The organism is Streptomyces sp. NPDC037271 (assembly GCF_055603605.1).
In genome coordinates, this window is the sequence record NZ_JBVJVN010000004.1 from 149,949 (window position 1) to 206,870 (window position 56,922).

Genomic DNA, 56,922 nt, shown 5'->3' on the forward strand with positions numbered 1-56,922 from the left:
GATGCGCGCGGAGGGCACCCGCTTCCGCACCGGCGTCGAGATCGGCCGCGACCTCAAGGCGACCGACCTCAGGAAGCGCTACGACGCCGTCGTCATCGCCGCCGGCGCCACCACCGCCCGCGACCTGCCGGTCCCCGGCCGCGAACTCAAGGGCATCCACCAGGCCATGGAGTACCTCCCCCTGGCCAACAAGGTCCAGGAGGGCGACTACGTGGCGCCCCCGATCACCGCCGAGGGCAAGCACGTCGTCGTCATCGGCGGCGGCGACACCGGCGCCGACTGCGTGGGCACCGCCCACCGCCAGGGCGCGGCCTCCGTCACCCAGCTGGAGATCATGCCCCGCCCGGGCGAGGAGCGGAACCCGGTCTCCCAGCCGTGGCCGACCTTCCCGATGCTCTACAAGGTCACCAGCGCCCACGAGGAGGGCGGCGAGCGGGTCTACGCCGTCTCCACCACCCACTTCGAGGGCGACGCGGACGGCAACGTCCAGTGGCTGCACATGAGCGAGGTCGAGTTCATCGACGGCAAGCTCACCCCCAAGCCGGGCACCGAGCGGAAGATCCCGGCCCAGCTGGTCACCCTCGCCATGGGCTTCACCGGCACCGACCGGGAGAACGGACTGGTCGACCAGTTCGGCCTGGAGCTCGACGCACGGGGTAACATCGCCCGGGACGCCGACTTCCAGACCAACGTGCCGGGTGTGTTCGTCGCCGGTGACGCCGGCCGCGGCCAGTCGCTCATCGTCTGGGCGATCGCGGAGGGCCGCTCCGCCGCCCGCGGCGCCGACCGCTTCCTGACCGGAGCCAGCGAACTGCCGGCCCCGATCCGCCCGACGGACCGCGCCCTCGCGGTCTGACGGACGGAAACAACCGAAGAACGTCCCGCACAAAGGCGTGCGGAACACTGATGGCGCCTGCCCCGTCCCCGACCGGACAAAGGGCAGGCGCCGTCGCATGCGCGCCTACGGCAGCCTGTACGTCTGCCCGTACATCTCCCACACCAGCGGCGTGTCGAGCTTCATGTTCCCGGCCTCCAGGAACCGCCGCTGCGCCGTGTCGACGCGGGAGGTGTCGATGCCCGGACGCCGGGCCCGCATGGCGTCGCGGCGGACGTCCAGGAAGGCGTCCAGGTAGGTCTTCTCGACGCCGCCCTGCCCCGGCGTCTTCGCCTTGCCCATGGCCTGCTCGCGCAGCCCGTAGAAGCCGTCGGCGCTCGTGTCCGGGCCGTGGAAGACCATCGCGTCGAAGTACACGAACTGGCCCAGCGTGCCCAGGCCGTCCAGCTTGGCCAGGCGGACCGCCGGCTCGAAGTAGACCCGGTCGCGCTCCTCCTCCTGCGCCGCACGGAACGCCGGCAGCTCCGCCTCCGCCTGCCACGCGGCCGTGAAACCGGGGTCCAGGCCCTCGTGCGAGTCGCTGCCGTCCACCTCGCGCAGGGCCGGCAGGTACGCCGCCAGGCCGTTGCCCGGGTGGGCCTCGGTGTAGCGCTCGACCAGCGTGAGCAGGTCGTGCGTGCCCGTGCAGAAGCCGATGATGCCCGCCGTGTAGCCGCACCCGTCGCCGAGGTCCTCGATGACGCCGTAGGAGGTGCGCCACTTCGTGGTCGAGTTCTCGGCGCTGGACACCAGCTGCTGGGCCAGCTCCTTCTTCGCGGGGGCGGCGAGCCCCGGCGGCAGGTCGGCGATCAGCGCGTCGTCCGCCGCCCGCTCCTCCTCCGCCCGGCTCTTCGCGTCCTCGCGGGACGACTGGGCGGTGGACGCGGGCGGCGCCACCGGGGCGTCGGCCGAGTCCGTCGGCATCACGAAGTACACCCCCGTGGCGATCACGGGAACGGCCGCGAGGAGCAGCACACCGGCACGTTTCATCGGGGAATACCTCTCATAGGGAAATGCCTCCACCTGTCAGTTGCGACACCTTGACCGCCGCCGTCACCGCCAGCAGCACCACCAGCCCCGCGCACGCTCCCGCCTGCACCGCCACCCGGCGCCCGTCCCGGGGCGCGTACGCGAACGCCAGGGCCAGCGCGCCGCCCACCAGCAGGCCGCCGAGATGACCCTGCCAGGAGGTGAGCCCGGCGGACAGCACCAGCCACAACAGCAGGAGGGCCATGAAACGGTTGACCGAGGCCATGTCAGCGCCCAGACGGCGGTGCAGGACGTAGTACGCGGCCCCCACACCGAAGATCGCACCCGACGCGCCGACCGAGGACTGCCCGGGGTCCCCCAGCACCAGCTGCAGGACGGAACCACCGAGCGCCGACAGCAGGTACAGGACCACGAAGCGGACCCGGCCGAGCATCAGCTCCACCACCCGCCCCAGCTGCCACAAAGCGACCATGTTCATCGTGAGGTGCAGGATCCCGAAGGTGCCCTCGAACGGCGACAGGTGGAGAAAGGCGCCGGTGAGCATCCGCTCCCATTCGCCGGCGGCGACGCCCTCCGCCCGGAAGAGCCCGAAGTGGGCACTCTCGTAGACGTAGTGCCCGCCGTCCGGGCCGACCAGCCGCGCACCGACCATCGAGAACCGGTCCACGATCTCCGGCCGCACCACCTCCGCCAGATACGCCAGGAGGTTGAGCCCGAACAGGACGTACGTCACCACGGGCGTCGCCGAGACCCGGCCGCCCGCGATGGTCCGGGCCTGCCGGACCGACCGCGCCCCCTCCTTCACACACTCGGGACACTGGTGGCCGACGGACGCCTCCCGCATGCAGTCCGGGCAGATGTGGCGCTCGCAGCGGGTGCAGCGGACGTGGCACTCCACCGCGGGATGGCGGTAGCAGGTGGTGACGGTGGACTCGGAATCCACGCCGGCTCCTCGGGACGGACGGACGGTGAGCCGGTGGGGACGGCGGCGAACAAAATAGCGAACGCCTGTGGACGAGCTGAGAGGCGGGGTGCGCCGTGCCGTAACCTCGGCAGCCAGATGCCGTAAGTCCCAAGGGTGACGGGGGAGTCCGCATGGCCGCGATCAGTCTCACCAAGGTGCGGGAGACCGCGCCCGCGCTGGTCGAACCGTACCGGAGCGCCGGGGTGTCGCTGACCAAGCACGGACTGGAGGGGACCCGGGCGGCCGTCTACCTCGTCGTCGACTACTCCGGCTCCATGAAGCCGTACTACAAGGACGGCAGCGTGCAGGCGCTCGCCGACCGGGTCCTCGGCCTGTCCGCGCACCTCGACGACGACGGCACCGTGCCGGTCGTGTTCTTCTCCACCGACGTCGACGCCGTCACCGAGATCGCCCTCGCCGACCACCAGGGACGGATCGAGCGGATCGCGGCCGGCCTCGGGCACATGGGCAAGACCAGCTACCACCTGGCCATGGACGCCGTCATCGACCACTACCTCGACAGCGGCGCCCGCCACCCCGCCCTGGTCGTCTTCCAGACCGACGGCGGCCCGATCAGCCGGCTCGCCGCGGAGCGGTACCTGTGCAAGGCGGCAACGCTCCCCCTGTTCTGGCAGTTCGTCGGCTTCGGCGACCCGGACAGCCGCCAGTTCGAGTACCTGCGCAGACTCGACGAGCTGGCGGTGCCGGGCAAGCGGGTCGTCGACAACGCCGGGTTCTTCCACGCGGGCCGCGACCCGCGGAAGGTGACCGACGCCGAGTTGTACGACCACCTGGTGGGCGAGTTCCCCGCGTGGCTGGTGGCCGCACGCGCGCAGGGCATCGTGCGGCCCTGGTAGGGGTACCGCCCAGGGGCGCCGGAGGGACGGCCGGTGCGGGGCCGGCCGTTCACGTGTCGCACTCCAGCACCGTCCGGCACAGCCCGCACCGCGCCCGCACCCGCCCCCGCACCGGCACCCTGATCCGCTGATGACAGGTCGGACAGGAGAACGACACCCGCAGCGGCCCCCGCCCGCCCGGCGTGAAGGAGTACGGCCCGTCCACCGGAAGGGCCGCGGCGGCATGCGGGTCCTGGGCGTGACGACGGTCCCGGGCATAGCGGCGGCGGCCCGCCCAGCCCGCCGCGGTCAGCGGCGGCTGCCGCTCGTCCCGGCGGGCCCGGGCCATGCCCTTGACGTACGCCGTGTACGCCTGCGGACTGGTGAACCACACCGCGGGGTCCTCACCGAACACCAGCGCCCGCTTGGCCAGGACGTAGCCGAACTCCTCCGGCGTCAGATACCCCAGCTTCTGCGACGACGCCGAGTCCTCCCGGTAGGCGTCCAGCAGCAGCCAGCCGGCACCCAGGTACGTCGTCGCCGTGTCGGTGAGGACCTCGTTGTCCCGCGTGCCGGCGAAGGACAGGCCCAGACGGTGCAGATACACGTGCATCACCTCGTGCGCGAGGGCCGCGCCGATGTCCCGGCGATGCGTACGGAACCGGTCGTTCAACTCGATGAAGTACTCCGGGCCCGCCGCGAGCTCGACGCTCGCCGCATGCGTCATCTCCCGGAAGGACACGATCATCCGCGCATCCGGGAGACGGTAGTGACGCACCAGCTCGTGCGCCACCCGCTGCGCCCCCAGATACAGGTCGTCGGTGTCGCAGAACGCTACGTCGGCCGGGGCCACACTGGCCGAGAACGTCCGCACGGTGTCGTACGACAACCGCCTGTACAACGCGGTGACGGCGGCCCGCACCGTCTCCAGATGCGGGTAACCGTGCTCGACCGGTCCGCCGTTCGCCACGCCTGAACCCCCAAGACGCTCCTGAACCCGTCTCCCACTGTACGGCCGGCCCCGCACGGCCACCGGTGCCGCACGGCGGAAACCGTTCGTCCCCGGCCCCGGCCCACGGCACGAGCGGCGACCGTGACCAGCGAACAGCACACACCGTCGCCGCCTCCTCCCCGCGCGCGGGCGGCGCGGACACCGACCTGGAACAGCGGCTCACGGCAGACGGGCTGGGGGAACCGGCTCACGCGCGCGGCCGCACGGGAAGCCGGCCGGCACGGCCGCACCGACATGATCGTGTCCACGCACACTTCCAGGCGCCCGGCTTCCACCCGAGGCCCGGCCTCCGGGAGCCGGGCCGCATCGTCCGGGAGCGGGGCCGCATCGTCCGGGAGCGGGGCCGCATCGTCCGGGAGCGGAGCCGCATCGTCCGGGAGCGGGCCCATCGCGGGCGTCCCCGGCGGACACGAGGACGGCTACGTCCACAAGCGCACCGGCACCGGCGACACCGGCGGGATTTCCCGGGGCCTGAGACGGTCTGCGACGGCCCGGGATCCGCCCTTAGGGTGAGCACCCATGACCACCAGCAACACCGGTACCGGTGCCGTCGACCCCGCCGTCCGCGAGGAACTGGCCCGGCTGCGGGACAGCATCGACAACATCGACGCGGCCGTCGTCCACATGCTCGCCGAACGCTTCAAATGCACCCAGCAGGTCGGCCACCTCAAGGCCCGGCACCAACTCCCGCCCGCCGATCCGGCCCGCGAGGCGAAACAGATCGCCCGGCTGCGCGCCCTCGCCGAGAGCGCCAAACTCGACCCGGCGTTCGCCGAGAAGTTCCTGAACTTCATCATCGCCGAGGTGATCCACCACCACGAACGCATCGCGGAGCACAACGGCACCGGCACCGGCACCGGCAACAGCAGCGGCAGCGGCCCGGCCCCCGCCTCCGACTGACCCCGCCGGCCCCGCGCCCCCGCCCACGGGGGCGCGCGCCGGGGAGCGCCCCGGCCACCCCGACGGCCCGGACAAAATCCGCGTACCCATCCGCCTCTGTGCCCTGCCGACCGCATCAGGCAGCATGGCGTGCATGTCCGTACTGACGCGCGACGAAGCGCAGACCCGAGCCCGGCTCCTCGACGTCCACCACTACACGATCGACCTCGATCTGACCCGTGGCGACGACACCTTCGACTCCCGCACCGTCATCCGCTTCACCGTCCACGGCGAACCGGACACCACGGACACCACGGACACCTTCGTCGAGGTCAAGCCCGCCGAGCTGCACACCGTCACCCTGGACGGACACCCCCTCGACCCCGGCACCCTCGACGAGAACCGGCTCGCCCTGAAGAACCTCACCCCCGGCGACCACGAACTGCGCGTCGACGCCGCCATGCGCTACTCCCGCACCGGCGAGGGCATGCACCGCTTCACCGACCCCGCCGACGGCGAGACCTACGTCTACACCCAGCTCTTCCTGGACGACGTCCAACGCGTCTTCGCCGCCTTCGACCAGCCCGACCTCAAAGCCGTCTTCGACCTCACCGTCACCGCGCCCCAGGGCTGGACCGTCCTCGCCAACGGCATCACCGAACACACCGGCGACGGCCACTGGAAGGCCGCCACCACCCCACCCATCTCCACCTACCTCGTCGCCGTCGCCGCCGGCCCCTGGCACTCCGTACGCACCGAACACCGCGGCCTCCCCTTCGGCCTCCACTGCCGCCGCTCCCTCGCCCCCCACCTCGACGCCGACACCGAAGAACTCCTCGAGGTCACCCGCGGCTGCTTCGACCGCTACCACGAGAAATTCACCGAGCCCTACCCCTTCGACTCCTACGACCAGGCGTTCGTCCCCGAATTCAACGCCGGCGCCATGGAGAACCCCGGACTGGTCACCTTCCGCGACGAGTTCGTCTTCCGCTCCGCCGTCACCGACACCCAGCGGCAGACCCGCGCCATGGTCATCGCCCACGAGATGGCCCACATGTGGTTCGGCGACCTCGTCACCCTCCGCTGGTGGGACGACATCTGGCTCAACGAGTCCTTCGCCGAGTACATGGGCTACCAGACCACCGCCGAAGCCACCCGCTTCACCGACACCTGGACCGACTTCGGCGTCACCCGCAAACCCTGGGGCTACGACGCCGACCAACGCCCCTCCACCCACCCCGTCGCCCCCGAGAACGTCCAGGACACCGCCTCCGCCCTCCTCAACTTCGACGGCATCTCCTACGCCAAGGGCGCCTCCGCCCTGCGCCAGCTCGTCCACTGGCTCGGCGAGAAGGACTTCCTCGCCGGCATCAACACCCACTTCGACCGGCACAAGTTCGCCAACGCCACCCTCGCCGACTTCATCGACTCCCTCGCCGCCGCCACCGACCGCGACGTCCACGCCTGGGCCGACGCCTGGCTGCGCACCACCGGCGTCGACACCCTCACCCCCCACGTCACCGGCGACAACGGCACCCGAACACTCGAAGTCGGCCGCAAGGGCGACCGACCCCACCGCATCGCCGCCGGCCTCTACGACCGCGACCTCACCGACGAAGGCCGGCTCACCCTGCGCACACGCCTCGACCTCGACCTCCCCCAGGCCGAACCCCGGCCCATCGGCAAGCTCCCCGCGCTCGTCGTCCTCAACGACGGCGACCTGAGCTACGCCAAGATCCGCTTCGACGCCGACTCCTTCCGCACCATCCGCGAAGGCCTGTCCGGCCTGCCCGACCCACTCACCCGGGCCGTCGTCTGGAACGCCCTCAGGGACGCCGTCCGCGACGGCGAACTCCCCACCGGCACCTACCTGGACATCGCCCGCGCCCACCTCCCCCACGAGACCGACCTCGCCCTCGTCGACGGCGTCCTCACCTTCGCCACCACCCAGGTCGCCGACCGCTACGCCGCCCCCGACCAGCGGCCCGCCGCCCTGACCACACTCACCGACCTGTGCCGCGACCTCATCCGCCGCACCGAGGACGGCGACCACCCCGGACTGCGCCTCATCGCCGTACGCCACCGCATCGCCACCGCCGCCCACCCCGACACCATCGCCGCCTGGCTCGCCGACGGCACCGTCCCCGGCGGCCCCGAACTCGACCCCGAACTCCGCTGGCGCATCCTCACCCGCCTCGCCGTCCTCGGCGCCACCGACGAGACCGCCATCGCCGCCGAACTCCGACGCGACCCCAGCGACACCGGCCAGGAAGGCGCCGCCCACTGCCGCGCAGCCCTGCCCCACCCCGACGCCAAGAGCCGCGCCTGGCAGGCCATGTTCACCACCGACGACCTCTCCAACTACCTCTTCACCGCCACCGCCAAGGGCTTCTGGCAGCCCGAACAAGCCGACCTCCTCCACGACTACGTACCGCGCTACTACACCGAAGCCGTCGCCGTCGCCGCCCGCCGCGGCCCCGCCATCGCCGAAGCCGCCGGCCGCTGGGCCTTCCCCGCCCACGCCGTCGACACCGACAACCTGCGCCTCGGCCAGGAATGCCTCGACCACGCCCACCCCACCCCCGCCCTGCGCCGCAAGCTCACCGACCAACTCGACGACCTCGCCCGCGCCCTGCGCGTACGGGAGACCGACACGCACTGACCCCGGACACGGCCGGCCCACCCCCGCGGGCCGGCCCCCCCGCATACCCCTTTCGGGTTGCGATCTTGAGCTGTACAGGCGTACCCGCGCATCCCCGTCCAAGCTGGAACTCCCCGCACCACGCCCGGAGGACAGCCCATGGGCACGCCGCCGCCCCTCGCCTCGGGCCCCCACGGCCCCGACGCCCTACGCCCCCTGCTCGACACCGTGCTCGACGCACTGCACGCCGGCACCACAGCACGCGGAGGCCCCCTGCCCGCGGGCGGCCCCGACACCGTCACCGCCCGCATGACCGACGCCGCCGGCGACATCCTCCCCGACCACGGCGACCCCGACGCCCTGCGCACCCTCGTCACCGCACTCGCCCACGGCGCCGCCGACCCCGCCCACCCCCTGTGCACCGCCCACCTGCACGGCCCACCCCTCGCCGTCGCCACCGCCGCCGACCTCGCCGCCAGCGCCCTCAACCCCTCCCTCGACTCCTGGGACCAGGCACCCGCCGCCTCCACCCTCGAAACCCTCGTCACCCGCGCCCTCGCCCGGGAAACCGGCGCCGCCGACGCCCTCATCACCACCGGCGGCACCGAATCCAACCAACTCGCCACCCTCCTCGCCCGCGAAACCCACGGCCCAGGCCTGCGCCTCATCCACGGAGCCAACGCCCACCACTCCGTACCCCGCGCCACCTGGCTACTCGGACTGCCCGAACCCGTCGTCGTCCCCGCCCCCGCCGGCACCCTCGACCCCGCGGCCCTCGACGAAGCCCTCACCCAGATCCCCGGACCACACCTCGTCGTCGCCACCGCCGGAACCACCGACGCCGGCCTCATCGACCCCCTCCCCGAAATCGCCGACCGCTGCACCGCACACGGCGCCCGCCTCCACATCGACGCCGCCTACGGCGCCGGCCTCCTCTTCAGCACCCAGCACCGCCCCAAACTCGCCGGACTCGAAGCCGCCCACACCGTCACCCTCGACCTGCACAAACTCGGCTGGCAACCCATCGCCGCCGGCCTCCTCACCGTCAAGAACCCCGACGACCTCACCGCCCTCCACCACCACACCCACTACCTCAACGCCGACGACGACACCCACGCCGGAATCCCCGACCTCCTCGGCCGCTCCCCACGCACCAGCCGCCGCCCCGACATCCTCAAAATCGCCGCCACCCTCAAAACCCTCGGCCGCACCGGACTCGGCACCCTCGTCGACGACGTCTGCACCCTCGCCCAGAAACTCGCCACCCTCATCCACCACCACCCCCGCTTCGAACTCCACGCCCCACCCACCATCAGCACAGTCCTCTTCCGCCCCACCCACACCACCGACGACACCGTCGCCGCCCTACGCCGCACCCTCCTCACCACCGGCGACGCCGTCCTCGGCCGCGCCCACGCCGACGGCCGGCTCTGGCTCAAAGCCACCCTCCTCAACCCCCACACCACACCCGACGACCTCACCACCCTCCTCACCCTCGTAGAAAGACACACCCCCCGATGAACACCCCCGCACACCACACCCCCGACACCCCCCGCGACCTCGCCGGCATCGGCATCGGCCCCTTCAACCTCTCCCTCGCCGCCCTCGCCGACCCCCTCACCGGCCTCGACACCGTCTTCTACGACCAGCGCCCCGCCTTCCACTGGCACCCCGGCCTCCTCATCGACGGCGCACGCATCCAGGTCCCCTTCCTCGCCGACCTCGTCACCCTCGCCGACCCCGCCAACCCCTGGACCTTCCTCAACCACCTCAAAGCCCGAGAACGCCTCTTCCCCTTCTACTTCGCCGAACGCTTCCACATCCAACGCACCGAATACGACACCTACTGCCGCTGGGTCGCCGACAACCTCCCCACCCTCCGCTTCCACCACCAGGTCGACGCCGTCCGCTGGAACCCCGAACACCACCTCTTCGAAGTCGACTACACCCGACTCGACGCCGACGGAGAAGCCGACGCCGTCGGCCGCACCTACGCGAAGAACGTCGTCCTCGGCATCGGCACCGAACCGCACGTCCCCGACCCCCTCAAACCCCTCACCGACGCCCCCGGCGTCCCCGTCATCCACGCCGCCGACTACCTCCAGCACCGCGACACCCTGCTCACCGCCGGACACATCACCGTCATCGGCACCGGCCAGTCCGGCGCCGAGATCTTCCTCGACCTCCTCCGCCACCGCCCCACCGGCCACGAACAACTCCACTGGCTCGGCCGCACCGAAGCCTTCGCCCCCATGGAGTACTCCAAACTCGGCCTGGAACACTTCACACCCGACTACACCCGCTACTTCCACGCCCTGAGCGAACCCGTCCGCGACCGCCTCCTCGCCACCCAGTGGCAACTCCACAAAGGCATCGACGCCGACACCACCGCCGCCATCCACGACGAGCTCTACCGCCGCACCCTCGACGGCGGCTGGCCCGACACCGTCCTCACCCCCGGCGTCCACGTCCGCACCGCCGGCCGCATCGCCACCACCCAGATCGAACTCCACATCGAACACACCCAGCAGAAAACCCGCTCCCGCCTCACCACCAACGCCGTCGTCCTCGCCACCGGCTACCGCGACCGCCCCCTCGACCGCCTCCTCACCGGCCTCGACGCCTACATGCGGCGCGACAACCACGAACGCCCCCGCATCGACGAACGCTTCCGCCTCCTCCTCGACCCCTCCGTCACCGGACACGTCTACGTCCAGAACGCCGAAACCCACACCCACGGCGTCGGCACACCCGACCTCGGCCTCGCCGCCTGGCGCAGCGCCACCATCCTCAACGACGTCACCGGACGCAACCCCTACCCGCTCCCCAGCCGCACCGCCTTCACCACCTTCGGCCTGGAACGAGCACAGCCCCAGATCCCCTCCGCACGCGACCACCGGGCACTCACCCCGCTGGTGGAAGGAATCTGAGGCCGCACCTCACACACGCGGAAATCAGAACACCGGCACACCGTCCCGCGTCAGCCTCCAGCCCACCGACGCGAAGTCCGCCGGGTCCAGCACACCCCTCGCCGTGACCCACTCGGCGATCCGCGTACGGATCTCCGTCGACTCCGACCACAACTCCTGGGCCGACGCCACATGCGGGAACGCACCACCACCGTTCGCCCGGTAGTTGTTCACCGCCAGCACGAACCGCGCCTCATCGGCCAACGGCGCACCCCCGTACGCCAAATTCCTGATCCGCGAACCGGGCGCCTGCGCGATGTCCACCTCGTACGTCAGCCCCGACACGTAGTCGTAGTTGTAGTCCGGACGGCCGTTCGCATTGGTCAGCTTCTCCACATCCACCGGCACACCCGCCGCCGTCCGCACGTAGTACTCCGCCGAGTACTCCAGGTACGCCCGCAACTGGGCGCCCGTCATCAACTTCGCCACCAGCGTGTTGTCGTACACGTACAGACTCGACAGATCCCGGATCGTCACGTCACCCGCCGGAATCTCGGACGTCCGCGAGAACGGCGAAGCCTGCGCCAGAACCGGCAGCGACGCGTACTCCGTACCCGCCAGCGCCTCCCTGACCACGTCCTCCTGCACCTTCGTGATCAGGTCGATGATCGGCGCGTCCTTGAAACGCGCCTCCACCGTCGTCAACGTCTCGGTCGCCGTACCGACCACCTGATTGACGTACGCCACGACCCTCGCCTGCTCGTCCGACAGCAACTCGGTGATCTCCGGGTCGTCCTCGACCGTGCTGGAATCACGCAGCGACGCCCTCACCGACTCCACGTGCCAACGACCCCGCTCGAAAACCAGCTCGAAGTCGAACAGAGTCAGCCGCTCGGCGTAACACAGCGGCTCCGACAGCACGACCGTCTTCCCGGTCTCCTCGTTGACGACCTTCAACTCCGCGATCTCCTGATGCGCGTGCCCCACCAGGATCGCGTCGATACCCGGCACCAGCCTCGCCACATTCGCCGCCGCGTTCTCCACGTACGGAAGCTGGTCACCGTACGACGACGTCCCCGACGACCCCGAGTGCGCCGACACCACCACCACGTCCGCGCCCATCGAACGCAGCTTCGGCACCCACGCGGCCGCCTGCTCCTCCAGACCCGGGAACGCCAGCTTCCCCTGCACGTACGCCTTGTCCCAGATCGCGATACCCGGATTCGTCAGCCCCAGCACCGCCACCTTCACCGGCGGCGCGCCCTTCACCCGGAACGTCTTCATGAAGTACGGCGGGAAGGCCGGCCTCAGCGTCTTCGCGTCCACCGCGTTCGCACCGAGCAGCGGAAAATCACACTGCTCCTCGAACTTGCGCAGCGTCTCGATGCCGTAGTTGAACTCATGGTTCCCCAGCGCCACCGCGTCGTACCCGATCGCGTTCATCGCCTGCGCCATCGGGTGCACCGGACCGCCCTCGGCGGTGATCGGATCGACCTTCGCGTAGTAGTACGTCAACGGCGTGCCCTGGATGGTGTCGCCCGCGTCCAGCAGCAGCGTGTTGCGGCGGCCCTTCTCCGCACGGACCTGGTCCACCAGCGTGGAGACACGGGCCAGCCCCTGCGCGTTGCCCGCCGCGTCCGCGTACTCGGCGTCCTTGAAGTAGTCCCAGTTGAACACGTGCCCGTGCAGATCGGTGGTGCCCAGCACCGTCAGCGCGTACCGCTTCCGCTTCTTACGACCGCCCCCGTGCGCGGGCGCCGCCTCCGCCGCCGGAGCCACCGCCGCGCCGGCCAACGCGACACCCGCCCCCGTCACGGCGGACCTGCTCAGGAACTTCCGGCGGTTCAACGCCATGGCTGACTCTCCTCGGTGACCCGTGATCATGTGACAACGCGCGTAGATTCCGCCCTGAGCGCAGCACCTGTCAAGAGCCACAGCCGGATGAAATGCTCATCGGAGCAGCGCCGCGCACAATTCAACACTTGTCAATAACCCTTTACTCAAAGGTTGTTGAGTGGACATGCGCGGCCAATTCGCTACCCGCCGGTAAGTCATAGGCTCGACCCATGCGCCGAGCAAAGATCGTCTGCACACTTGGGCCCGCCACCGACTCGTACGACCAGATCAAACGCCTGGTCGACGCCGGAATGGACATCGCCCGCTTCAACTTCAGCCACGGCACCCACGCCGAACACGAAGAGCGATACCACCGCGTCCGAAAAGCCTCCGATGAGACCGGCCGCAGCGTCGGCACCCTCGCCGACCTTCAAGGCCCGAAGATCCGGCTCGGCCACTTCACCGAAGGCCCCGTACTCCTCGAACGCGGCGACACCTTCACCATCACCGTCGAAGAAGGCATCGCCGGCGACCGCCACACCTGCGGCACCACCTACCCCGGCCTCGCCGCCGACGTCACCCCCGGCGAACGCATCCTCGTCGACGACGGCAAAGTCTGCCTCGAAGTCACCGGCATCGACGGACCCCGAGTCCGAACGACGGTCATCGAAGGCGGCATGGTCTCCGACCACAAAGGCCTCAACCTCCCCGGCGCCGCCGTCTCCGTCCCCGCCCTCTCCAAGAAGGACGAGGACGACCTCCGCTGGGCCCTCCGCAACGGCTTCGACGTCATCGCCCTGTCCTTCGTCCGCAGCGGACGAGACGCCCTCGACGTCCACCGCATCATGGACGAGGAAGGCCGCCGCCTCCCCGTCATCGCCAAGATCGAAAAACCCCAGGCCGTCGAGAACATCGACGACATCGTCGCCGCCTTCGACGGCATCATGGTCGCCCGGGGCGACCTCGGCGTCGAAATGCCCCTCGAACAGGTCCCCATCGTCCAGAAGCGCGCCATCAAACTCGCCAAACGCAACGCCAAACCGGTCATCGTCGCCACCCAGATGCTCGACTCCATGATCGACAACGCCCGCCCCACCCGCGCCGAGGCCTCCGACGTCGCCAACGCCGTCATCGACGGCACCGACGCGGTCATGCTCTCCGGCGAAACCAGCGTCGGCAAACACCCGATCGAAACAGTGCGCACCATGGCCCGCATCGTCGAAGCAGCCGAGGAGGACATCCTCGCCAAGGGCCTGCCCCCACTGACCGACCGCAACAAACCCCGCACCCAGGGCGGCGCCGTCGCCCGCGCGGCCGCGGAGATCGGCGACTTCCTCGGCGCGAAATTCCTCGTCGCCTTCACCCAGTCCGGCGACACCGTCCGCCGCCTCTCCCGCTACCGCTCACCCATCCCGCTGCTCGCCTTCACCCCCGAACCGGCGACGCGCTCACAGCTCAGCCTGACCTGGGGCGTGGAGACCTTCCTCGGCCCGCACGCGGACTCCACGGACGCGATGGTCGACCAGGTGGACGAACTCCTCACCCGCTACGGACGCTGCCGGAAGGGCGACGTCGTGGTCATCACGGCCGGCTCGCCACCAGGGGTCTCGGGCACGACCAACCTGGTGCGGGTGCACCACATCGGCGAGGACGACAGTCCCCAGTAGGCCGGCCGTCAGTACTTGGGCCCGACGTGGGCGTCCATGAGGGCTACGGAGGCTTTGCGGGCTACGGAGATGTTGTAGGGGTTCCCGTGGCGCGTGCAGTGGGTCCATTCGACGTCGAGCCTGTCGAGGGTGTCTGTGTAGAGGCGGCGGATGTCGGCCGACACGTTGGTGAAGAAGTACCGCGGGTATTCGTAGCGTTTGCGTTCCCCGCCGACGAGCCGTGTCGTCCAGTTGGTGATACGGCAGCCGTCGGAGTGGACGAGCCCGCGGACCAACTCCCACGGGTGAGTGTCGACGATCAACTGCTGCCAGGGTCGGAGGGCGATCGTGCGCTCATGCTTCTTACCAGGACCGTGCTGAGGGAACATGCAGCACCAGTGCTTGGTGTAGGACTTGACCTCGACGCACCCGGGTTTGTGGCGCTGACTGACATTGGGTAGCGGCATAACCCTGCGCATGGCCTCTTCAGCCGCAGCGATCAAGCCGATCTGCGTGGCGTTGCAGAAAATCGACAGATGGTGCTGTCTGGGCTTCGAGACGATGTGACCGTCGCCGAGGTAGAGGCCGAGGAGGTAGGCGTATGCCACCTCATCGAACTTGCGGCCCGTGCACTGGGGGCAGTCGGTTGGTTGCTCGTATGCGACGCCGCGCGCTTTGCGGTCCTCGCTGCGCCACCAGCCCACGGTTCCTCGCGGGATGTTGAGCTGCGCGGCGACCACACGGTTGGGAACCCCTTGGTTCATGAGTGCGACAGCGCGTGTGCGGATCGAAGAGCTGTGCTGTTCCATACCGCTACGTTGCGTTAGTCGCCGTCACTTCAGGGCCAAGAAGGCGGAGAATCACGCGAACGCGATCCTCCGCTTAGGGGCGCGCCTTTGAAATGAAGGAAAAGTGCCCCGGGTGGGATTCGAACCCACGCTGTCGGTGGTTTGAGCACCGTGTCTCTACCGCTGGACTACCGAGGCTTCCTGTAAAACAAAGGTTGACGGTCACCCGCCGTGCCCCCACCTTATCGCAGCTAGGTACGCTCTTGTCAGCAGTACCGCCTGCCCCGGAACAAGGAGCGCCCACGTGACCGCCCCCGAGTCGCCCCAGCCCGCCGACGTGCCCGAAGACGAGAAGTCGCACGTGCCTCCGCTGACGACCCGTGTCGTCATCGCCGAGGACGAGGCGCTCATCCGGCTGGATCTGAAAGAGATGCTGGAGGAGGAGGGGTACTCCGTCGTCGGTGAGGCCGGTGACGGTGAGCAGGCCGTGGAGCTGGCCCGGGAGCACAAGCCGGACCTGGTGATCCTCGATGTGAAGATGCCCAAGCTGGACGGGATCTCCGCGGCCGAGAAGATCGCCGAGGAGAGCATCGCGCCGGTGCTGATGCTGACCGCGTTCTCGCAGCGCGACCTGGTGGAGCGGGCGCGGGACGCGGGTGCGATGGCGTATCTCGTGAAGCCGTTCAGCAAGAGTGATGTCGTTCCGGCGATCGAGATGGCCGTGTCGCGGTTCACGGAGCTGAAGGCGTTGGAGAAGGAGGTCGCGGATCTCAGTCTGCGGCTGGAGACGAGGAAGCTGGTGGACCGGGCGAAGTCGGTGCTGCAGACGGAGTACGGGCTGACGGAGCCGGCGGCGTTCCGGTGGATCCAGAAGACGTCGATGGACCGGCGGATGTCGATGCAGCAGGTGGCCGAGGCGGTCATTCAGGATGCCGAGGAGAAGAAGGCGTCCAAGGGCTGAGCAGGACCCGATGATGAAGGTGGCCCGCGTCCCCGGCAGGGGGCGCGGGCCTCTTTTGTGTGTGCTGGTTCAGTCTTCGCCGAGGTAGGCCTTGCGGACGGACTCGTCGTGGAGGAGGTCTTGTCCGCTGCCGGTCAGGACGATGTTGCCGACTTCCATGACGTGGCCGTGGTCGGCCAGGGAGAGGGCGGCTTGGGCGTTCTGTTCGACGAGCAGGATGGTGGTGCCTTGGGATTTCAGTTCGGCGATGGTCGACATGATCTTCTGCATCATGATGGGGGAGAGGCCCATGGAGGGTTCGTCGAGCATGAGCAGTTTGGGCTGGGACATCAGGGCGCGGCCCATGGCGAGCATTTGCTGTTCGCCGCCGGAGAGGGTGCCTGCGGCTTGTTTTCTGCGTTCGCCGAGGATGGGGAAGAGGTCGTAGGCGCGTTGGATGTCTTTTTCGATGCCGGGTTTGTCGGTACGGAGGAAGGCGCCGAGGCGGAGGTTGTCCTCGATGGTCATGCGGGGGAAGATGTGCCGGCCTTCGGGGGAGTGGGCGAGTCCGAGGGAGACGATCTGGTGTGCCGGGGTCTTCTTGAGTGACTTGCCGCCGAATTTGATCTGGCCGCCGACTGGTTTGAGGAGGCCGGAGAGGGTGCGCAGGGTGGTGGTCTTGCCGGCGCCGTTGGTGCCGATGAGGGTGACCACTTCTCCGGCGTCGACTGTGAAGGAGATGCCTTTGACGGCTTCGATCTTGCCGTAGGCGACGCGGAGGTCTTCGACCTCGAGGAGTGCGGTCATCGGTCGTTCTCCTTGCCGGCCGCGGTGTCCGTGGTGGTGTCGGCCTGGGCGTGGGATTCGGCGGCTTCCACTTCGGCGGCCTCGGCGGCGCCGGGGTCGTGGGCGAGGGGTTCGCCGAGGTAGGCGGCGATGACGCGTTCGTCGCCCTGGACGGTGGCGCTGTCGCCTTCGACGAGTTTCTCGCCTTGGACGAGGACGGCGACGCGGTCGCAGAGGTTGAAGATGAAGCGCATGTCGTGCTCGATGACGAGGACGGCGATGCCCATGTCGCGGATGGCGAAGACGAGTTCCTCGGTGGCCCGGGTCTCCTGGGGGTTCATGCCGGCTGTGGGTTCGTCGAGGAGCAGGAGTCCGGGTTCGCTGGCGAGGGCGCGGGCGATCTCGAGTTTGCGTTGTTCGCCGTAGGGGAGGTTGCGTGCGAGGTGGTCGGCTTTGGCGGCGAGGCCTATGAACTCGAGGAGTTCTGTGGCGCGTTCGCGGCTGGCTGCTTCGGCTCTGTGGAAGCCCGGGCCGCGCAGGACGGCTGACCAGAAGCCTTCTTTGGTCCGGGTGTGGCGGCCGACGAGGACGTTCTCCAGGACGGTCATGTTGCCGAAGAGGCGGATGTTCTGGAAGGTGCGTGCGATGCCGGCGGCGGTGACTTTGAAGGACTTGGCGGGCAGGACCTTGTCCTTGTAGCGGACTTCGCCCTCGGTGGGGATGTAGAGGCCCGTGAGGCAGTTGAAGAAGGTGGTTTTGCCGGCGCCGTTGGGTCCGATGAGGCCGACGATTTCGCCGCTGTTGACGGTGAGGTCGACGTTGTTGACGGCGGTGAGGCCGCCGAAGCGCATGGTGACGCCGCGTGCGTCGAGGACGGGGGTGCCGGGGGTGGGTGTGCCCGGGGTGTCCTTGGTGGTGGTGTCGGTGGTCATGGTGGTCAGGCCCCTGTCTTGCTCAGGACTGTGGGCGCTTCGGCCTCTTCGTGGAATTCCAGTTGGCGGCGTCGGTTGGGGATGAGGCCTTCCGGGCGGAAGCGCATCAGCAGTACGAGCGCGAGTCCGAAGGCGAGGAGTTGGTAGTCGCCGAGGAACTGGAGCTTGTTGGGGATGAGGAAGAGCAGGGCGGCGCCGATGAGGGGGCCGGCGATGGTGCCCATGCCGCCGAGGACGACTGCGGCGAGGAGGAAGGCGGAGTTGGGTGGGGTGGTGCCGGCGAAGAGGTACTGCTCGGGGGTGACGGTGTAGGTGACGTGTGCTTGTACGGTGCCGGCGAGGCCGGCGAGGGTGGCGCCGACGGCGAAGGCGATGAGTTTGACGCGGAAGCCGTTGATGCCCATGGCTAGGGCGGCGGTTTCGTCTTCGCGGATGGCGACCCAGGCTCGGCCGATGCGGGAGTCGCCGCTGCGTCGGAAGACGAGGACGACGACGGCCGTGATGATGAGCATCAGGAAGAAGTAGTTGGCGAACCGGCCGATGGTGAAGCCGGCGATGTCGTGCTGGGTGCCGAGGTCGAAGCCGAGGATTTTGAGGTCGGGGATGGAGGAGATGCCGTTGGAGCCGTTGGTGAGGTCGGGTCCTGAGGTGCCGTCGAGGTTGTTGGCGGTGATGCGGAAGATCTCGCCGAAGCCGAGGGTGACGATGGCGAGGTAGTCGCCGCGCAGGCGCAGGGTGGGGGCGCCGATGAGGACGCCGAAGACGAGGGAGGCGGCGGCGCCGACGAGGACGGCGGCCCAGAAGGGGAAGTGGACGCCGAAGGGGGAGCTCTGGGATCCGGAGACGAGGGAGGCGGCGTAGGCGCCGACGCCGAGGAAGGCGACGTAGCCGAGGTCGAGGAGGCCGGCGAGGCCGACGACGATGTTCAGGCCGAGGGCGACGGTGGCGAAGATGAGGATGTAGACGCCGAGGGTGGCGTACTGGTCGTCGGTCTGGGTGAAGGGGAAGCAGGCCGCCGCGATGAACGCGCCGCAGATGGTGATGTTCTGGTGCCGGGCGGTGATCTGGGTGATCTGGGTGATCAGGCCGGACTTGTTGAGGGCGGCGAAGCCGAGGCCGGCGGTGATGAGGAAGCCGACGAAGAGTTCGTCGTACTCGGTGCCGATGCCGTAGGTGAAGACGAGCAGGGCGACTGCGAGGACGGCCGCGATGATGAGGATTTCGACGTAGGAGGGCAGTGTGCGGACGGGGCGGGGGGCGTCGGAGGTGAAGGCTGCCCTGATGGTCTGCCAGTTCTGGGCGGTGGTGTGCTTGAACTGTTCCCAGCCGGTGTTGTCGGAGTCGAACGGGTCGGGTTCGGGGCGTTCGAAGGGGAGGGCGAGGGCGCCGAGGACGGTGATGAGGGTGACGGCGGCTGCGACGTATCCGCCGGGTTCCAGGTTGACCAGGCCGCCGAGTTGGGCGCTGATCGCGATGAGTGTGTACCAGGTGGTGGTGAAGGTGGCGAGGGCGGCGAGTCTGATGGCCGCGTCGGCGCCGGCGGGTGCGAGCCAGCGCAGTCCTTTGACGCTGTAGGACGCGAGGCCGAGGAGGGTGGTGAGGGCGCCGCCGATGAGTACGAGGACCTGGAGGCCGCCGGGGTAGCCGTAGACGGTGAGGTCGCCGGGGAATTCGGCGGTCCAGGTCCAGGCGAGGAAGGTGGAGACGATGGTGAGGAGGCCGCCGCCGGTGGCGAGGGCGCGGCCGATGTGCGGGGGTATGCCGATGAGGCCGGTGTGGGCGCCCGTGGTGGGGGTGCCGGCGGTCTTCGGTGTGGTGGTCTGTGTGGTCATCGGTGTCACGCCCTGTCCGCAACGCGTTCGCCGAGCAGGCCTTGTGGCCTGAGCAGCAGCACGAGGATGAGGAGGATGAAGGCCCAGACGTCCGCCCAGGACTGGCTGCCGAACTGGCCCAGTCCGGGGACGTCGGCGATGTAGGCGGTGGCGAGGGTTTCGGCGACGCCGAGGACTATGCCGCCGATCATGGCGCCGTAGATGTTGCCGATGCCGCCGAGGACGGCCGCGGTGAAGGCCTTGAGTCCCAGGATGAAGCCCATCTTGAAGTCGACCTGGCCGTACTTGAGGCCGAAGGCGACGCCTCCGATGGCGGCGAAGACGGCGCCGAGGGCGAACGCGACCACGATGATGCGGTCGGTGTTGATGCCCATGAGTTTGGCGGTGTCGGGGTCCTGGGCGGTGGCCTGCATGCCGCGTCCGGTGCGGGTCTTCATCACGAAGTAGGCGAGGATGGCCATGCTGATGGGTGCGGCGGTGAACAGGAAGATGTCGCCGGTCTGGATGGTGACGTTGCCGATGTGGAAGGGGCCGCCGTCGATCTGGGGGAAGGTGCGGGCGGATTTGGCGTCGGGGTACCAGGCCCAGATCGCCTGCTGGAGGGCGAGGGAGAGGCCGATGGCGGTGATGAGGGGGGCTAGTCGGGGGGCGCCGCGCAGTGGGCGGTAGGCGAATCGTTCCGCTCCGACGGCGACGGCCACTGAGACGATCACCGCGCCGATGAGCATCAGGGGGAGGGCGATCAGCATGGAGGTGCCGTCGGGCAGGATGTATATGTAGACCGTGAGCGCGCCGAAGGCGCCGGTCATGAAGATCTCGCCGTGGGCGAAGTTGATGAGCTGGACGATGCCGTAGACCATTGTGTAGCCGATGGCGACCAGCCCGTACATGGATCCCAGTAGCAGGCCGTTGACCAGCTGCTGCGGCAGTTCGTTCACCGCATGTCCTCCGAGACTTTCGGTCGTTCGACGGATGTGGCCGGATGCGAGTGCGCGCGGGGCGCCTGTGGAACAGCGCCCCGCGCGGCTGGTGGGCTGTGGTGCGGGTCGGTCAGCCGGTGTAGGTGCCGGACTTGACGGCCTTGAAGGCTCCGTTCTCGACGGAGTAGACGGTGAGCTGCTTGTTGGTGGCGTCACCGAATTCGTCGAAGGAGACCTTGCCGGTCACGCCGTCGAAGGAGACGTTCTGCATGGCCTCGGTGACTTTGGCGCGGGCGTCGGAGGGGAGCTTTCCGTCGTTGTCCTCGACGACCTTCTTGACGGCCTCGATGATCGCCCAGGCGGAGTCGTAGGAGTAGCCGCCGTAGGCCGCGTAGTCCTCCTTGTAGCCGGCCGCCTTGTAGTCGGCGACGAATTTCTTGGCGGAGGGGAGTTCTTCGACGGGTGCGCCGACGGAGGTGGCGAGGTCGCCGGTGCTGGCGGCGCCGGCCAGCTTGATGAAGGTGTCGTCCTTGATGCCGTCGCCGCCCACGAGCGGGATCTTGGCGCCGGCCTCCTTGATCTGTTTGCTCAGCGGGCCGGCCTGCGGGTATTCACCGCCGTAGTAGACGACGTCGGCGCCGGAGTTCTTCACCTTGGTGGCGACCGAGGAGAAGTCCTTGGTGTCGGGGTTGATGTGCTCGGTGCCGACCACCTTGCCGCCGAGCTTCTTGAACTCCTCGGTGAAGGTGGCGGCGAGGCCGGCGCCGTAGGTCTTCTTGTCGTCGATGACGAAGACGTTCTTCTTCTTGGCGTCGTTGTAGACGTACTGCGCGGCGAACGGGCCCTGGATGGCGTCGGTGGTCGCGGTGCGGAAGTACGACTTGTACTGGCGGACCTTGTTGGTGCGCCAGTCCGGGCCCTGGGTGAGGGACGGGCCGGTGTTGGCGGGGGAGACCTCGACGAGTTTGGCGGTGTCGAAGACCTTCTGCATGGACTCGCCGACCGAGGAGTTCAGCGGGCCGACGACGCCGAGGACGTCGTCGTTGGCGACGAGCTGGGTGGCGTTCTGCTGGCCTACGGAGGGCTGGCCCTGGTCGTCGAGGGCCTCGATCTTGAAGGTGATGCCCTCGACGTACTTGTCCTTGTTGGCCGTCTTCGCGGCGAGGTCCGCCGAGTTCTTGATGCCGAGGCCCAGCGCGGACAGGTCGCCGGTGAGCGGGGCGTCGACGCCGATGACGACGGTGGTGCCACCTCCGCCGCCGTTGCCGGAGTCCGAGCCGCCGTCGTCGTCGCGCGAGCCGCAGGCGGTGAGGGTGAGGGCCCCTGCCGCGAGAGCGGCGGTGATGGCGATGAACGAACGTTGACGCACGATCAGTCCTTTCCCTGGCACGGCCGCTTCCCCGTGGAGGCGGTCGAGTCGAGCGCTGGGCCGAAGTGACAATCGGACTGCGCGGTGACTGGCCGTGACTCTAAGCGTGTGTGGGGAAGGTGGAGGAGGGTCTGACTCAGGCTGTGACGCTCTTGTTATGACACGGGGTAATGCAGAGCGGTACTGGCTGAGAAGAAGGGCGGAATTCAGGCCGATTCGCCCTGTCCGCATGATGAGAACCCGCAGGACCGCAGGGCGGTGTTCAGGTGTCTGGGGTGTTTTGGTGATTACCTGGAATCGTTGCCGCAGGTGTCCTCGATGGCCTGCGAGAGGTGCTGCGCATAGCGTTGCCCCAGGATGAAACTGTGGGCTTCTATTGCGTGCGTATTACGCAGTGTTACATCGAGAAAAGGGAGTCCGGGATTCCGCGGTGCTTCCTCGCATTCCGTCACCCGGAGCGTGATGATGATCATGCGGGCGGAAAGAGTCTTTGTCCGGAAAGGAGCGGCGGGCGACGACGTCATCGAGAGGCCGGCGTAGGGCTGGGTCAGCCGCGTCACGGTGACGGGTGGTCCCGACCGCACGCTCAGCCGCACCGCGAAGCTGAAACTGCCGGGCTCGGCGTTGCCGGGGCCGGGCACCGCGTCCAGGTAGTCGAGGTCGACCGCCTGGGAGGGGGGTGGCGGTGGGGGCGGCGGCGGTTGCCGCGGCCGGTCGGCGTACAGGTAGCCGCCGCCTGCCAGGAGGGCGAGTGCCGCGGCGGCGGTGAGGACGGTCCGGCGGTGGCGGTCGTAGTGCCGGGCGAGAGGTCCGCGCGGCCGGCCGCGGCGTGCGGGGGTGCCCGGGGCGTCCCAGGCGTGAGTGCCGTCGCCCGGCTCGAGGGGACCGGTGCCGCTCACCGCTGCCACGGGCCGTCGCTCGGACCGCCGTCGCGGTACTGCTCGACGCACGCCGCACGCGCCCGGCGGTCGGCCAGCTCCTCGGCGGCCCGGGTGCCTCGGTCGCGTTCCGTGGCCCGAGCGGCGTCCATGACCTCCCGGAGGATGTCGTACTGCCGGCCGGACAGCCCCATCGACTGGTAGTCGCCGTAGGGCTCGCCGCCGTGCAGCATCTCGCGTGCCCAGTAGCCGACGGCGCTCGTGCACAACTCCGCCCGGGACGGGGTTCGTCGGTCCGCCACCGATGTGGCTGTTCCGGAGGCGGCGCCGGAATCGGTCTCACCGGTGGAGGAGTTGACGCAGGCGGTCGTCAGGGCGGCGGTCGTCAGTGTCAGAGCGAGCGCGACCAGGGCGGGCGCGACCCGCCCGGGCCGACGTCGTTCGGGTACGCGCCGTGCGGGCCGGTGCCGTTGGGGCGCGACCTGCCCGTGCCGGTGCCGTTCGCGCACGAGCCGTGCGGGTCGGTGTCGTTCGGGTACGAGCCGTGCGGGTCGGTGCCGTTCGGACGTGAGCCGCCCGTGCCGGCGTCGTTCGGGCACGAGCCGTGCGGGTGTGAACCGGAATCGCCGAGCCGCCGCCCCCGGCCAGGGGGCCTCTCCCCGTCCCATGCCCCGACGCTAGAGCGCCGGGTGGCCGGCGGCAATGCCGTGGCCGCGGGGCGATGGGGCGGGCGGCCGGGGGATGCGTCCGGGTGAGGCCGCTGGGGCGGCCGGGGCCGTTCCGCGTCCGGTGCTGCGCCGCTCAGCCCGTCGCGCCCGCCCGTGCTCCGTCGCCGGGGTCGACGTCCCGCAGCAGGCAGGTCAGCCGGGCGGTGCACACGCGCCGGTCCTGCTCGTCGCTGATCACGATCTCGTACGTCGCCGTCGACCGGCCCCGGTGCACCGGTGTGGCCACCCCGGTGACCAGACCGGAGCGGGCCCCGCGGTGGTGGGTGCAGTTCAGGTCGACACCGACGGCGATCCTGGAGCTGCCGCCGTGCAGCATCGAGCCGACCGACCCGAGCGTCTCGGCCAGCACCGCGGAGGCGCCGCCGTGCAGCAGCCCGTACGGCTGGGTGTTGCCCTCCACCGGCATGGTGCCGACGACGCGGTCGGACGAGGCCTCGAGGATCTGGACGCCCATGCGCGTCCCGAGGTGCCCGGCGGAGAAGAGCGCGGGCAGGTCGACGCCGAGCGCGGCGTACTCGTCGATGACCTCCTGCGGGAACTGCACCTGCTGCTGCTCGCCCATGGGCCGGCTCCGTTTCGTCGCTCCGTCTGTCCGATCCGCCGGCCGGCCCTGGTGGGGCCCGCCGGCTGACTGAGCAAACGCTCAGTCGGTCGCCGATTGTTCCAGACGGACGACGACGGACTTGCTGGCCGGGGTGTTACTGGTGTCCGCGGTGGCGTCCAGCGGAACCAGGACGTTGGTCTCCGGGTAGTACGCCGCCGCGCAGCCCCGGGCGGTCGGATAGTGCACGACGCGGAAACCGGGCGCCCGCCGCTCCACCCCGTCCCGCCACTCGCTGACCAGGTCGACGTACGAGCCGTCCCGCACGTTCAGCTGCCGGGCGTCCGCCGGGTTGACCAGGACGACCCGGCGGCCGTTCCTGATGCCCCGGTAGCGGTCGTCCAGGCCGTAGATCGTGGTGTTGTACTGGTCGTGCGAGCGCAGCGTCTGGAGCAGCAGCCGTCCCTCGGGCAGCTCGGGGTACTCGATCGGCGCGGCGGTGAAGTTGGCCTTGCCGGTGGCCGTCGGGAAGCGGCGTTCGTCGCGCGGGGCGTGGGGGAGGGCGAAGCCTCCGGGGTGCGCCACGCGCGCGTTGAAGTCCTCGAAGCCGGGGATCACGCGCGCGATGCGGTCGCGGATCGTCGCGTAGTCCTTCTCGAACTCCTCCCAGGGTGTGCGGCTGCTCTCGCCCAGTACGCGGCGTGCCAGCCGGCACACGATCGCCGGCTCGGACAGCAGACGTGTGCTCGCGGGCTCCAGCCGGCCGCGGGAGGCGTGCACCATGCCCATGGAGTCCTCGACGGTGACGAACTGCTCACCACTGCTCTGGAGATCGCGCTCGGTGCGGCCCAGGGTCGGGAGGATGAGGGCTCGTGCGCCGGTGACGGCGTGCGAGCGGTTCAGTTTCGTCGACACGTGCACGGTGAGGCGGGCGCGGCGCATGGCCGCCTCGGTGACCTCCGTGTCGGGGGACGCGGAGACGAAGTTGCCGCCCATGGCGAAGAAGACCTTCGCCTCGCCGTCACGCAGCGCGCGGATGGCCCGTACGACGTCGTAGCCGTGTTCGCGCGGCGGGGCGAAGCCGAACTCCCTCTCCAGGGCGTCCAGGAAGGCGGGCGCGGGGCGTTCGAAGATGCCCATCGTGCGGTCGCCCTGCACGTTGGAGTGGCCGCGCACCGGGCAGACGCCGGCGCCCGGGCGGCCGATGTTGCCGCGCAGGAGGAGGAAGTTCACGACCTCGCGGATGGTGGGTACGGAGTGCTTGTGCTGGGTCAGGCCCATCGCCCAGCACACGATGGTGCGCTTCGAGGCGAGCACCATGCGCAGGGCTTCCTCGATCTCCGCGCGGGCGAGGCCGGTCGCCGTGAGCGTCTCGTCCCAGTCGGCGGCGCGGGCGGCCTCGGCGAACTCCTCGTAGCCGTGGGTGTGTTCCTCGACGAAGGTCCTGTCGACCGCGCCCTCGGTGTCGAGGATCAGCTTGTTGAGGAGCCGGAACAGGGCCTGGTCGCCGCCGAGGCGGATCTGCAGGAACAGGTCGGTGAGGGCGGCGCCCGTGGTGAGTCCCTTGGGGGTCTGCGGGTTCTTGAAGCGCTCCAGGCCGGCCTCGGGCAGCGGGTTGACGCTGATGATCTTCGCGCCGTTCGCCTTGGCGCGTTCCAGGGCGGAGAGCATGCGCGGGTGGTTGGTGCCCGGGTTCTGGCCGGCCACGATGATCAGGTCGGCCTTGTACAGGTCCTCCAGGAGGACGCTGCCCTTGCCGATGCCGATGGTCTCGCCGAGGGCCGAGCCGGACGACTCGTGGCACATGTTGGAGCAGTCCGGCAGGTTGTTGGTGCCGAGCTCGCGTGCGAAGAGCTGGTAGAGGAACGCGGCCTCGTTGCTGGTGCGTCCGGAGGTGTAGAAGACGGCCTCGTCGGGTGCGTCCAGGGCGGCGATCTCCTCCGCGACGATGTCGAAGGCGCGCTCCCAGGTGACCGGCTCGTAGTGCTCGCCGCCCTCCGGGAGGTACACCGGGTGGGTGAGCCGGCCCTGCTGGCCCAGCCAGTAGCCGCTGCGGGTGGCGAGGTCGGTGACGGTGTGCGCGGCGAAGAACTCCGGGGTGACCCGGCGCAGGGTGGCCTCCTCGGCCACGGCCTTCGCGCCGTTCTCGCAGAACTCGGCCTTGTGCCGGTGGTCCGGCTCCGGCCAGGCGCAGCCCGGGCAGTCGAAGCCGTCCTTCTGGTTGACGCTCAGCAGGGTCAGCGCGGTCCGCTTCACGCCCATCTGCCGCTGTGCCATCCGCAGGGTGTGGCCGATGGCCGGGATGCCCGCCGCCGCGTGCTGCGGGCCTGTGACCTGCGGCGCGTCCTGAACCGGATCACCTTTGGGCGGCTTGGTGGCCATCGCGCGCTCCTTCGCCTACACGTGTGAGGTACGTCTCCGATCCTCGCACGCCCCGCCGACATCGCCGGTGGCCGGGCGTGCGGGAGAGCGGGAGCGGGGGCCTGCCCGGGAGCGGTGCCGGCGAGGGGCGGTGACGGTGGGTGGCGCGGGTGGTGGTGGGCGGGGGCGCCGGCGGGTGGTTCGGCAGGTCACGGGCGGGGGGCGTCGGCCGGTGGTTCGGCAGGTCACGGGCGGGGGAGCGTGAGGGCGGGGCCGAGTGTCAGTGGTACGTGGCAGGATCGGGGTCGTGGCGAAGACAGCATCGAAGAAGACCGACAGCACATCCGGCGGCCGTCCGCGGCTGATGCTCATGGACGGGCACTCGCTGGCGTACCGCGCGTTCTTCGCGCTGCCCGCGGAGAACTTCACGACCGCGACGGGCCAGCCGACCAACGCGATCTACGGTTTCGCGTCGATGCTGGCCAACACGCTGCGTGACGAGGCGCCCACGCACTTCGCGGTGGCGTTCGACGTCTCCCGCAAGACCTGGCGGTCCGAGGAGTTCACGGAGTACAAGGCGAACCGCTCCAAGACCCCGGACGAGTTCAAGGGGCAGGTCGAGCTGATCGGCGAGCTCCTCGACGCGATGCACGTCTCCCGGTTCGCCGTCGAGGGCTTCGAGGCGGACGACGTGATCGCCACGCTCGCCACCCAGGCCGAGGCCGAGGGCTTCGACGTGCTGATCGTCACCGGTGACCGGGACTCCTTCCAGCTGGTCAGCGAGCACACCACGGTCCTGTATCCGACCAAGGGCGTCTCCGAGCTGACCCGGTTCACGCCGGAGAAGGTCTTCGAGAAGTACGGACTGACCCCCGCGCAGTACCCCGACTTCGCGGCGCTGCGCGGTGACCCGTCCGACAACCTGCCGGGCATCCCGGGTGTCGGTGAGAAGACGGCCGCCAAGTGGATCAACCAGTTCGGGTCGTTCGCGGAGCTGGTCGAGCGCGTCGACGAGGTCAAGGGCAAGGCCGGGCAGAACCTCCGCGACCACCTGGAGTCCGTCAAGCTCAACCGACGGCTCACCGAGCTGGAGCGGCGGGTCGAGCTGCCGAAGACGGTCACCGACCTGGAGCGTTCCGCGTACGACCGCAAGGGCGTCGCGGTGATCCTGGACACCCTGGAGATCCGCAACCCGTCCCTGCGGGAGCGGCTCTACGCCGTCGACCCCGGCGCCGAGGAGGCCGAGGAGACACCGGTGGTGGCGGACGGCGTGGAGCTGGACGGCACGGTGCTGGGCACGGGTGAGCTGGCCGGCTGGCTCGCCGAGCACGGCACGCGGCCCCTCGGCGTCGCCATGGTCGACACCTGGGCGCTGGGCACCGGCTCGGTCACCGAGGTCGCGCTCGCCGCGCCCGACGGGAAGGCCGCCTGGTTCGACCCGTCCGAGCTGGACGAGACCGACGAGAGGGCGTTCGCGGCCTGGCTGTCCGACGCGGACCGGCCGAAGGTCTTCCACAACGCCAAGGGTGCGATGCGCGTCTTCGCCGAGCACGGCTGGAGCGCAGCCGGGGTGGGCATGGACACGGCGCTCGCCGCCTATCTGGTCAAGCCGGGCCGCCGCTCCTTCGACCTGGACGCGCTGTCCCTGGAGTACCTGCACCGCGAGCTGGCCCCCGCCGCCGCGGCCGACGGCCAGCTGGCCTTCGGCGCGGACGAGGGCGCCGAGGCCGAGGCGCTGATGGTGCAGGCCCGCGCGATCCTCGACCTGGGCGAGGCCTTCGAGGGCCGCCTGGCCGACGTCGGTGCCGCGGACCTGCTGCGTGACATGGAGCTGCCCACGTCCGAGCTGCTGGCCCGTATGGAGCGGCACGGCATCGCGGCCGACCGGGCCCATCTGGAGGCCATGGAGCAGATGTTCGCGGGCGCCGTGCAGCAGGCGGTGAAGGAGGCGCACGCGGCGGCCGGGCGCGAGTTCAACCTGGGCTCGCCCAAGCAGCTCCAGGAGGTGCTCTTCGGCGAGCTGAACCTCCCCAAGACCAAGAAGACCAAGACCGGCTACACCACCGACGCCGACGCCCTGGCCTGGCTGGCGGCCCAGACCGACAACGAACTGCCGGTGATCATGCTCCGTCACCGTGAGCAGGCCAAGCTGCGCGTCACGGTCGAGGGTCTGATCAAGACGATCGCCGCGGACGGCCGCATCCACACCACGTTCAACCAGACGGTCGCCGCGACCGGCCGCCTCTCGTCCACGGACCCGAACCTGCAGAACATCCCGGTCCGCACGGACGAGGGCCGCGCGATCCGCCGCGGCTTCGTCGTCGGCGAGGGCTTCGAGTCCCTGATGACGGCCGACTACAGCCAGATCGAGCTGCGCGTGATGGCCCACCTCTCCGAGGACGCGGGGCTGATCGAGGCCTTCACCTCCGGTGAGGACCTGCACACCACCGCCGCCGCGCAGGTCTTCTCCGTCGAGCAGTCCGCCGTCGACGCGGAGATGCGCCGCAAGATCAAGGCCATGTCGTACGGCCTGGCGTACGGTCTGTCGGCCTTCGGCCTCTCCCAGCAGCTCAACATCGAGGCCGCCGAGGCCCGTGGCCTGATGGACGCCTACTTCGAGCGGTTCGGCGGCGTACGGGACTATCTGCGCCGGGTCGTCGACGAGGCGCGGGCGACGGGTTACACGGCGACTCTCTTCGGCCGCCGCCGCTACCTGCCCGACCTCAACAGCGACAACCGGCAGCGCCGCGAGGCGGCCGAGCGCATGGCGCTGAACGCCCCGATCCAGGGCACGGCGGCCGACATCGTCAAGATCGCCATGCTCAACGTGGACAAGGCGCTGCGCGAGGCCGGCCTGGCGTCCCGGATGCTGCTCCAGGTCCACGACGAAATCGTCCTGGAGATCGCCCCCGGCGAGCGGGCGGCGGCGGAGGAGCTCGTCCGCCGCGAAATGGCGAACGCGGTGCGGCTCAGGGTGCCCCTGGGCGTCTCGGTGGGCGCGGGCCCGGACTGGGAGTCCGCGGCGCACTAGCCTCGGGCGGTCGGCGGTCGGCGGTCGGCGGTCGAGGGTCGAGGGTCGAGGGTCGGCGGTCGGCGGTCGGCGGTACCGGGGCGCGGGAGCGTCGCGAGACCGGCACTTCCCGCGCCTTGCTCCCGCGCCTTGCTCCCGCGCCCTGCTCCCGCGCCCCGCGCGTCGGGGCGCGGGGTCGGTTGGCGGTGCGGACCCCGGTGGTGGCCAGCGGTGGACCGGCGTCCTGCTCCTGGCCAGGGCGGGTGACTCGCTCGCACGGCCCCGCCCGCCCCGCCGGGCACATCACTCAGGTGGCCCCCGCGGAAACGCCACCGCGCCTGGCGCCCGTGAGGATGCGGGCATGGGTATACGCATGCTCCACCACCGGACGACACCGGCACGGGCACGCACAGACGGACCCGCCCGCGTGCCGTTCCTGAGGGTCCCGGTCGTCGCGCCGGGCGCGAGTACCGGCCGCATCCCCGCCACGGTCACGACGGCCCTGCGCCGCACCGCGGCCGGCCTGCGCCGCGGACTCGCCCACCGGAACCCGGCCACCGCGCCCCCACGCGGGACGCCCGCCAGGAGCCCGTGGGCCGACCTGGCCCGCGGCTACCTGGCGCTCGCCCTGACGCTGCTGCCGCGGTCACGCCCCGCACACACCTTCACCGTGTTCGTCGCGAACGCCGACACCCTCAGTGCGCGACCCGGCGGTCCGGCTCCGTACCGACGTCTTCCCGGCTTCCGGGGGCCGGAGCCCGACGCCACGCCCTGACCCCCACGGCGTACAGCAGCAGCCCCGGGACGAGCCCCGCGCCCGCCCCGAAGCACACCGTCGGGATCAGCTCCCAGGGCTTCGCGACGGCTCCCCAGTGGTCCCACCACCGGGCCGCCCGCTGCACCGCCCCGGCCACCGCGCAGCCGCCCAGCACCGCCCAGGCCCACCAGCGGTCCCCCGCCGAGAGGACCGGGACGCCCAGCGGCTCGGCCCGGGGCGCGCGGCGCAGTGCCCGTATCAGGAACACGGCGATGACGACCGCCGCCACCGCGGAACCGCCGTACTGGAGGTACCAGTAGAGCGGTGACCCCGCGATCTCCCGGTCCAGGGCCGGGAACACCCGTGTCCCCCAGCGGTCGTGGTGCGTGAACGCGTCCCACACCACGTGCGTCAGCGCCCCCAGCACCGCCGACACGTACCACCGCACCACGAGGGACGGCCGCACGCGCGCGCGTGGTGCCCCGCAGCGCAGCAGCGCGGCGGCGCGTCCCTGCCGGGCCCGCGGCAGCAGCGCCACCAGCGGTTCGCGGATCAGCAGCCACAACCCCACCAGCGCCCAGGCGATGACCACGTCGATGGTGAAGACGCCCGGGAAGGAGTGCGTGACGTCCCCGAACTCCATCGCTCCGGACAGGAAACTCGCCGCGTAGTAGGTCATGTCGGGCGAGAAGGACCCCGCCACCAGCACGGCCGGTACCAGCCGCCCCCGGCCGGCCCCGTCGCCCCGCACGGCGGGCAGCACGGCGGCCGCATGACTGAGGGTGAAGGGCAACGGAACTCCTCTTATGGCCAACCGGTGAATATCGGGCACGAACGGGTGCCCGAGCAAAGCAAGTTGTCGTAGGGTCGCCTGCGGCACCGTACTGGTCGGACAGACGAACATCACGCTCGGAAAGTTGCGGTGCGACCACCGCCACCGACCGGTCGTCACAACAGGGCGGGTACGACGGCGGGACAGCCGAAGGCTGACAGAGACAGACGCGCAGGCGTCCACGGGAGGGGTTCACTCTATGGCGGCGCAGTTCGACAGGAGACTCCGCAAGGCGGCGGTCACCACCACCGTCGCGGCGGTCGCGGTCGCGGCCCTGTCCGCGTCCCAGGCTCCCCACGTGACGGCCGACGCCCACGGCAGACAGACCACCGCCGACAACGTGCCGGCATCCGACACGCCCCCCACGGAGAGCGCCACCGGCAACTCGCCGTACTACACGGACCTGCCGCCGCTCAACAGCCCGAGCCCCGCACCGACCATCGGCACCCCCGCCTCCCGGGGCACGTCCGAGGCGGGCATTCCGGCGACCGTCCTCGACGCCTACAAGAAGGCCGAGGCGGCGCTGCGCCAGTCCAAGCCCGGCTGCAACCTGCCGTGGCAACTCCTCGCCGCCATCGGCAAGGTGGAATCGGGCCAGGCCCGAGGCGGTCGCGTCAACGCCGACGGCACCACGACCAGCCCCATCATCGGCCCCCAGCTCGACGGCAACGGCTTCGCGCTCATCAAGGACACCGACAACGGCGTCTACGACGGCAACAGCGCCTACGACAACGCCGTCGGCCCCATGCAGTTCATCCCGTCCACCTGGGCCTGGGCCGGCCGTGACGGCAACGCCGACGGCAAGGAAGACCCCAACAACATCTACGACGCCGCGCTCGCCGCCGGCCACTACCTGTGCCGCTTCGGCTGGGACCTGTCCACCCAGGCCGACCTCGACCGCGCGATCCTCAGCTACAACAACTCACAGGACTACCTGCGTACGGTCCTGTCCTGGCTGGAGCACTACCGCAAGGGCACCCACGAGATCCCGGACGGCACCGGCACCCTGCCCGTGGGCCGCAGCGACGACGACAAGGACGTGACCGGGCCCAGCCCCTCGCCCGGCGGAACCGGCGCGACCACCGGCCCCCGGGCCCCGGGCACGACGACGCCCACCCCCGAGAAGCCGGTCAAGCCCACCGAGCCCGCCGAGCCTTCGGACCCCGGCACCGGCTCCCCGGACCCCGGTTCGTCCGACCCGTCCGATCCGGGAACACCGTCCGAGACCCCGACCCCCACCGACACGGTGCACCACCTGGAGAACGCCGGCACCACGGGCCTCACCGCCACCGCGGGCGACACGTTCGCCAACAGGATCAGCACCCGAGCCGAGACCAAGGGCGGAAAGGCCGTCGGCAAGGTGCGGATCCGCTTCACCGTCGTGGGCGACACGGACGCCACCTTCACCGGCGGTGAGAAGGTCGCCGCGGTCATCACCGACGCCTCCGGCGTGGCCGTCGCGCCCTCGCTGGTGGCGGGTGAGAAGACCGGCGGGTTCACCGTCCGTGCCACCGTCGTGGGCCGCACCGTCGGTCTCGACTACAAGGCCACCGTCACCGAGCGCGTCGCCGACACCCTCGCGCGCACCAGCGACACCGCCCTGACGTGCACGCCGGGCGGCGAGTTCGCCGACCGGGTCGAGGTGAGGGCCACGCACAGGGGCGCCGCCGCCGACAAGGTCGCCGTCACCGCCACGCTCGTCAAGTCGGTTCTCGACCCGGCCGAGAACGACAAGGGCCCCTACTTCAAGGACACCGACGGCAAGGCCGTCCGCACCCTGACCGGCCTGAAGACCGACGCCAAGGGCCTGCTGACGCTGCCGAAGCTGTACGCGGACGACACCAGCGGCACGTTCGTGCTGCGTCTGACCACCGCGGGCGGCGCCACGGCCAACGTCCAGCTGAAGGTGGCCGAGGCGGAGCCGACGCCGAGCCCGTCCCCCGAATCGCCCGACGCCTCGCCCAGCCCGTCCACCGAGCCGTCGACGGAGCCGGAAGCGTAGGCGCGGCACCCGCGCGAACGACCGAGGGGCGCCCTCCGCCGGGGCGCCCCTCGGCGCGTCGCCACCCGCTCACTTCGCGAGCCGGGCCTTGGTGTGCCGCGTCGGCTCCGCGGTGGCCGGGTCCTCGGGCCACGGATGCTTCGGGTACCGGCCGCGCAGCTCCGCCCGTACGCCCCTGTAGCCGTCCTTCCAGAAGGAGGCCAGGTCGGCGGTGACCGCGGCCGGGCGGCCGGCGGGGGAGAGGAGATGGACGAGGAGCGGCACCCCGGCGATCTCCGGCGAGTGCTGGAGACCGAACATCTCCTGCAACTTCACCGCGAGGACCGGCTGCCGGGGGTCTCCGTAGTCGATCCGGATCCTTGACCCACTGGGCACGACGATCCGCTCCGGGGCGAGTTCGTCGAGCCGCGCGGCCTCCCCACCGGCCCAGGGCAGCAGCCGCGCCAGCGCCTGCCCGGCGTCGATCCGCGCCAGGTCGGCCCGCCGCCGGGCCCGGCTCAGCTCGGGTTCCAGCCACTCGTCCACGCGCGCGTGCAGCGCTTCGTCGCCGACGTCGGGCCAGGGGTCGCCGAGCCGCAGCCGCAGAAAGGCGAGCCGCTTGCGCAGCACGTCGGCCTCGGCCGACCAGCGCAGCAACCCGAGCCCCTCCTGCCGCAGCCCCTCCAGCAGCGCGTGCCGTACGAGACCCGGGTCGGCGCCGGTCAGCGGCCGTACCGCGAGTTCCACCGCCCCGAGCCGTTCGACACGCCGGGCCACGACGTCGCCGCCGCCCCAGTGCACCTCGTCCCGCTCCTCCAGCAGCGCCCCCGCCGCGAGCCGGGCCGTCGCCTCGTCGACGACCGCCCCGAGCTGCACGCGCGCGTGCCCCTTTCCCACGGGCCGGTCGGCCACGGCGACGGCGATCCACGGCGCGCCCCGCAGCGCCGACGCCTCCGGCAGCTCGGCCCGGGTGCCGGAGACCATCAGGTACGAACCGCCGTCCTTCCTGGCCACCCGTTCGGGGAAGGCCAGAGCGGCCACCAGCCCGGCGAGAGCGTCCTCGGTGAGGCCCGGCTCCCCCCGGCCGTCCCCCTGCCCCACGGCGCCCCGCAGCCGCCGCACCTCGCTCCGCCACCGCGTCCCATAGGCGTCACCCGCACGCCGGGCGGCCCTCAGCGCGGACGCGAGGTCGTCCCCGTACTCCCGCGGCGGTTCCTCACTGAGCAGGGCGACCACCTCGACGACCGCACGCGACGCGCCCGCGTCGAGCAGCGCCCGCCCCAGCCGCGGATGCAGGCCGAGACGGGTCAGCCGTACACCCCGGCCGGTGGCCCGGCCGGCGGAGTCCACCGCGCCCACGGCCGTCAGCACCGACCGGGCCGCCGCCATCGCCCCGCCCGGCGGTGGATCGAGCAGCGCCAGCCCGGACGCGTCGGGATCGCCCCAGCAGGCCGCCTGCAACGCGAACGCCGTCAGGTCGGCCACCTTGATCTCCGGCGCCGGGAACCGCGGCAGACGGGCGTCCTCCGCCTCCGCCCAGCAGCGGTACACCACACCCGGAGCCTCACGCCCCGCCCGCCCGGCACGCTGCCGCGCCGCTGCCCGGGAGGCGCGTACCGTCGTCAGCGCGCTCAGTCCGCGCGCGTGGTCCACCCGCGGCTCCCGCGCCAGCCCCGCGTCCACGACCACCCGCACGCCCGGCACCGTCAGCGACGACTCGGCCACCGAGGTCGCCAGCACCACCCGGCGCCGCGCCCCGGGAACCAGCACCGCGTCCTGCACGGCCGCCGGCGCCCGCCCGTGCACCTGGAGCACGTCGACACCCCCGAGGCCCCCGAGCTGTCCGGCGACCCGGGCGATCTCCCCGACGCCCGGCAGGAAGCACAGCACGTCCCCGTCCCGCTCGGCCAGCGCCCGCCGCACCACCGACGCCACGTGCGCGAGCAGCGCCGGGTCCACCCGCATCCCGTGCGGCGGCCTCACCGGACGCACCGGCGGGGCCCACACCACCTCCACGGGGTACGACACGCCCCGCGCCTCGACGACCGGCGCCCCGCCCAGGAGCCGGGCCCAGCCCTCCGCGTCGGTCGTGGCCGACGCCGCCACCAGCCGCAGCTCCGGCCGCAGCGCCTGACGCACGTCCCACAGGAACGCCGCCGTCGTGTCCGCGTCCAGATGCCGCTCGTGGCACTCGTCGAGCACCACCACGTCGACGCCCGTCAGCTCCTGGTCCCGCTGGAGCCGCTGCAACAGCACACCGGTCGTGACGACCTCCACGCGCGTGTGCCGTCCGACGACCCGTTCGCCGCGCACGGTGTACCCGACGCTCGCGCCGGGCTGCTCACCCAGCAGCCACGCCATCCGCCGGGCCGCCGCCCGCGCCGCGATCCGCCGCGGCTCGGCCACCACCACACGCCGCTCGGGCCCCTCGCCCAGCAGGCCGGCCAACGCGAGCGGCACCAGTGTCGTCTTGCCGGTGCCGGGCGGGGCGACCAGCACCGCGGTGCCGTGCCCCTCCAGGGCGTCGTGCAGTGCGGGCAGGGCACCGCGTACGGGCAGGGCGTCCAGGGCGTCGTAACGGATCACGCCCCCAGTGTCGTACGCCGGCGAAACCACCGGTCACGCGCGTGCGCACGCAAGCGGGCGTGGATTCAGGGCATTCAGTCGCGCTCGCACACGAAGATCGCCGTCCCCGGGATGAGATGCCCGCGCAGCGGTGACCAGCCGCCCCATTCGGAGGTGTTCCACTCCGGCCACTCCGGCTCCACCAGATCCACCAGCCGGAACCCCGACGTCACGACGTCCCGGACACGGTCGCCGAGCGTCCTGTGGTGCTCGACGTACACCGCGCGGCCCTCGTCGTCCTGCTCGACGTACGGCGTGCGGTCGAAGTAGGAGGCGGACACCGACAGTCCCTCCGGGCCCGGCTCGTCCGGGAACGCCCAGCGCAGCGGGTGCGTGACGGAGAAGACGAAGCGGCCCCCGGGCCGCAGCACCCGGCGCACCTCCCGCAGCACCAGCCGCGGGTCGGCGACGAAGGGCAGCGCCCCGTACGCCGAGCACGCCAGGTCGAAGGAGCCGTCCGCGAAGGGCAGCGCGGACGCGTCGGCGCAGACCAGGGGGAAGGCACCGCCGATCCGCAGGGCGTGCTGGAGCTGGCGGTGGGAGAGGTCCAGGGCCACCGGCCGGGCACCCTGGACGGTCAGCCAGCGCGAGCACTGGGCGGCGCCGGCACCGATCTCGAGGACGTCCTTGCCCTTCAGGTCCTCCGGAGGGCCGAGCAGCTCGGCCTCCACCTCGTCCAGCCCTTCGGGACACCACACGAAGCGGTCGTCGCCGAGGAAGGTGCCGTGCTCGACCTGGTACTCGTCCGCGTTCCGGTCCCACCAGCCGCGGTTGGCGCGGGAGCTCTCCGTGACACCGGCGGCACGCCGGGTGGCCTCCGGTTCGGCTGCTGCGGCGTCGGACGCTTCGGGCTCTTGGATGACCGGCTCCTCGTACTTGTTCTGCTGACTCTTCTGCGCCGCCTGTCCCGCGTGTCGCGCAAGGGACGTCCGGGGTTCGCGTGGCCTCGGGAGACGGCTTTTGTGCCGGGTATGCGACGATCCGCCCCGGGTGTGCGGCTTCGCGCATTGACCCTGCCCGGCTGCCCCCGTATGCTACAAGTTGCGCTGCGGGCCTGCGCACCTCAGACGTAGCAGGTCGCGCTCGCATCTGTTGTATGTCCCCTCGGTTCTCGAGGTGTCACCCCTGGTTTCGGTGACACTTCCTTGGCTGTCCGGCTTCTGCAGAGCGAAACGGGCTCCCGGCGTAAGCAGTACCTACGACTTCAATGTCCGTACCGGAGCCCTTTCCCACATGACGAGCAGCACCGAGACCACCGCCACCACCCCGCAGGTTGCGGTCAACGACATCGGTAACGAGGAAGCTTTCCTCGCCGCGATCGACGAAACGATCAAGTACTTCAACGACGGCGACATCGTCGACGGCGTCATCGTGAAGGTCGACCGGGACGAGGTCCTGCTCGACATCGGTTACAAGACCGAAGGTGTCATCCCGAGCCGCGAGCTCTCGATCAAGCACGACGTCGACCCCAACGAGGTCGTCGCCGTCGGTGACGAGATCGAGGCCCTTGTTCTCCAGAAGGAGGACAAGGAAGGCCGCCTGATCCTCTCGAAGAAGCGCGCCCAGTACGAGCGTGCCTGGGGCACCATCGAGAAGATCAAGGAAGAGGACGGCATCGTCACCGGTACCGTCATCGAGGTCGTCAAGGGTGGTCTCATCCTCGACATCGGCCTCCGCGGCTTCCTCCCGGCCTCCCTGGTCGAGATGCGCCGTGTCCGCGACCTCCAGCCCTACGTGGGCAAGGAGCTCGAGGCGAAGATCATCGAGCTGGACAAGAACCGCAACAACGTGGTCCTGTCCCGCCGTGCCTGGCTGGAGCAGACCCAGTCCGAGGTCCGCCAGACCTTCCTCACCACCCTCCAGAAGGGTCAGGTGCGGTCCGGCGTCGTCTCCTCGATCGTCAACTTCGGTGCCTTCGTGGACCTGGGTGGCGTCGACGGTCTGGTCCACGTCTCCGAGCTGTCCTGGAAGCACATCGACCACCCGTCCGAGGTTGTCGAGGTCGGCCAGGAGGTCACCGTCGAGGTCCTCGACGTCGACATGGACCGCGAGCGTGTCTCCCTGTCGCTGAAGGCGACCCAGGAAGACCCGTGGCAGCAGTTCGCCCGCACCCACCAGATCGGCCAGGTCGTGCCCGGCAAGGTCACGAAGCTGGTGCCGTTCGGTGCGTTCGTCCGCGTGGACGAGGGCATCGAGGGTCTGGTCCACATCTCCGAGCTGGCCGAGCGCCACGTGGAGATCCCGGAGCAGGTCGTCCAGGTCAACGACGAGATCTTCGTCAAGGTCATCGACATCGACCTCGAGCGTCGCCGCATCAGCCTCTCGCTGAAGCAGGCCAACGAGGCCTTCGGTGCCGACCCGTCGGCGGTCGAGTTCGACCCGACCCTGTACGGCATGGCCGCGTCGTACGACGACCAGGGCAACTACATCTACCCCGAGGGCTTCGACCCCGAGACCAACGACTGGCTCGAGGGCTACGAGACCCAGCGCGAGGCGTGGGAGACCCAGTACGCCGAGGCGCAGCAGCGCTTCGAGCAGCACCAGGCGCAGGTCATCAAGTCCCGCGAGGCGGACGAGAAGGCCGCTGCCGAGGGTGTCGACACCGCGGGTGCGGCTCCGGCCGCGTCCGGTGGTGGCGGCGGCGGCTCGTACTCCTCCGAGGGCGGCGACAACTCCGGCGCCCTGGCGTCGGACGAGGCGCTGGCCGCGCTGCGCGAGAAGCTGGCCGGCGGCCAGAGCTGAACGCAGGCTGAGCAGCAGCTCACCATCGAGCGGTAGCTCGTGAACCGAGGGCCCGCACCCTTTCCGGGGTGCGGGCCCTCGGCGTGTCCACCTCGCTCCGGGCCTCCGCCCGTTCGGCGCGCGGACGGGGAATGCCCGGGCCCGGCCCCTTGTTGTTGCGTACGAACACCAGGAGGGGAGCGGTCACTGTGCTTGATCCGCAGGGTTTGTACGCATGGGAGCCGAAGGGCTTGGCCGTCGTCGACATGGCACTCGCCCAGGAGTCGGCGGGGCTGGTCATGCTCTACCACTTCGACGGATACATCGACGCCGGCGAGACCGGCGACCAGATCGTCGACCAGGTCCTCGACTCGCTGCCCCACCAGGTCGTCGCACGCTTCGACCACGACCGGCTCGTGGACTACCGGGCACGCCGGCCGCTGCTGACCTTCAAGCAGGACTCCTGGACGGACTACGAGGAACCCACCATCGAGGTGCGGGTCGTCCAGGACGCCACCGGAGCGCCCTTCCTGCTGCTGTCGGGTCCCGAGCCGGACGTCGAATGGGAGCGCTTCGCCGCAGCCGTACAGCAGATCGTCGAGAGGCTCGGCGTCCGCCTCGCGGTCAGCTTCCACGGCATCCCCATGGGCGTCCCGCACACCCGCCCCGTCGGCATCACCCCGCACGGCAACCGCACCGACCTGGTACCGGGCCACCGCAGCCCCTTCGAGGAGGCGCAGGTCCCCGGCAGCGCCGAGGCGCTCGTCGAGTACCGGCTCATGCAGGCCGGCCACGAGGTGCTGGGCATCGCCGCGCACGTGCCGCACTACATCGCCCGCTCCCCGTACCCGGACGCGGCGCTGACCGCCCTGGAGTCGATCACCGCCGCGACCGGCCTGGTCCTGCCGGGCATCGCGCACTCCCTGCGCACGGACGCCCACCGCACCCAGACGGAGATCGACCGGCAGGTCCAGCAGGGCGACGAGGAACTCACCGCCCTCGTGCAGGGCCTGGAGCACCAGTACGACGCCGCCGCGGGCGCCGAGACCCGCGGCAACATGCTCGCCGAGCCCGTCGAGATCCCGTCGGCGGACGAGATCGGCCGCGAGTTCGAACGATTCCTGGCGGAGCGGGAGGGCGACGGCTGACGCCGCTTCGTCGCCTCGCCGGCCGGCCGGACGGGACGGCACCGGCAGGCCCTAAGCTTCCGCTCATGCTGAAGGTGGGCCTGACCGGCGGAATCGGCGCCGGCAAGAGCGAGGTGTCACGGCTGCTCGTCGAGCACGGCGCCGTACTGATCGACGCGGACCGGATCGCACGCGAGGTCGTCGCGCCGGGGACGCCCGGGCTCGCGGCGGTCGTGGAGGCGTTCGGCGAGGACGTCCTCGCCGAGGACGGCAGCCTGGACCGGCCGAGACTCGGCTCGATCGTGTTCGCCGACCCGGAGAAGCTGGCCTCGCTGAACTCGATCGTGCACCCCCTGGTCGGCGCCCGTTCCCGTGCCCTCGAGGAGGCCGCCTCCGCCGACGCCGTCGTCGTCCACGACGTCCCCCTGCTCACGGAGAACGGTCTGGCGCCGCAGTACGACGTCGTGGTCGTCGTGGACGCCGACCCCGCCACCCAGCTCGACCGACTCGTACGGCTGCGCGGCATGACCGAGCAGGACGCACGCGCGCGCATGGCCGCCCAGGCGACGCGCGAGCAGCGGCGGGAGATCGCGGACGTGGTCATCGACAACGACGTGCCACTGGACGAGCTGCGGGCCCGCGTGGAAGAGGTGTGGGCCGAACTGACCCGCCGGGCGCACGCAGCGCGCTGAGCGGCGCGGCCGGCCGGCCCGGAGGCCTTACTTCGGTGGTTCCGGTGGTTCCGGTGGTTCCGTGACTCCGGCGGCTCTGCGGCTCCCGGGCGGGCCGGGGCTCCCGGTCGCCCCGGTCGCCCCAGGAATAGCGGTCCCCGCGCGGGCGTTGATCCCCTTCAGTGAGGGAAGGACTCTGCCGTGCCCGAGACCAGCGGTTCGACCGGACGTACCCCGGAGACGGACGTCATCGACTTCCGCGCCGCCGAGCAACTGCTTGCGGCGCGGGATCCCCAAGGCGCGGTGAAACTGCTCGACGGGGTCATCGCCGCACATCCCGAGAGCACTGCCGCGCGGCTGCTGCGCGCGCGTGCCTTCTTCGCGGCGGCGCAACTGAGACCGGCCGAGCTGGAGTTCACGATCGTCCTGGAGCGGGAGCCGGACAACGCGTTCGCGCACTTCGCACTCGCCCGCACCTATGAGCGCCGTGGCTGCCACGACCAGGCCCGGCGCCACTTCCGGCTGGCGGCGGCTCTGGACCCGAATCCGGAGTATCTGGAGCAGGCGCGGTTCGACTCCTGACGGTCAGCTCTTCGGAGGCCTGTACGGGGGCGTGTACGGAGGCCCGTACGTGGGTGGGTACGGCGGGCTGTGCGGCGGCCGGTACGGCGGGATGTCCGGGCCGGGCTGGTAGTGGGGGCCTTGGCGGAGGTGCCGGATGATCACGGTCAGGTCGACCGTGACGACGAGCCACAGCACTCCGCACGCGAGCGCCCATCCCAGCCGCCCGGTGAGCGCGAAGGCGGCCGTGCCGAAGATCGCCCAGACCAGGCCCCACACACTCAGCCAGAAACGCGCCCGCAGGGCACTGCGCGCGGTGGTCGGTTCACTGCCGGTACGCATCGGATCGCCACTCCTGTGGAAAACATACTCCGGGAGACGACGAGCGGGGAATGACGAGCGCGGAAAGAGGGGGAAGCGACCGTGCCACCGGACGGACCAGCCCTGCCGGACGCCGACGGCCTGCCCGAGGTACTGCTCGACCTGGCGGTGCCGCACGAGGACATCAACACACTGGTGGGACTGAGCGGGGCGGTGGCGCACGACGCCGGAGTGACGCGGCTGCTGGAGGAGTGCGTCCTGGAACTGGTCCGGGACCTCGGGGACGTGGCCGGGGACGCCGGGAACCGGGAGGGTGTGCGGCGGTTCGGGGAGCGTCTGACCGAGGCGCCCCAGGCGCTGGGCGCGTACTTCGCCGCGTACGTGTTCGTCGCGGCGCTGCCGTACACACGCGCGTACCACCAGGAGCGCGGCATTCCGGCCGAGGTCACCCGACACACCCTCGCCGACCTGGGACGGAACATGGCGAGCCACCGCAGGCGGCACGGCACGGGCGGGGTGCGGGCGCCGCAGTGGCTGGTGCACCACTTCCGGGGAGAGCTGTACCAACTGGGGCGGCTGCAGTTCGAGCGGGCCACGGTCGGGCAGCGCGCGGCACCGGTGCTGCGGGCGGCCGGGCTGGACGCGATGCCCGGTGAGGCCTGCCTGAACCTGCACATCCCGGACTACCGCGGCCCGCTCACGCCGGCCGCCTGCGACCGCTCGCTCACACTGGCCGGGGACTTCTTCCGACGGCACTTCCCCGAGGAGACCTATCGAGCCGCGATGTGCCAGTCCTGGCTCCTCGACCCTCAGCTGAAGAGGTACCTGGCCGCGGACTCCAACATCGTCCGGTTCCAGGAACGCTTCCGGGTGGCGTGCGAGGACACTGCGCCGGCCGACGAGGAACCCGTCCGTTTCGTCTTCGGGAACCCCTGCCTGCCGGCCGAGGGGCTGCCGCGGCGCACCTCGGTGGAGCGGGCCGTCGGGGACCACCTGCGGGCCGGCGGCCACTGGTACATCGGACACGGCTGGTTTCCGTTCTGACGGCGGGTCTCCGTCCCATGGGTCTGGACACAGACCTTCCTGGCCCGGCCGCTGACCACGGAGCAGTCCGAGGAGGCACTGGGGGAGGAGGGGCTCGGGGTGGACCGGTATCTCACCGACGACGGGACCTGGGTGAGGGCGGTTCGCGTGCCCGGGACAGCGGACCGGCGATGAGTTCCGGGCCGGCGAGTGGGCCGATTCCCGGACGGCATCAGCCCTGACAGCGTCATGCACCGCTCGGCTTGGCTCGGCTCAACTCTGATCCGATCAGGGCAGATCAGATCAGATCAGATCTGATCAGGCTTGGTCTCGGCGTCCCTACGGGCGCGGCTCAGGCTTTCCAGTCCGCGCAGGCGCTCCAGCTCGCGGCGGTCTCGCTTGGTCGGGCGGCCGGCGCCGCGGTCGCGGATGCCGGCCGGGGCGACGGCCTCGCGGGGCGGGGGCGGCGGGGAGTTGTCGATGTAGCACTGCGCGGCGACCGGGGCACCGACGCGCTTGCGGATCAGCCGCTTCACGACGACGACGCGTTCCCTGCCCTCCTGCCGCAGGCGCACCTCGTCGCCGACGCGCAGTGAGTACGCGGGTTTCACACGCTCGCCGTTCACCCGGACATGGCCGCCTCGGCAGGCGGTCGAGCCGAGGGAGCGGGTCTTGAAGAGGCGGACGGCCCAGATCCAGCTGTCCACGCGGACGCTCTCGCCGTCCTTCGGCCCGGCCGCCTCGGCCGCGGCGATCGCGGCGGCGGTCTTGGGGTCCGGGGCCTGGGCGGCGGCAGCGGCGCCCTCGCCACCCGGGTCGGGCTGCTGCGCGGTGCCCTTCGGGCCGACCGTGCCGTCGGTCCTTCGGTCGGCCGTCGACCCGGCCGTCGCCCCGTGCGTCGTCCCGGTGGCGCCCTGCGGGGCGGCCGCCCCGCCGTTCCAGTCCTCGTCATGCTCGGAAGCCATGGCTCGACCTTAACCGCCCGGCCCGGCGAGAGGGGCCCCAGTTTCGGTGGGCCCGGCCGCGTCCGCTGGCCGGCGCGCGACGAACCCCGGCGCGCGACGAACCCCGGCGCGCGACGAACGCGCGGCGCCGGGGCTCGACGACAGGCTCAGTACCGCGTGGGGAACAGCTGGAGCTTGGCCTTGTTGCCGGAGACCGCCTTCACCCAGATCTTCAGGTTGTTGAACTTGACGGTGCCACCAGGGCTGGAGCTGCCGCTGAGGCGCCCGTCGGCGGCCGACATCTTCACGGACCGGGAGCTGACACTCGTGATCTTCAACTTCCCGAACCCGAACGTGCGGCTGTCGACCTTGATGGTCCTGGGCGCCGACACGGTGATCTTGCAGCGCCCGTCGTAGCAGGGCCCGTTGGCGGCAGACGCCACCGGTGTCATGACGCCGAAGCCGAGTGTGCCCGCCATCGTCAGCGTCACGGCAGTCGTCGCGGCCCGCCGGCGCATACCGGCGGTACCGGCGGTGGTCACCAGGGTGGTGGCTGTCAGTCGACGGATAGGGTTCACGTCATTGTCCTCCGGTCGAGCGGAAACGGTACGGCGGGGGAGTTCCTGAGCCGTCGGAGCGCAGGCACGGCACCGGTGCGCTCGGAGCCGAGGCGGTCGGTCGGTGCCCCGCTGCACCGAGTCCAGCACCCGCCTGGTTGTTCAGTAACCTGCTCCGTCCCACTGAACAACTCGCGGCTGCCGCCAGGGGCAGGGGGCGGCGCCGACAGCGCGCGGTGACCACCCAGAGCGGTGGAGGACGTCACACGGTTCCCGCCCCGCCCTGTCGCGCGCGGTCCGGCGATCGGCCCGCGGCGGCCCGGCGGCTCAGTGACCCGGCGGCTGAGTGGCCCGGTGGCTCGGTGGCCTCGCATCCCGACGTGTTCCGGGGACGGTTTTACGGTGGAAGCATGGACACCAGCGGGGAAACCAGCGGCCTCTCCGTACTCGACCAGCGGATCGCGGGGTGCCGGGCCTGTCCGCGGCTGGTCGACTGGCGGGAGGAGGTGGCCCGCACCAAGCGGGCGGCCTTCGCCGACTGGACGTACTGGGGCAGGCCGGTACCGGGCTTCGGACCGCCGGACGCGCGTCTGCTGATCGTCGGACTCGCCCCGGCGGCCCACGGCGGCAACCGCACCGGCCGGATGTTCACCGGTGACCGTTCCGGAGACGTGCTGTACCGGGCGCTGTACGACGTGGGCCTCGCGTCCCAGCCCACCGCCGTCTGCGCCGACGACGGCCTCGAACTGTACGGCGTGCGCGTCACCTCGCCGGTGCACTGCGCGCCGCCCGCCAACAAGCCCACCCCCGCCGAGCGCGACACCTGTCGTCCCTGGCTCGTCCAGGAGCTGGGTCTGCTACGGCCGACGCTGCGGGCCGTGGTGGTCCTCGGCGGGTTCGGCTGGCAGGCGGCGCTGCCCGCGTTCGCCGAGGCGGGCTGGCCGGTGCCCCGCCCCCGCCCAGCCTTCGCGCACGGCGGGCACGTCATGCTGGACGCCCCCGACGGGACCGGCCTGCACCTCTTCGGCTGCTTCCACGTCAGCCAGCGCAACACGTTCACCGGCCGGCTCACCCCCGAGATGCTCCGGGAGGCGCTGCGCACGGCGGCCGAGGCGGCGGGGCTGCCCACCCGATGAAGAGCGGCGGGACCGCCCACCCGGTAAGGGGGTTGCCCATCCGGTAAAGAGGATGAGCATCCCGGGCCGAGGGCGCTACGGTGCCCCGATGGGCCTGTATCCGGAGATCGAACCGTACGACCACGGTATGCTCGACGTCGGAGACGGCAACCGTGTCCACTGGGAGACCTGCGGGAACCCGCACGGCAAGCCCGCGCTGGTGCTGCACGGTGGGCCGGGATCCCGCACGAGCCCGAACCTCAGACGGTACTTCGACCCGGCCGCCTACCGGATCGTGCTCCTCGACCAGCGCGGCGCCGGACGGTCGGTCCCCCGGGCGAGCGAGTACGACACCGACATGAGCGTCAACACGACCGCCCACCTCATGGCGGACCTGGAACGGTTGCGCGCCCACCTGGGCATCGAACGCTGGTTGGTGTGGGGCGTGTCGTGGGGGTCGGTACTGGGACTGCGGTACGCGCAGACCCACCCGGGGGTGGTGTCCGAGCTGGTGCTGACCGGGGTCGCGACCGGCTCCCACGCCGAAGTGGCCCTCATGACCCGAGGGTTGGGGAAGATCTTCCCCGAGGCCCACGAGCGGTTCCTCGCCGAACTGCCCGCGGACGAACGCGACGGCAACCCGGCCGCCGCGTACAACCGGCTGCTGGAGTCGCCCGACGCCGAAGTCCGAACCCGGGCCGCCCGTGCCTGGACCGACTGGGAGACGGCGGTGATCCCCGCGCCGCCGCGCTCGGTCGCCCGGTTCGAGGACCCGGAGTTCCGCATGGGCTTCGCACGTACCGTCACGCACTACTGGGGCAACGACCACTTCCTCGGTGACGGCGACGGCGACGACGAGGGCGTGGTCCTCAGGGACGCGCACCTGCTGAAGGGCATCCCCGGCACCCTGGTGCAGGGCAGCCTCGACTTCGGCAACCTCCTGGGCGTCGTATGGCGGCTCCACCACGCCTGGCCGGACAGCGAACTGGTGATCGTGGACGAGGCCGGACACGACGCCGGAGCGATCGGTGACGACGTACTGGTGGCGGCGACGGACAGGTACGCGCGCGCAGGCGCCTGACGGGCCGTGGGGCGCGTCCGGCCCGCCCGGCCCCCCAATCCGCGCCCTACGGCCGCCACACGTACCGCACGTCCGGCTCCCGTTCCTCGTTCCCGGCGCCGTCCGTCCACTCCACGGCCGTGAACCCGTGCCGTTCGTAGAAGCGGTGCGCGGGCGCGTTGACCTGGAAGGTCCACAGCGAAAGCCCGTCCGGCCTGCGTTCCTTGGCCAGTGCGACGAACCGGTCCCCGATACCGCGCCCGCGCCAGTCCGGCGCGAGATACAACTGCGCCAGCTCCCCCTCCTCCAGCACCATCACGCCGACGACATCACGGCCGGCGGCCTCCGCCACCCATGTCTCGCGCAGCGGGACCAGCACGTGACGGAAGTAGCCCTGAACCTCGTCGTCGGTGCGGGGCCGGACCACGGTGGGCAGCGCGGCGGTGAAGGAACGCAGCCAGACGCCGGCCGCCGCACGGGCGTCGGCGCCGTCCGCCCGCCGCAGGACGACCGGTTCGCTTCCCTCCCGGCTCACGGACGTGTCTCCTCCGGCACGACCGCGGTCGCCGTGATCTCCACCAGCTGCCCCGGATACCCGAGGCAGTTCACCCCGAGCAGCGTCGAGGAGTGCGGGCCGGTACTGAGCCCGGACGCCTCGACGACGTCCCAGACGGCGGACAGGTCGGCGGTCTCACCACTCACCACGTACACATCGGTCGAGAGCACGTGCCTCAGCTCGCTCCCGACCGCGCGCAACTGCTCGGTGAGGTTCGCGATCACCTGCTCGGCCTGACGGACCGGGTCGCCCTCCCCGACCAGCTTCCCCTCCGCGTCGAGTGGAACCGAGCCGGCCAGGAAGGCGAGCCTCGTCCCGACCTCGACGACGGAGGCGTGGGAGTAGGTGGGCGGCGGAAACAGGCCGGGCACGGTGACGCGCTGGATCACGTGGGCTCCTGAGACGGTCCGGAGAACGGGCGATTTCCCGATCGTCCGTTCTCCGGACCGCCTCCGCATCCGAATTTCCCTCGCGGCCCGCGACCGGGCCGCCTAGGCTTCCGGCGTCCGTCACGCCGCCCCACCGCCAGGAGCCCGAAGCAGTGCCCACCCTCACGGACCAGGCCTTCCTCGACACGACAGCCGACCGGCTCGCCGCCCTCCCCTCCGTCCGGGCGGTCACCCTCGGCGGCTCCCGGGCCCAGGGCACCCACGGGCCCGACAGCGACTGGGACCTGGCGGTCTACTACCGGGGAGCCTTCGACCCGGACGACGTCCGCGCCCTCGGCTGGGCCGGGGAGGTCTCCGACATCGGCGCCTGGGGCGGCGGCGTCTTCAACGGCGGCGCCTGGCTGACGATCGACGAACGCCGGGTAGACCTGCACTACCGCGACCTCGACGTGGTCGAGCACGAGGTGGCGGAGGCCGAGGCGGGACGCTTCGCCGTCGAGCCGCTGATGTTCCACCTGGCGGGCATCCCGACGTACCTGGTCGTCGCGGAGCTGGCGATCAACGAGGTGCTGCGCGGCGAACTTCCCCGCCCCGCCTACCCGCAGGCCCTCCGTACCACCGCCCCCGAGCACTGGTACGGAGCGGCCACCGCCACCCTCGCCTACGCCAAGGCGGGCCACGCCCCCAAGGGCGCCCTCACCCAGGTCGCCGGCGCGATCGCCCTCGCCGCGACCCAGACGGCGCACGCGGTACTGGCGGCCCGCGGGGAGTGGGTCACCAACGAGAAGGGGCTGGTCGAGCGGGCCGGGCTGAGCGGGATCGACGTGCTGCTGGCGGACCTGACACCCCGGCCGGACGCCCTGGCGCGGTCGGTGACGCGTGCCGGGAGGCTGCTCCGTGGGGCCATGGAGGAAGGCTGACGTCGCGGGGAGGAAGAGGCCGATGGCCAGTGCGTCGCGGGACGCGTGGCGGCGACGCACAGCGGGGAGCCGGCCCGTCGCGGTTCCCGGCGGTGACGCGGCGCGTCAGTGTCCCGCAGCCGGGTCACCGCCGTACGCGGACCAGCGGCACATCGGCCACGTCCGCCGCCGTGTACCTCCGCACGGGCAACGGCGTCCCAGGGCCAAGACGACCCCGTGTACGTGGCGTGGCCCAACGGCGGTGTCCAGAAGGCGCGTTGAGCTACGGTGGACCATCGTTGCGGCCGGGAGCGCGCGGGTCTCCCGGTGTATCTCAAGGGTCAGTACGGCATCCTCGTCCTTCGGGCACAGGCCATCACTCCACGCGAGTCGTCGGCCCTCGTCGAGAAGGTGCTGTCGGATGTGACACCCCGGCCCGGGCGCCGACCGTGCGGAGCCGCCGCGCGGAGCAGCCGCTCCGGCCCCCGCGTCACGGCTCACCGTCACACCACCCGGACCCGCCCGTTCTTCCCGCGCCTCGCAAACCGACCGCACGCCGGACCGTACGTTGACGGGATGACGCCTTCTTCCCATGAGAAGCCGAAGCCCACAGATCTCCATGAGGAGCGGAAGCCCGCTGGTTCCCGTGAGCAGCCCGCCGACCTGGTGATCACCGGCTGTACCGTCCTCGTCCACGACGACCGGGAACGGATCGGCTTCGAGGAGGACGCGGCCGTCGTCGTACGGGACGGAGTCGTCGATTCCGTGACGACGGCCGCCGCCGTGGCCGGCCTCCCCGCCGCCGACCGCATCGACGCACGCGGCCAGGTCGCCCTCCCCGGTCTGATCAACTGCCACACGCACGCTCCGATGGTCGCCCTGCGCGGACTCGCCGAGGACCTGCCCACCGAGGAGTGGTTCAACGATGTCGTCTGGCCCGTCGAGTCCAACCTCACCGAACGCGACGTGGAGCTGGGCGCCCGGCTCGCCTGCGCCGAGATGATCCGCGCGGGCGTGACGACGTTCGCGGACCACTACTTCGCCATGGACGCGGTTGCCACCGTGGTCGCCGAGTGCGGGATGCGGGCGCTGCTGGGGCAGGCGTACTTCTCCACCCAGGGGCCGGAAGGGATGGAGGCGTCGCTGGAGTTCGCCGTGCGGCACCGGGGCGCCGCGGACGGCCGGATCACGACCGCCCTCGCCCCGCACGCCCCCTACACGGTGACCGACACCGACCTCGCCGCCACCGCGGAACTCGCCCGCGACCACGGCCTGTCCGTGCACCTCCACGCCGCCGAGAACCGCGACCAGACCGAGACCAGCCTCGCCCGGCACGGCGTCACCCCGATTCAGGTCCTGGAGCGCACCGGCATCCTCGACACCGACGTGCTCATCGCGCACGGCACCGGCATCGTCGAGACCGATCTGCCGCTCCTCGCGCGCGCGGAAGGGCGTACGGCCGTGGCGACCGCGCCCCGCGGGTACCTCAAGTTCGCCTGGCCCACCACCACACCGGTACGCGCCCTGCGCGACATCGGCGTGCCCGTGGGACTCGCCACGGACGGCGCCGCCTCCAACAACTCCCTCGACGTGTGGGAGTCGATGGCGCTCACGTCCCTGATCCAGAAGTCCACCGAGGGCGACCCGCGGTGGCTGACCTCCCGCCAGGCACTGCACCACGCCACGCTGCAGAGCGCCGACGCGGTCGGGCTCGGTGACACCGTCGGCCGCATCGCACCGGGGCGGCGGGCCGACCTCGTGCTCGTCGACCTCACCGGGCCGCACACCCAGCCCGTGCACGACCTCGCCGCCACCCTCGTGCACAGCGCGCGGTCCGCGGACGTGCGCACGACGATCGTCGACGGGCGCGTCCTCATGCGGGACCGCCGGCTGCTGACCCTCGACGTCCCCGCGGTGGTCCGGGAACTGGGGGAGCGGCTGCCCGCCCTGACCGAGCGCGGCCACGGACGGCGCGTCCAGGAGTACGACACCTGAGCTCCGTACGACACCTGAGCTCGTGCGGGACTTGAACCGTGCGGGACTTGAACCGTGCGGGACTTGATCCGGTCGGGACTTCATCCGTACGGAACTGAATGCCGTACGGAACTGAACACCGAGGTCAGCGGCTTCCCCCCGCCCACCCGAAAAGAATCTTGCCGAGCCGCGATGAGTTCTGCCCCGCCCGTCGGTCACCACCCCGACGGACCGTTGCGTAACGCACAGGAGGAGCTGGATCCATGTCGCTGCCGGAGATCGTCACCCGCGCGGACTGGCGCGCGGCGCGCGAGGCCTTACTGGTCAAGGAGAAGGCGGCCACCCGCGCGCGTGACGCGCTCAACGCCGAGCGTCGCGGGCTGCCCATGGTGGAGGTCGACAAGGAGTACGTGTTCGAGGGCGGCGACGGCAAGGGCACGCTGCTCGACCTCTTCGAGGGGCGCGACCAGCTTGTCGTTTACCACTTCATGTTCGCGCCCGAGTGGGACGCCGGCTGCCGCAGCTGCTCGGCGTTCCTGGACCAGATAGGGCACCTCGCGCACCTGAGGGCCCGCGGTACGACGTTCGCGGCCGTCTCCCGGGCGCCGTACCCGAGGATCCTGCCGTTCAAGGCACGGATGGGCTGGACGCTGCCCTGGTACTCGTCCTACGTCAGCGACTTCAACACCGACTTCGAGGTGACCCTCGAACACGAGGGCGAGCTCGTCGAGCGGCCCGGCCTCAGCTGCTTCCTGCGCGACCGCGACCGGGTCTTCCACACCTACTCGACGTACGAGCGCGGCCTCGACGGCCTCGGCTCGACCACCAGCCTGCTCGACCTGACCGCGCTCGGCAGGCAGGAGCAGTGGGAGAAACCCGAGGGGCGCGCCTCGGCCCTCGGCGCGCCCGCGGGAAGCGAGAGAGTCCGCTACCACGACGAGTACGAGGACTGAGACGCACCGTAGCGAAAGGGCCCGAACGGCTGAGGTGCCTCTCACACTTTGCGGTGAACGAGTGTCAACTACGTCTCAGTACCGTCACCGCGCGAGGCGTTCGCTCCATGGTTGGCGTTTAACTCTACGAGTACAGCGCTACATGGAGGTGCGGGGTGGTGAACGGGCGAACGGTGCTCGAGCGCTTTCCCGCCGGCGGACCGCGAGGATCCTGGCCGGCGGAGGAGTTCGCGAACGCGCGACGTCTGGAGGGCCTGCCCGCCGAGGTCGTCATGGACCTCGCCACGGACATGTTCCTGGTCATCGTCCGCGGTGACGCCGCAGGCGGCTCGCCCGTCTGAGCGTGCGGCGGCGCCTACGCGCTCACCGGCCGTGACCATGTGGGCGTCGTGTTCGTCACCCGGCACAGGGCGAGGTAGAGCGGTATGGGCGGGGTGTAGGGGACCGTGCCGTCGGGGCGATGGATGAGGCCGGGAACGTCCGGTGCGTCGGGAACGACCGCGCCGGTGGCGTACCGCGCGGGAACGGGCCACTCCAGGGCGTAGTCGGAGTCGGACGGGACGATCCACCACCAGTGCGCGTCGTCGGCGTAGACGCAGCCCACGCGCGGCAGCCGAGGGAGCACCAGAGGGCCGAAGCGGGCGGGCACCGTCACGGCGTCGCAGCCCAGCGGAGCCGTCATGCCGTCCGGCACGGGCAGCCGCCGGGGAGTCCCGGAGAGCGCCCCGGGGGCGTCCAGCCCGCGCTGGAGGCGGACCAGGGTGTCCAGGCCGAGCGGACGCACACCGGACGCGGCCCTCATAGCCATTCGGTCTCCGTCCCGCGGTGCGCCCGGAGGTGGCGTCCCTCCGCCTCGCCGTCGTCACCCGTGCCGCCGGCGGGGCCGGGTTTCGGGCGGGCGCCCCAGCCCAGGTCGTTGTGGGGCTCCAACGGATCGCGCGGCCCGTCGGCCCGGCGTGGCAGCTCGGCCCAGACCAGCAGTCCGGGGCCGTGCTCCTGGGCGCCCCAGGCGTCGCACAGGGCGTCGACGAGAAGCAGCCCCCTGCCGTGCTCGTCCTCGGGCTGCTGATCGGCCGACGGGTGGGGCTGACCGGGGGCGCAGCCCTCGTCGCGTACGGCTATGCGGACCAGCTCGGCGCCGTCGTGCAACTCGCACACTATGTGTCTGCTCGCGGTGTGCACGATCGCGTTGGTCACCAGCTCGGAGACCACCAGGGCCGCGGTGTCGCAGGTGTCCTCACACACCGACCAGCCGTTCAACCGGGCGCGCGTCAGGCGTCTGGCCTGCGCGGCAGAGCCCGGATGGGCGGCCAGCTCGAAGCGGAACCGGCGCTCGGCGGCGGCGGCCCCCGAAGTGCCGGCTCCCATGGCGGCACCGAGGCCCAGGGAGCCCGCGGCGGCGTCTGTTCCTAAGGGCGCGGACGGAATCACGCTTGCCACTATCGCCCCGGCGGGAACACTTGGCAAGTGTCACTCTGAAAAATGCAGAGTGCTGTGTGACGGTCTGGACGGTCGTGGCACACTGCTCGCAACAGCACGTCGAGCGGCGCCACTTCGGATCACCGAGAGCCCGACCGGACTATCGAACGGATCTTCGAATGGCGCCGCCGGGCTGTCCGCACATGGACGCGCGGGACTCTTTCGGGACTCTTCAGGAGGTGGGCGGTGAGCGAGCCGCGGTCCGCGCCGACGGTCGGTCAGGTTGTCCTCGGCAGGCGCCTGTTGGACCTGAGGGAACGAGCCGGCCTCAAACGCGAGGAAGCCGCGCGCATCCTGCGCGTCGCCCCCGCCACGGTCCGCCGGATGGAGATGGCCGAGGTCGCCCTCAAGATCCCCTACCTCCAACTCCTGCTGAAGGCCTACGGCATCGGCGACGAGGAGGCCGACGCCTTCGTCCAGCTGGCCGAGGACGCCAACAAGCCCGGATGGTGGCAGCGCTTCCACGACATCCTGCCGGGCTGGTTCTCCATGTACGTCAGCCTGGAGGGCGCGGCCTCCCTCATCCGTTCCTACGAGCCCCACTTCGTCCCCGGAGTGCTGCAGACCGAGGACTACGCGCGCGGGGTGCTCCGCTCGGGAGCCATCGGGCAGACCCGGCCCGACGACATCGAACGCCACGTCGACCTGCGCATGCGGCGCCAGGAACTGCTCACCCGTGAGGACGCGCCCAGGCTGTGGGTCGTGATGGACGAGACCGCGCTGCGCCGCCCCGTCGGGGGCCCCGAGGTGATGCGCGCCCAGATCGACAGACTGCTGGAGGCCACGAAGCTGCCCAATGTGACGCTGCAGGTCGCCCCGTTCTCCAACGGGCCGCACCCGGGCACGTACGGGCCCTTCGTGCTCTTCCGATTCGCCATGCCGGAGCTGCCGGACATGGTCTACAGCGAGTACCTGACCGGCGCCGTCTACCTCGACGCGCGCGCCGAGGTGGCGACCCATCTCGAGGTCATGGACCGCATGGCGGCGCAGGCCGCCACGGCACATCGCACGAAGGAGATCCTCCGGGATCTCCGCAAGGAGCTGTGAATGAATCGCATCAAACCCCAGCGCTCGCCGCGGACCCGCAGCGAGCGGATCCGCCACGAGGGGATCTTCGGCGAAGGGACCCACAGCGAAGGGATCTACAACGGCATGCCCGCCCGCGAGCTGGGCAGCGAGGGCTGGCACAAGCCGTGGAGCGGCGGAAACGGGGGCAACTGCCTGGAGGCGATGAAGCTCGCCGACGGCCGGATCGCCGTACGGCAGTCGACCGACCCCGACGGGCCGGCGCTGATCTACACCTCCGCCGAGATGACGGCCTTCATCGAGGGAGCGAAGGCGGGAGAGGCGGACTTTCTGCTGGCCTGAAACGCACGCTCTGTTGATGTTTGCTTCCTAAACTGTTTGGCACTGAGTTGATCACCCGCCGTCACCACCCGCCGCCGTCGCCCGCGACCGTCATCCGTAGCCGACGCCCTTCGCCGTCACCCTTCGCCGTCAGCGTTCTCGTCACCGTTCGCCAGGAAAACCCAACACCTTGGAGCTCGTCATGACCGGGCAGCACCGCGCCGAGATCGACACGAGTAGGCCGCACCCCGCACGGATGTACGACTGGTATCTCGGCGGCAAGGACAACTACCCGGTCGACGAGGCGATGGGCCGGCAGATGCTCACCCTCGACCCGAGGGTGCCGGTGATGGCCAGGGTGAACCGCGCCTTCATGCACCGGGCCACCCGCTGGCTCACCGGTCAGGGCATACGGCAGTTCCTGGACGTCGGAACCGGTATCCCCACCGAACCCAACCTCCATCAGGTCGCCCAGGAGACCGCGTCCGACGCCCGCGTCGTCTACTGCGACAACGACCCCATCGTGCTGGCCCACGCGGCGGCCCTGCTGCGCGGCACGCCCGACGGGGCGACCGAGTACCTCCAGGCCGATGTCCGGGATCCGGACGCCATCCTGGACGGTGCCAGGAAGATCCTGGACTTCGACCGGCCCATCGCGCTGTCCCTGGTCGCGCTGCTGCACTTCGTCTCCGACGAGGACGGCGCGCACGACCTGGTCGGCCGGCTGCTGTCGGCGCTGCCTTCCGGAAGTCACCTGGTGATGACCCACGCGACGGCCGACTTCACGCCCGAGGAGTCGCGGGCGGCCACCGAGAAGCTCAGCGCCGCCGGTGTCACCCTGGCCCTGCGCTCACGCGATGAGTTCGCCCGCTTCTTCGCCGGCCTCGACCTGGTCGATCCCGGCGTCGCGGTGCCCCATCTGTGGCACCCGGAACTGGGCGAGCCGGTTGCCGGGCAGGAGGACGGGGTCATCCCGGGGTACGGGGCAGTGGGCCGTAAACCGTGATCCGCGGGCTGTGATCCGCGGGCTTCGCGACCCGCAGGTGGTGACCCGCAGGCTGTGACCCAGGGGGGACCCCGCAGGTTGTGAGCGGCAGGTGGTGACCCGGGCAGGCTGTGTCCCCGCTGACCGGCCCGTGGAGGAGCGGTGGGTGTGCTTGATCGGCCCGTGCGGGAGCGGCGGCGTGCTCAAACCGTCATCGGCCGGTCGTACGGGCCGACCGGTGCCGGCAGCCGTGTGCTGCCGCCGGACAGGTGACGGTCGACGGCCGCCGCCACCGCCCGCCCCTCCGCGATCGCCCACACGACGAGCGACGGCCCGCGTGCCGCGTCCCCCGCGGCGAACCAGCCCGGGACATTGGTCGCGAAGCCCGGGTCCCGGGCGATCGTGCCACGGGGCTCCAGCGCCAGCCCCAGTTGGTCGATGAGCCCGTCGTCACGGTCGGGCCCCGAGAAGCCGAGGGCGAGGAGGACGAGGTCGGCCGGGAGCGACCTCTCGGTGCCGGGCAGCGGACGGCGCCCGGCGTCCACTCCGACCAGGTGCAGCGACCGCACGTGCCTCTCCGCGTCACCGGTGAAACGGAGCGTGTTCGCCGCGAACAGTCGTGCGTCCGCGTCCGCCGCCGGCGCGGACCGCAGTTCACGTGCCTCCTCGTGCGCTGCCGACAGCCGGTACAGCCGCGGGTACGTCGGCCAGGGCTCGGCCGCCTCGTCGCGCTCCGAACCCGGCTGCGCGTAGATGTCCAGCTGGGTCACGGACGCGGCCCCCTCCCGGACCGCGGTACCGAGGCAGTCGGCCCCCGTGTCACCGCCGCCGACGATGACGACGTGCCTCCCGGCGGCGGACAGCGGGGAGCGCTCCAGATCCCCCTCGCACACCCGGTTCGCCAGCGGCAGGTACTCCATCGCCTGATGGATACCGGCCAGCTCCCGACCGGGCACGGTCAGCTCGCGCCACGTCGTCGCCCCGGTGGCGATCACCACCGCGTCGTAGCGGGCCCGCAGTTCGCCGGCGGGGACGTCCCGCCCGACCGCCGTCGACGTACGGAACCTCGTCCCCTCGGCCCGCATCTGGTCGACGCGCCGATCCAGGTGCCGCTTCTCCATCTTGAACTCGGGGATGCCGTACCGCAGCAGCCCACCGATCCGGTCGTCCCGCTCGTAGACGGCGACCGTGTGCCCGGCCCGGGTCAGCTGCTGCGCCGCCGCGAGCCCGGTGGGCCCCGACCCGATCACCGCCACCGTCCGCCCGGACAGCCGGTCCGGCGGGCGCGGCGGTGCGAAGCCCTCCTCCCAGGCTTTGTCGGCGATCGCACACTCGACGTTCTTGATGGTGACGGCGGGCTGGTTGATGGCGAGCACACAGCCCGCCTCGCACGGTGCCGGGCACAACCGGCCGGTGAACTCGGGGAAGTTGTTCGTGGCGTGCAGCCGCTCGCTCGCCGCCCGCCAGTCCGACCGGGTGACCAGGTCATTCCACTCCGGGATCAGATTGCCGAGCGGACAGGCGTCGTGGCAGAAGGGGATGCCGCAGTCCATGCAGCGACCGGCCTGCGCGCCGATGACCGGCAGCAGCGCCCCAGGGACGTACACCTCGTCCCAGTCCCGGGCGCGCTCCCCCGCCGGCCTGCGGGGCCACTCCTCGCGGGGCGTGGTCAGGAAACCCTTGGGATCGGCCATGGCCGTCTTCCTTGCGTGCGGGGTGGCCGGCCGTACGTCGCGGGCGGCGCCCTTCGGGCCCACGATACGTGCCGCCCGCCCCGAGCGCAGAGCACCGGACGGCGCCTTGGCCCCCGTGCTCCGGGCTGCGGCGCCGCCCCCGCGTGGGCAGGAACCAGTGGCTGCCGGCCGCCTCGCCCGGGGCGGCGCCCCGGAGTGGGGTGGCGTCCGCCGGCTCAGGCGAGGGCCAGCACGTAGGCCACCGCCGCCGCGGCCGAGGCAGCCGTGCGGACGTGGTTCCACGCCGTCCACTCGCGTACGTACGAAGGCCACCGGGCGGCCGCCTCCGCGGTGCCCGGCTCCAGCTCGAGCAGTGCGGAGTTGCGCGGCACGTTGGCGGCCGCGGTCACCCCGAACGATCCGAAGAGGAACAGCGCACTGCCCAGCAACTCCACCGCGGCCCCGTCGGGCCACAGCACGAACGTCACCACGGCGATCACCGCGGTCAGCGCCGCCGTCCCGAGGAACATGAGCATGAAGGCGGGCCGCACCGCGGCCGTGTTGATCGCGTTCATCGCGGCGACCCCCTGCGCGGGCGGCAGCGCCGCGAGCCCCCGCATGACGAACGTCGAGAACGCGCAGAAGGCGCCGGCCGTCAGACCGGTCCCGAGCACACCCAGCACCGTCAGCACGAAGTACG

The 56,922-nt window shown here is 71.0% G+C and carries 51 protein-coding genes, 1 tRNA gene and 1 pseudogene (2 of these 53 running past the window's edge); 26 read left to right on the plus strand and 27 right to left on the minus strand.

The features are described from left to right. A protein-coding gene (locus ACZ7G3_RS10505; protein ID WP_470924674.1) for a glutamate synthase subunit beta crosses the window boundary here: on the plus strand, positions 1 to 856 show its 3' portion. Its footprint begins 608 nt before the window's first position; the window shows 856 of its 1,464 coding nt (coding positions 609-1,464); its start codon lies beyond the left edge, outside the window; its stop codon occupies positions 854 to 856. Between the two features lie 105 nt (positions 857 to 961). Here ACZ7G3_RS10505 and ACZ7G3_RS10510 read toward each other — a convergent pair whose 3' ends face one another. Continuing rightward, positions 962 to 1,864: a chitosanase gene (locus ACZ7G3_RS10510; RefSeq protein WP_426598331.1), complete on the minus strand. Its 903-nt coding sequence runs from the start codon at positions 1,862 to 1,864 to the stop codon at positions 962 to 964. Positions 1,865 to 1,877: 13 nt separating this feature from the next. Beyond that, complete coding sequence (locus ACZ7G3_RS10515) at positions 1,878 to 2,807, minus strand: rhomboid family intramembrane serine protease (RefSeq protein ID WP_470924676.1); 930 nt, start codon at positions 2,805 to 2,807, stop codon at positions 1,878 to 1,880. A gap of 152 nt (positions 2,808 to 2,959) precedes the next feature. On the opposite strand from ACZ7G3_RS10515, the gene ACZ7G3_RS10520 reads away from it, so the two are divergent. Further along, positions 2,960 to 3,685 carry a vWA domain-containing protein gene (locus tag ACZ7G3_RS10520; protein ID WP_470924678.1) on the plus strand — a complete coding sequence of 242 codons (726 nt, stop codon included), beginning with the start codon at positions 2,960 to 2,962 and terminating at the stop codon, positions 3,683 to 3,685. A 49-nt stretch (positions 3,686 to 3,734) separates the two neighbouring features. On the opposite strand, the gene ACZ7G3_RS10525 is transcribed toward ACZ7G3_RS10520, so the two are convergent. Next, positions 3,735 to 4,634, minus strand: a complete 900-nt coding sequence (locus ACZ7G3_RS10525) for a hypothetical protein (protein ID WP_470924679.1) — start codon at positions 4,632 to 4,634, stop codon at positions 3,735 to 3,737. A gap of 561 nt (positions 4,635 to 5,195) precedes the next feature. Here ACZ7G3_RS10525 and ACZ7G3_RS10530 point away from each other — a divergent pair. From ACZ7G3_RS10530 to ACZ7G3_RS10545, 4 genes are all read left to right on the plus strand, one after another. Continuing rightward, positions 5,196 to 5,576 carry a chorismate mutase gene (locus tag ACZ7G3_RS10530; protein ID WP_470924681.1) on the plus strand — a complete coding sequence of 127 codons (381 nt, stop codon included), beginning with the start codon at positions 5,196 to 5,198 and terminating at the stop codon, positions 5,574 to 5,576. Positions 5,577 to 5,709: 133 nt separating this feature from the next. Beyond that, entirely contained in the window at positions 5,710 to 8,217 is a 2,508-nt protein-coding gene (gene pepN, locus ACZ7G3_RS10535) for an aminopeptidase N (RefSeq protein WP_470924683.1), read from the plus strand. A 138-nt stretch (positions 8,218 to 8,355) separates the two neighbouring features. Beyond that, positions 8,356 to 9,717 (plus strand): pyridoxal phosphate-dependent decarboxylase family protein, encoded by a 1,362-nt coding sequence (locus tag ACZ7G3_RS10540; protein ID WP_470924685.1) that lies wholly within the window; start codon positions 8,356 to 8,358, stop codon positions 9,715 to 9,717. Continuing rightward, complete coding sequence (locus ACZ7G3_RS10545; protein WP_470924687.1) at positions 9,714 to 11,126, plus strand: lysine N(6)-hydroxylase/L-ornithine N(5)-oxygenase family protein; 1,413 nt, start codon at positions 9,714 to 9,716, stop codon at positions 11,124 to 11,126. Before ACZ7G3_RS10540 ends, ACZ7G3_RS10545 begins: the two co-directional genes overlap by 4 nt. A gap of 24 nt (positions 11,127 to 11,150) precedes the next feature. On the opposite strand, the gene ACZ7G3_RS10550 is transcribed toward ACZ7G3_RS10545, so the two are convergent. Then, a complete protein-coding gene (locus ACZ7G3_RS10550; protein WP_470924689.1) occupies positions 11,151 to 12,959 on the minus strand; it encodes a bifunctional metallophosphatase/5'-nucleotidase in 1,809 nt (602 codons plus the stop codon). A gap of 212 nt (positions 12,960 to 13,171) precedes the next feature. On the opposite strand from ACZ7G3_RS10550, the gene pyk reads away from it, so the two are divergent. Further along, positions 13,172 to 14,608 (plus strand): pyruvate kinase, encoded by a 1,437-nt coding sequence (pyk, locus tag ACZ7G3_RS10555; protein ID WP_470924690.1) that lies wholly within the window; start codon positions 13,172 to 13,174, stop codon positions 14,606 to 14,608. Between the two features lie 8 nt (positions 14,609 to 14,616). Here pyk and ACZ7G3_RS10560 read toward each other — a convergent pair whose 3' ends face one another. Then, positions 14,617 to 15,396 (minus strand): helix-turn-helix domain-containing protein, encoded by a 780-nt coding sequence (locus tag ACZ7G3_RS10560; protein WP_470924692.1) that lies wholly within the window; start codon positions 15,394 to 15,396, stop codon positions 14,617 to 14,619. A 104-nt stretch (positions 15,397 to 15,500) separates the two neighbouring features. Next, positions 15,501 to 15,573, minus strand: a tRNA-Leu gene (locus ACZ7G3_RS10565). Between the two features lie 106 nt (positions 15,574 to 15,679). On the opposite strand from ACZ7G3_RS10565, the gene ACZ7G3_RS10570 reads away from it, so the two are divergent. Beyond that, positions 15,680 to 16,336 carry an ANTAR domain-containing response regulator gene (locus tag ACZ7G3_RS10570; protein ID WP_426526174.1) on the plus strand — a complete coding sequence of 219 codons (657 nt, stop codon included), beginning with the start codon at positions 15,680 to 15,682 and terminating at the stop codon, positions 16,334 to 16,336. A gap of 69 nt (positions 16,337 to 16,405) precedes the next feature. On the opposite strand, the gene ACZ7G3_RS10575 is transcribed toward ACZ7G3_RS10570, so the two are convergent. From ACZ7G3_RS10575 to ACZ7G3_RS10615, 9 genes are all read right to left on the minus strand, one after another. Next, a complete protein-coding gene (locus ACZ7G3_RS10575; RefSeq protein ID WP_426526172.1) occupies positions 16,406 to 17,122 on the minus strand; it encodes an ABC transporter ATP-binding protein in 717 nt (238 codons plus the stop codon). Further along, entirely contained in the window at positions 17,119 to 18,033 is a 915-nt protein-coding gene (locus ACZ7G3_RS10580) for an ABC transporter ATP-binding protein (RefSeq protein ID WP_470924694.1), read from the minus strand. Before ACZ7G3_RS10580 ends, ACZ7G3_RS10575 begins: the two co-directional genes overlap by 4 nt. Positions 18,034 to 18,038: 5 nt before the next feature. Then, positions 18,039 to 19,865 (minus strand): branched-chain amino acid ABC transporter permease, encoded by a 1,827-nt coding sequence (locus tag ACZ7G3_RS10585; protein WP_470924696.1) that lies wholly within the window; start codon positions 19,863 to 19,865, stop codon positions 18,039 to 18,041. A gap of 5 nt (positions 19,866 to 19,870) precedes the next feature. Beyond that, positions 19,871 to 20,803 (minus strand): branched-chain amino acid ABC transporter permease, encoded by a 933-nt coding sequence (locus ACZ7G3_RS10590; RefSeq protein ID WP_426598317.1) that lies wholly within the window; start codon positions 20,801 to 20,803, stop codon positions 19,871 to 19,873. Between the two features lie 112 nt (positions 20,804 to 20,915). Further along, a complete protein-coding gene (locus tag ACZ7G3_RS10595) occupies positions 20,916 to 22,154 on the minus strand; it encodes a branched-chain amino acid ABC transporter substrate-binding protein (protein ID WP_470924699.1) in 1,239 nt (412 codons plus the stop codon). 287 nt (positions 22,155 to 22,441) lie between these two features. Next, positions 22,442 to 23,053 carry a Tat pathway signal sequence domain protein gene (locus ACZ7G3_RS10600; protein WP_426526194.1) on the minus strand — a complete coding sequence of 204 codons (612 nt, stop codon included), beginning with the start codon at positions 23,051 to 23,053 and terminating at the stop codon, positions 22,442 to 22,444. Next, the gene (locus ACZ7G3_RS10605) at positions 23,050 to 23,541 is read right to left on the minus strand and encodes a hypothetical protein (RefSeq protein WP_470924700.1); all 492 of its coding nucleotides are present in this window, start codon (positions 23,539 to 23,541) and stop codon (positions 23,050 to 23,052) included. The genes ACZ7G3_RS10600 and ACZ7G3_RS10605 overlap by 4 nt, the downstream gene beginning before the upstream one ends. Before the next feature lie 292 nt (positions 23,542 to 23,833). Beyond that, the gene (locus tag ACZ7G3_RS10610) at positions 23,834 to 24,322 is read right to left on the minus strand and encodes a PaaI family thioesterase (protein ID WP_470924702.1); all 489 of its coding nucleotides are present in this window, start codon (positions 24,320 to 24,322) and stop codon (positions 23,834 to 23,836) included. Between the two features lie 81 nt (positions 24,323 to 24,403). After that, positions 24,404 to 26,683: an FdhF/YdeP family oxidoreductase gene (locus ACZ7G3_RS10615; RefSeq protein ID WP_470924704.1), complete on the minus strand. Its 2,280-nt coding sequence runs from the start codon at positions 26,681 to 26,683 to the stop codon at positions 24,404 to 24,406. A 286-nt stretch (positions 26,684 to 26,969) separates the two neighbouring features. Here ACZ7G3_RS10615 and polA point away from each other — a divergent pair, with 286 nt between their 5' ends. Continuing rightward, the gene (gene polA, locus ACZ7G3_RS10620) at positions 26,970 to 29,693 is read left to right on the plus strand and encodes a DNA polymerase I (protein WP_426598312.1); all 2,724 of its coding nucleotides are present in this window, start codon (positions 26,970 to 26,972) and stop codon (positions 29,691 to 29,693) included. A gap of 340 nt (positions 29,694 to 30,033) precedes the next feature. Continuing rightward, positions 30,034 to 30,447, plus strand: coding sequence for a hypothetical protein (locus ACZ7G3_RS10625; RefSeq protein WP_426598311.1), 414 nt, complete (start codon positions 30,034 to 30,036; stop codon positions 30,445 to 30,447). Here the strand turns inward: ACZ7G3_RS10625 and ACZ7G3_RS10630 are convergent. Continuing rightward, positions 30,368 to 31,222: a DUF4184 family protein gene (locus ACZ7G3_RS10630; protein ID WP_470924706.1), complete on the minus strand. Its 855-nt coding sequence runs from the start codon at positions 31,220 to 31,222 to the stop codon at positions 30,368 to 30,370. The two genes, ACZ7G3_RS10625 and ACZ7G3_RS10630, sit on opposite strands and share 80 nt — an antisense overlap. Positions 31,223 to 31,460: 238 nt before the next feature. Between ACZ7G3_RS10630 and ACZ7G3_RS10635 the strand changes: the two genes are divergently transcribed. Further along, complete coding sequence (locus tag ACZ7G3_RS10635; RefSeq protein WP_470924708.1) at positions 31,461 to 33,263, plus strand: lytic transglycosylase domain-containing protein; 1,803 nt, start codon at positions 31,461 to 31,463, stop codon at positions 33,261 to 33,263. Positions 33,264 to 33,332: 69 nt separating this feature from the next. Here the strand turns inward: ACZ7G3_RS10635 and hrpB are convergent, their stop codons facing one another. Continuing rightward, positions 33,333 to 35,828 carry an ATP-dependent helicase HrpB gene (gene hrpB, locus ACZ7G3_RS10640; RefSeq protein ID WP_470924710.1) on the minus strand — a complete coding sequence of 832 codons (2,496 nt, stop codon included), beginning with the start codon at positions 35,826 to 35,828 and terminating at the stop codon, positions 33,333 to 33,335. A gap of 74 nt (positions 35,829 to 35,902) precedes the next feature. Then, entirely contained in the window at positions 35,903 to 36,727 is an 825-nt protein-coding gene (locus tag ACZ7G3_RS10645) for a class I SAM-dependent methyltransferase (RefSeq protein WP_426526192.1), read from the minus strand. A 373-nt stretch (positions 36,728 to 37,100) separates the two neighbouring features. Between ACZ7G3_RS10645 and rpsA the strand changes: the two genes are divergently transcribed. The 4 genes from rpsA to ACZ7G3_RS10665 all read left to right on the plus strand — a co-directional run bounded on the left by rpsA (position 37,101) and on the right by ACZ7G3_RS10665 (position 40,968). After that, on the plus strand, positions 37,101 to 38,609 hold the full coding sequence (gene rpsA, locus ACZ7G3_RS10650) for a 30S ribosomal protein S1 (RefSeq protein ID WP_373902114.1): 1,509 nt from the start codon (positions 37,101 to 37,103) through the stop codon (positions 38,607 to 38,609). Positions 38,610 to 38,797: 188 nt separating this feature from the next. Beyond that, positions 38,798 to 39,736, plus strand: a complete 939-nt coding sequence (locus ACZ7G3_RS10655) for a PAC2 family protein (protein WP_426598305.1) — start codon at positions 38,798 to 38,800, stop codon at positions 39,734 to 39,736. 65 nt (positions 39,737 to 39,801) lie between these two features. Then, entirely contained in the window at positions 39,802 to 40,407 is a 606-nt protein-coding gene (gene coaE, locus ACZ7G3_RS10660; protein WP_470924713.1) for a dephospho-CoA kinase, read from the plus strand. Positions 40,408 to 40,587: 180 nt separating this feature from the next. Further along, positions 40,588 to 40,968, plus strand: coding sequence for a tetratricopeptide repeat protein (locus ACZ7G3_RS10665; protein ID WP_426526142.1), 381 nt, complete (start codon positions 40,588 to 40,590; stop codon positions 40,966 to 40,968). Between the two features lie 3 nt (positions 40,969 to 40,971). Here ACZ7G3_RS10665 and ACZ7G3_RS10670 read toward each other — a convergent pair whose 3' ends face one another. Then, on the minus strand, positions 40,972 to 41,289 hold the full coding sequence (locus tag ACZ7G3_RS10670; RefSeq protein ID WP_426598303.1) for a DUF6343 family protein: 318 nt from the start codon (positions 41,287 to 41,289) through the stop codon (positions 40,972 to 40,974). Between the two features lie 81 nt (positions 41,290 to 41,370). Here ACZ7G3_RS10670 and ACZ7G3_RS10675 point away from each other — a divergent pair, with 81 nt between their 5' ends. Both ACZ7G3_RS10675 and ACZ7G3_RS10680 read left to right on the plus strand, forming a co-directional pair. Then, positions 41,371 to 42,312: an acyltransferase domain-containing protein gene (locus ACZ7G3_RS10675; RefSeq protein WP_470924716.1), complete on the plus strand. Its 942-nt coding sequence runs from the start codon at positions 41,371 to 41,373 to the stop codon at positions 42,310 to 42,312. Positions 42,313 to 42,333: 21 nt separating this feature from the next. Then, positions 42,334 to 42,486, plus strand: a pseudogene (locus ACZ7G3_RS10680) (SAM-dependent methyltransferase); the annotation flags it as partial. 113 nt (positions 42,487 to 42,599) lie between these two features. Here the strand turns inward: ACZ7G3_RS10680 and ACZ7G3_RS10685 are convergent. Further along, positions 42,600 to 43,256: an RNA-binding S4 domain-containing protein gene (locus ACZ7G3_RS10685; protein ID WP_470924718.1), complete on the minus strand. Its 657-nt coding sequence runs from the start codon at positions 43,254 to 43,256 to the stop codon at positions 42,600 to 42,602. 146 nt (positions 43,257 to 43,402) lie between these two features. After that, positions 43,403 to 43,813 (minus strand): hypothetical protein, encoded by a 411-nt coding sequence (locus tag ACZ7G3_RS10690; RefSeq protein WP_470924720.1) that lies wholly within the window; start codon positions 43,811 to 43,813, stop codon positions 43,403 to 43,405. A gap of 389 nt (positions 43,814 to 44,202) precedes the next feature. Between ACZ7G3_RS10690 and ACZ7G3_RS10695 the strand changes: the two genes are divergently transcribed. Both ACZ7G3_RS10695 and pip read left to right on the plus strand, forming a co-directional pair. Next, entirely contained in the window at positions 44,203 to 44,928 is a 726-nt protein-coding gene (locus tag ACZ7G3_RS10695; RefSeq protein WP_470924722.1) for a uracil-DNA glycosylase, read from the plus strand. 88 nt (positions 44,929 to 45,016) lie between these two features. Continuing rightward, positions 45,017 to 45,988, plus strand: coding sequence for a prolyl aminopeptidase (gene pip / locus ACZ7G3_RS10700; RefSeq protein WP_470924724.1), 972 nt, complete (start codon positions 45,017 to 45,019; stop codon positions 45,986 to 45,988). A gap of 46 nt (positions 45,989 to 46,034) precedes the next feature. On the opposite strand, the gene ACZ7G3_RS10705 is transcribed toward pip, so the two are convergent. Beyond that, positions 46,035 to 46,502, minus strand: coding sequence for a GNAT family N-acetyltransferase (locus tag ACZ7G3_RS10705; protein WP_470924726.1), 468 nt, complete (start codon positions 46,500 to 46,502; stop codon positions 46,035 to 46,037). Then, positions 46,499 to 46,912, minus strand: coding sequence for a RidA family protein (locus ACZ7G3_RS10710; RefSeq protein ID WP_470924728.1), 414 nt, complete (start codon positions 46,910 to 46,912; stop codon positions 46,499 to 46,501). Before ACZ7G3_RS10710 ends, ACZ7G3_RS10705 begins: the two co-directional genes overlap by 4 nt. A gap of 152 nt (positions 46,913 to 47,064) precedes the next feature. Here ACZ7G3_RS10710 and ACZ7G3_RS10715 point away from each other — a divergent pair, with 152 nt between their 5' ends. From ACZ7G3_RS10715 to ACZ7G3_RS10730, 4 genes are all read left to right on the plus strand, one after another. Continuing rightward, on the plus strand, positions 47,065 to 47,832 hold the full coding sequence (locus ACZ7G3_RS10715) for a nucleotidyltransferase domain-containing protein (protein ID WP_470924729.1): 768 nt from the start codon (positions 47,065 to 47,067) through the stop codon (positions 47,830 to 47,832). A gap of 555 nt (positions 47,833 to 48,387) precedes the next feature. Next, positions 48,388 to 49,806, plus strand: coding sequence for an amidohydrolase (locus ACZ7G3_RS10720; protein WP_470924731.1), 1,419 nt, complete (start codon positions 48,388 to 48,390; stop codon positions 49,804 to 49,806). A 242-nt stretch (positions 49,807 to 50,048) separates the two neighbouring features. Then, positions 50,049 to 50,738 carry a DUF899 domain-containing protein gene (locus ACZ7G3_RS10725; RefSeq protein WP_426598293.1) on the plus strand — a complete coding sequence of 230 codons (690 nt, stop codon included), beginning with the start codon at positions 50,049 to 50,051 and terminating at the stop codon, positions 50,736 to 50,738. A 158-nt stretch (positions 50,739 to 50,896) separates the two neighbouring features. Next, positions 50,897 to 51,079: a hypothetical protein gene (locus tag ACZ7G3_RS10730; protein ID WP_426598453.1), complete on the plus strand. Its 183-nt coding sequence runs from the start codon at positions 50,897 to 50,899 to the stop codon at positions 51,077 to 51,079. Between the two features lie 14 nt (positions 51,080 to 51,093). Here ACZ7G3_RS10730 and ACZ7G3_RS10735 read toward each other — a convergent pair whose 3' ends face one another. After that, complete coding sequence (locus ACZ7G3_RS10735) at positions 51,094 to 51,546, minus strand: hypothetical protein (RefSeq protein WP_426598292.1); 453 nt, start codon at positions 51,544 to 51,546, stop codon at positions 51,094 to 51,096. Further along, the gene (locus ACZ7G3_RS10740; protein WP_470924734.1) at positions 51,537 to 52,178 is read right to left on the minus strand and encodes an ATP-binding protein; all 642 of its coding nucleotides are present in this window, start codon (positions 52,176 to 52,178) and stop codon (positions 51,537 to 51,539) included. The genes ACZ7G3_RS10735 and ACZ7G3_RS10740 overlap by 10 nt, the downstream gene beginning before the upstream one ends. 225 nt (positions 52,179 to 52,403) lie before the next feature. Here ACZ7G3_RS10740 and ACZ7G3_RS10745 point away from each other — a divergent pair, with 225 nt between their 5' ends. The 3 genes from ACZ7G3_RS10745 (at position 52,404) to ACZ7G3_RS10755 (ending at position 54,570) form a co-directional block, all read left to right on the plus strand. Next, on the plus strand, positions 52,404 to 53,264 hold the full coding sequence (locus ACZ7G3_RS10745; RefSeq protein WP_426598290.1) for a helix-turn-helix domain-containing protein: 861 nt from the start codon (positions 52,404 to 52,406) through the stop codon (positions 53,262 to 53,264). Further along, positions 53,265 to 53,585: a DUF397 domain-containing protein gene (locus ACZ7G3_RS10750; RefSeq protein WP_470924736.1), complete on the plus strand. Its 321-nt coding sequence runs from the start codon at positions 53,265 to 53,267 to the stop codon at positions 53,583 to 53,585. 181 nt (positions 53,586 to 53,766) lie between these two features. After that, positions 53,767 to 54,570 carry an SAM-dependent methyltransferase gene (locus tag ACZ7G3_RS10755; RefSeq protein ID WP_470924737.1) on the plus strand — a complete coding sequence of 268 codons (804 nt, stop codon included), beginning with the start codon at positions 53,767 to 53,769 and terminating at the stop codon, positions 54,568 to 54,570. Positions 54,571 to 54,752: 182 nt separating this feature from the next. Here the strand turns inward: ACZ7G3_RS10755 and ACZ7G3_RS10760 are convergent, their stop codons facing one another. Together ACZ7G3_RS10760 and ACZ7G3_RS10765 are read right to left on the minus strand one after the other, a co-directional pair. After that, entirely contained in the window at positions 54,753 to 56,243 is a 1,491-nt protein-coding gene (locus ACZ7G3_RS10760) for a glutamate synthase subunit beta (protein ID WP_470924739.1), read from the minus strand. Between the two features lie 215 nt (positions 56,244 to 56,458). Next, positions 56,459 to 56,922, minus strand: the 3' portion of a protein-coding gene (locus ACZ7G3_RS10765) for an anthrone oxygenase family protein (RefSeq protein WP_470924741.1). It continues 13 nt past the right edge of the window; the window shows 464 of its 477 coding nt (coding positions 14-477); its start codon lies off the right edge, out of view; it ends in the stop codon at positions 56,459 to 56,461.

What these genes read in the sequence shown, in the direction of transcription:
- pip (WP_470924724.1), top strand. Translation starts at nt 45,017, where the DNA reads ATGGGCCTGTATCCGGAGATCGAACCGTACGACCACGGTATGCTCGAC.
- rpsA (WP_373902114.1), top strand. Translation starts at nt 37,101, where the DNA reads ATGACGAGCAGCACCGAGACCACCGCCACCACCCCGCAGGTTGCGGTC.
- ACZ7G3_RS10560 (WP_470924692.1), bottom strand. Translation starts at nt 15,396, where the DNA reads ATGGAACAGCACAGCTCTTCGATCCGCACACGCGCTGTCGCACTCATG.
- ACZ7G3_RS10615 (WP_470924704.1), bottom strand. Translation starts at nt 26,683, where the DNA reads ATGGCCACCAAGCCGCCCAAAGGTGATCCGGTTCAGGACGCGCCGCAG.
- ACZ7G3_RS10755 (WP_470924737.1), top strand. Translation starts at nt 53,767, where the DNA reads ATGACCGGGCAGCACCGCGCCGAGATCGACACGAGTAGGCCGCACCCC.
- ACZ7G3_RS10720 (WP_470924731.1), top strand. Translation starts at nt 48,388, where the DNA reads ATGACGCCTTCTTCCCATGAGAAGCCGAAGCCCACAGATCTCCATGAG.
- ACZ7G3_RS10695 (WP_470924722.1), top strand. Translation starts at nt 44,203, where the DNA reads ATGGACACCAGCGGGGAAACCAGCGGCCTCTCCGTACTCGACCAGCGG.
- ACZ7G3_RS10685 (WP_470924718.1), bottom strand. Translation starts at nt 43,256, where the DNA reads ATGGCTTCCGAGCATGACGAGGACTGGAACGGCGGGGCGGCCGCCCCG.
- ACZ7G3_RS10625 (WP_426598311.1), top strand. Translation starts at nt 30,034, where the DNA reads ATGGGTATACGCATGCTCCACCACCGGACGACACCGGCACGGGCACGC.
- ACZ7G3_RS10530 (WP_470924681.1), top strand. Translation starts at nt 5,196, where the DNA reads ATGACCACCAGCAACACCGGTACCGGTGCCGTCGACCCCGCCGTCCGC.
- ACZ7G3_RS10735 (WP_426598292.1), bottom strand. Translation starts at nt 51,546, where the DNA reads ATGGCTATGAGGGCCGCGTCCGGTGTGCGTCCGCTCGGCCTGGACACC.
- ACZ7G3_RS10610 (WP_470924702.1), bottom strand. Translation starts at nt 24,322, where the DNA reads ATGGGCGAGCAGCAGCAGGTGCAGTTCCCGCAGGAGGTCATCGACGAG.
- ACZ7G3_RS10725 (WP_426598293.1), top strand. Translation starts at nt 50,049, where the DNA reads ATGTCGCTGCCGGAGATCGTCACCCGCGCGGACTGGCGCGCGGCGCGC.
- ACZ7G3_RS10750 (WP_470924736.1), top strand. Translation starts at nt 53,265, where the DNA reads ATGAATCGCATCAAACCCCAGCGCTCGCCGCGGACCCGCAGCGAGCGG.
- pyk (WP_470924690.1), top strand. Translation starts at nt 13,172, where the DNA reads ATGCGCCGAGCAAAGATCGTCTGCACACTTGGGCCCGCCACCGACTCG.
- ACZ7G3_RS10585 (WP_470924696.1), bottom strand. Translation starts at nt 19,865, where the DNA reads ATGACCACACAGACCACCACACCGAAGACCGCCGGCACCCCCACCACG.
- ACZ7G3_RS10540 (WP_470924685.1), top strand. Translation starts at nt 8,356, where the DNA reads ATGGGCACGCCGCCGCCCCTCGCCTCGGGCCCCCACGGCCCCGACGCC.
- ACZ7G3_RS10575 (WP_426526172.1), bottom strand. Translation starts at nt 17,122, where the DNA reads ATGACCGCACTCCTCGAGGTCGAAGACCTCCGCGTCGCCTACGGCAAG.
- pepN (WP_470924683.1), top strand. Translation starts at nt 5,710, where the DNA reads ATGTCCGTACTGACGCGCGACGAAGCGCAGACCCGAGCCCGGCTCCTC.
- ACZ7G3_RS10670 (WP_426598303.1), bottom strand. Translation starts at nt 41,289, where the DNA reads ATGCGTACCGGCAGTGAACCGACCACCGCGCGCAGTGCCCTGCGGGCG.
- ACZ7G3_RS10635 (WP_470924708.1), top strand. Translation starts at nt 31,461, where the DNA reads ATGGCGGCGCAGTTCGACAGGAGACTCCGCAAGGCGGCGGTCACCACC.
- ACZ7G3_RS10510 (WP_426598331.1), bottom strand. Translation starts at nt 1,864, where the DNA reads ATGAAACGTGCCGGTGTGCTGCTCCTCGCGGCCGTTCCCGTGATCGCC.
- ACZ7G3_RS10760 (WP_470924739.1), bottom strand. Translation starts at nt 56,243, where the DNA reads ATGGCCGATCCCAAGGGTTTCCTGACCACGCCCCGCGAGGAGTGGCCC.
- ACZ7G3_RS10545 (WP_470924687.1), top strand. Translation starts at nt 9,714, where the DNA reads ATGAACACCCCCGCACACCACACCCCCGACACCCCCCGCGACCTCGCC.
- ACZ7G3_RS10550 (WP_470924689.1), bottom strand. Translation starts at nt 12,959, where the DNA reads ATGGCGTTGAACCGCCGGAAGTTCCTGAGCAGGTCCGCCGTGACGGGG.
- coaE (WP_470924713.1), top strand. Translation starts at nt 39,802, where the DNA reads ATGCTGAAGGTGGGCCTGACCGGCGGAATCGGCGCCGGCAAGAGCGAG.
- ACZ7G3_RS10520 (WP_470924678.1), top strand. Translation starts at nt 2,960, where the DNA reads ATGGCCGCGATCAGTCTCACCAAGGTGCGGGAGACCGCGCCCGCGCTG.
- ACZ7G3_RS10580 (WP_470924694.1), bottom strand. Translation starts at nt 18,033, where the DNA reads ATGACCACCGACACCACCACCAAGGACACCCCGGGCACACCCACCCCC.